This is a genomic window from Microbispora bryophytorum, from assembly GCF_043197435.1.
Lineage (GTDB): Bacteria > Actinomycetota > Actinomycetes > Streptosporangiales > Streptosporangiaceae > Microbispora > Microbispora bryophytorum.
Genome location: NZ_JBICTF010000012.1, coordinates 113,368 through 171,038 on the forward strand (window position 1 = coordinate 113,368; position 57,671 = coordinate 171,038).

44 protein-coding genes and 2 pseudogenes (2 of these 46 only partly in view) are annotated in these 57,671 nt (G+C 70.5%); 18 read left to right on the forward strand and 28 right to left on the reverse strand.

The genetic code is table 11. The features are described 5' to 3' along the window. Together ACGFIB_RS32275 and ACGFIB_RS32280 are read left to right on the forward strand one after the other, a co-directional pair. A protein-coding gene (locus ACGFIB_RS32275; protein ID WP_357241004.1) for a Gfo/Idh/MocA family protein crosses the window boundary here: on the forward strand, positions 1-754 show its 3' portion. It extends 200 nt beyond the left edge of the window; 754 of the gene's 954 nt are visible here — the last part of the coding sequence; its start codon lies off the left edge, out of view; its stop codon occupies positions 752-754. Between the two features lie 155 nt (positions 755-909). Then, on the forward strand, positions 910-1,527 hold the full coding sequence (locus ACGFIB_RS32280) for an HAD family hydrolase (protein WP_357025692.1): 618 nt from the start codon (positions 910-912) through the stop codon (positions 1,525-1,527). Between the two features lie 4 nt (positions 1,528-1,531). Here the strand turns inward: ACGFIB_RS32280 and ACGFIB_RS32285 are convergent, their stop codons facing one another. Beyond that, positions 1,532-2,152, reverse strand: a complete 621-nt coding sequence (locus ACGFIB_RS32285; RefSeq protein WP_393376871.1) for a TetR/AcrR family transcriptional regulator — start codon at positions 2,150-2,152, stop codon at positions 1,532-1,534. 76 nt (positions 2,153-2,228) lie between these two features. Between ACGFIB_RS32285 and ACGFIB_RS32290 the strand changes: the two genes are divergently transcribed. Then, complete coding sequence (locus tag ACGFIB_RS32290; protein ID WP_393376873.1) at positions 2,229-3,029, forward strand: class I SAM-dependent methyltransferase; 801 nt, start codon at positions 2,229-2,231, stop codon at positions 3,027-3,029. 107 nt (positions 3,030-3,136) lie between these two features. Here the strand turns inward: ACGFIB_RS32290 and ACGFIB_RS32295 are convergent, their stop codons facing one another. After that, positions 3,137-4,204: a spore photoproduct lyase family protein gene (locus ACGFIB_RS32295; protein ID WP_393376874.1), complete on the reverse strand. Its 1,068-nt coding sequence runs from the start codon at positions 4,202-4,204 to the stop codon at positions 3,137-3,139. Positions 4,205-4,242: 38 nt separating this feature from the next. Then, entirely contained in the window at positions 4,243-4,998 is a 756-nt protein-coding gene (locus tag ACGFIB_RS32300) for a DNA-formamidopyrimidine glycosylase family protein (protein ID WP_393376876.1), read from the reverse strand. A gap of 113 nt (positions 4,999-5,111) precedes the next feature. Here ACGFIB_RS32300 and ACGFIB_RS32305 point away from each other — a divergent pair, with 113 nt between their 5' ends. From ACGFIB_RS32305 to ACGFIB_RS32340, 8 genes are all read left to right on the forward strand, one after another. Further along, entirely contained in the window at positions 5,112-7,076 is a 1,965-nt protein-coding gene (locus tag ACGFIB_RS32305) for a hypothetical protein (protein WP_393376878.1), read from the forward strand. 27 nt (positions 7,077-7,103) lie between these two features. Further along, positions 7,104-7,460 (forward strand): nuclear transport factor 2 family protein, encoded by a 357-nt coding sequence (locus ACGFIB_RS32310; RefSeq protein WP_142574927.1) that lies wholly within the window; start codon positions 7,104-7,106, stop codon positions 7,458-7,460. Positions 7,461-7,485: 25 nt separating this feature from the next. Beyond that, positions 7,486-8,013 (forward strand): hypothetical protein, encoded by a 528-nt coding sequence (locus tag ACGFIB_RS32315; RefSeq protein ID WP_393376880.1) that lies wholly within the window; start codon positions 7,486-7,488, stop codon positions 8,011-8,013. Positions 8,014-8,041: 28 nt separating this feature from the next. Further along, a complete protein-coding gene (locus ACGFIB_RS32320) occupies positions 8,042-8,506 on the forward strand; it encodes a histone-like nucleoid-structuring protein Lsr2 (protein ID WP_357240983.1) in 465 nt (154 codons plus the stop codon). A gap of 398 nt (positions 8,507-8,904) precedes the next feature. Next, entirely contained in the window at positions 8,905-9,822 is a 918-nt protein-coding gene (locus ACGFIB_RS32325; RefSeq protein ID WP_393376882.1) for a TIGR03619 family F420-dependent LLM class oxidoreductase, read from the forward strand. A gap of 267 nt (positions 9,823-10,089) precedes the next feature. Then, positions 10,090-12,153, forward strand: a complete 2,064-nt coding sequence (locus ACGFIB_RS32330; protein ID WP_393376883.1) for a hypothetical protein — start codon at positions 10,090-10,092, stop codon at positions 12,151-12,153. Next, positions 12,153-13,688: an extracellular solute-binding protein gene (locus tag ACGFIB_RS32335; RefSeq protein ID WP_393376885.1), complete on the forward strand. Its 1,536-nt coding sequence runs from the start codon at positions 12,153-12,155 to the stop codon at positions 13,686-13,688. Before ACGFIB_RS32330 ends, ACGFIB_RS32335 begins: the two co-directional genes overlap by 1 nt. 217 nt (positions 13,689-13,905) lie before the next feature. Then, on the forward strand, positions 13,906-14,247 hold the full coding sequence (locus ACGFIB_RS32340; protein WP_357263251.1) for a hypothetical protein: 342 nt from the start codon (positions 13,906-13,908) through the stop codon (positions 14,245-14,247). Positions 14,248-14,540: 293 nt separating this feature from the next. On the opposite strand, the gene ACGFIB_RS32345 is transcribed toward ACGFIB_RS32340, so the two are convergent. Together ACGFIB_RS32345 and ACGFIB_RS32350 are read right to left on the reverse strand one after the other, a co-directional pair. After that, positions 14,541-15,863 carry an MATE family efflux transporter gene (locus tag ACGFIB_RS32345; protein WP_142574920.1) on the reverse strand — a complete coding sequence of 441 codons (1,323 nt, stop codon included), beginning with the start codon at positions 15,861-15,863 and terminating at the stop codon, positions 14,541-14,543. A gap of 244 nt (positions 15,864-16,107) precedes the next feature. Continuing rightward, positions 16,108-17,265, reverse strand: coding sequence for a hypothetical protein (locus ACGFIB_RS32350; RefSeq protein ID WP_357240970.1), 1,158 nt, complete (start codon positions 17,263-17,265; stop codon positions 16,108-16,110). 571 nt (positions 17,266-17,836) lie between these two features. On the opposite strand from ACGFIB_RS32350, the gene ACGFIB_RS32355 reads away from it, so the two are divergent. Both ACGFIB_RS32355 and ACGFIB_RS32360 read left to right on the forward strand, forming a co-directional pair. After that, positions 17,837-18,481 (forward strand): response regulator transcription factor, encoded by a 645-nt coding sequence (locus ACGFIB_RS32355; RefSeq protein ID WP_357240968.1) that lies wholly within the window; start codon positions 17,837-17,839, stop codon positions 18,479-18,481. Positions 18,482-19,336: 855 nt separating this feature from the next. Beyond that, positions 19,337-20,761, forward strand: a complete 1,425-nt coding sequence (locus ACGFIB_RS32360) for a non-reducing end alpha-L-arabinofuranosidase family hydrolase (protein ID WP_357240966.1) — start codon at positions 19,337-19,339, stop codon at positions 20,759-20,761. 191 nt (positions 20,762-20,952) lie between these two features. Here the strand turns inward: ACGFIB_RS32360 and ACGFIB_RS32365 are convergent, their stop codons facing one another. The 5 genes from ACGFIB_RS32365 to ACGFIB_RS32385 all read right to left on the reverse strand — a co-directional run bounded on the left by ACGFIB_RS32365 (position 20,953) and on the right by ACGFIB_RS32385 (position 26,421). Further along, positions 20,953-22,164 (reverse strand): fumarylacetoacetate hydrolase family protein, encoded by a 1,212-nt coding sequence (locus ACGFIB_RS32365; RefSeq protein ID WP_142575426.1) that lies wholly within the window; start codon positions 22,162-22,164, stop codon positions 20,953-20,955. Then, positions 22,161-23,342, reverse strand: a complete 1,182-nt coding sequence (locus tag ACGFIB_RS32370) for a mandelate racemase/muconate lactonizing enzyme family protein (RefSeq protein ID WP_142575425.1) — start codon at positions 23,340-23,342, stop codon at positions 22,161-22,163. Before ACGFIB_RS32370 ends, ACGFIB_RS32365 begins: the two co-directional genes overlap by 4 nt. A gap of 8 nt (positions 23,343-23,350) precedes the next feature. Beyond that, entirely contained in the window at positions 23,351-24,181 is an 831-nt protein-coding gene (locus ACGFIB_RS32375; protein ID WP_142575424.1) for a carbohydrate ABC transporter permease, read from the reverse strand. Continuing rightward, positions 24,181-25,125 carry a carbohydrate ABC transporter permease gene (locus ACGFIB_RS32380; RefSeq protein WP_142575423.1) on the reverse strand — a complete coding sequence of 315 codons (945 nt, stop codon included), beginning with the start codon at positions 25,123-25,125 and terminating at the stop codon, positions 24,181-24,183. The genes ACGFIB_RS32375 and ACGFIB_RS32380 overlap by 1 nt, the downstream gene beginning before the upstream one ends. A gap of 69 nt (positions 25,126-25,194) precedes the next feature. Further along, positions 25,195-26,421 (reverse strand): ABC transporter substrate-binding protein, encoded by a 1,227-nt coding sequence (locus ACGFIB_RS32385; RefSeq protein WP_167748470.1) that lies wholly within the window; start codon positions 26,419-26,421, stop codon positions 25,195-25,197. Positions 26,422-26,600: 179 nt separating this feature from the next. Between ACGFIB_RS32385 and ACGFIB_RS32390 the strand changes: the two genes are divergently transcribed. Beyond that, positions 26,601-27,368, forward strand: coding sequence for an IclR family transcriptional regulator (locus ACGFIB_RS32390; RefSeq protein ID WP_142575421.1), 768 nt, complete (start codon positions 26,601-26,603; stop codon positions 27,366-27,368). A 168-nt stretch (positions 27,369-27,536) separates the two neighbouring features. Here ACGFIB_RS32390 and ACGFIB_RS32395 read toward each other — a convergent pair whose 3' ends face one another. Next, on the reverse strand, positions 27,537-28,919 hold the full coding sequence (locus ACGFIB_RS32395) for an alpha/beta hydrolase-fold protein (protein ID WP_142575420.1): 1,383 nt from the start codon (positions 28,917-28,919) through the stop codon (positions 27,537-27,539). A gap of 784 nt (positions 28,920-29,703) precedes the next feature. Here ACGFIB_RS32395 and ACGFIB_RS32400 point away from each other — a divergent pair. Continuing rightward, positions 29,704-30,684: a LuxR C-terminal-related transcriptional regulator gene (locus tag ACGFIB_RS32400; protein ID WP_393376889.1), complete on the forward strand. Its 981-nt coding sequence runs from the start codon at positions 29,704-29,706 to the stop codon at positions 30,682-30,684. On the opposite strand, the gene ACGFIB_RS32405 is transcribed toward ACGFIB_RS32400, so the two are convergent. The 16 genes from ACGFIB_RS32405 to ACGFIB_RS32480 form a co-directional block, all read right to left on the reverse strand. Beyond that, positions 30,614-31,501, reverse strand: coding sequence for an AfsR/SARP family transcriptional regulator (locus ACGFIB_RS32405; protein ID WP_208762489.1), 888 nt, complete (start codon positions 31,499-31,501; stop codon positions 30,614-30,616). The two genes, ACGFIB_RS32400 and ACGFIB_RS32405, sit on opposite strands and share 71 nt — an antisense overlap. Before the next feature lies 1 nt (position 31,502). After that, entirely contained in the window at positions 31,503-31,754 is a 252-nt protein-coding gene (locus ACGFIB_RS32410) for a hypothetical protein (protein WP_142575418.1), read from the reverse strand. Between the two features lie 30 nt (positions 31,755-31,784). After that, the gene (locus ACGFIB_RS32415; RefSeq protein ID WP_393376891.1) at positions 31,785-31,970 is read right to left on the reverse strand and encodes a hypothetical protein; all 186 of its coding nucleotides are present in this window, start codon (positions 31,968-31,970) and stop codon (positions 31,785-31,787) included. A 210-nt stretch (positions 31,971-32,180) separates the two neighbouring features. Beyond that, a complete protein-coding gene (locus ACGFIB_RS32420; protein WP_393376893.1) occupies positions 32,181-34,349 on the reverse strand; it encodes an MMPL family transporter in 2,169 nt (722 codons plus the stop codon). An 88-nt stretch (positions 34,350-34,437) separates the two neighbouring features. Next, positions 34,438-35,859: an acyl-CoA carboxylase subunit beta gene (locus ACGFIB_RS32425; RefSeq protein WP_393377032.1), complete on the reverse strand. Its 1,422-nt coding sequence runs from the start codon at positions 35,857-35,859 to the stop codon at positions 34,438-34,440. Continuing rightward, positions 35,780-36,613 (reverse strand): 4'-phosphopantetheinyl transferase family protein, encoded by an 834-nt coding sequence (locus tag ACGFIB_RS32430; RefSeq protein ID WP_393376895.1) that lies wholly within the window; start codon positions 36,611-36,613, stop codon positions 35,780-35,782. Before ACGFIB_RS32430 ends, ACGFIB_RS32425 begins: the two co-directional genes overlap by 80 nt. Next, positions 36,610-38,886, reverse strand: coding sequence for a KR domain-containing protein (locus ACGFIB_RS32435; RefSeq protein ID WP_393376897.1), 2,277 nt, complete (start codon positions 38,884-38,886; stop codon positions 36,610-36,612). Before ACGFIB_RS32435 ends, ACGFIB_RS32430 begins: the two co-directional genes overlap by 4 nt. Then, entirely contained in the window at positions 38,883-40,262 is a 1,380-nt protein-coding gene (locus ACGFIB_RS32440; protein WP_142575414.1) for a cytochrome P450, read from the reverse strand. Before ACGFIB_RS32440 ends, ACGFIB_RS32435 begins: the two co-directional genes overlap by 4 nt. 30 nt (positions 40,263-40,292) lie before the next feature. Continuing rightward, positions 40,293-41,315: a polyketide synthase dehydratase domain-containing protein gene (locus ACGFIB_RS32445; protein ID WP_191053870.1), complete on the reverse strand. Its 1,023-nt coding sequence runs from the start codon at positions 41,313-41,315 to the stop codon at positions 40,293-40,295. Between the two features lie 42 nt (positions 41,316-41,357). After that, positions 41,358-42,128, reverse strand: a complete 771-nt coding sequence (locus ACGFIB_RS32450; protein WP_208762488.1) for an SDR family NAD(P)-dependent oxidoreductase — start codon at positions 42,126-42,128, stop codon at positions 41,358-41,360. Positions 42,129-42,131: 3 nt separating this feature from the next. After that, positions 42,132-43,028 carry a diacylglycerol/lipid kinase family protein gene (locus ACGFIB_RS32455; RefSeq protein WP_142575412.1) on the reverse strand — a complete coding sequence of 299 codons (897 nt, stop codon included), beginning with the start codon at positions 43,026-43,028 and terminating at the stop codon, positions 42,132-42,134. Beyond that, entirely contained in the window at positions 43,025-44,446 is a 1,422-nt protein-coding gene (locus ACGFIB_RS32460; RefSeq protein WP_142575411.1) for an MFS transporter, read from the reverse strand. Before ACGFIB_RS32460 ends, ACGFIB_RS32455 begins: the two co-directional genes overlap by 4 nt. Beyond that, positions 44,443-45,990 carry a cytochrome P450 gene (locus ACGFIB_RS32465; RefSeq protein ID WP_142575410.1) on the reverse strand — a complete coding sequence of 516 codons (1,548 nt, stop codon included), beginning with the start codon at positions 45,988-45,990 and terminating at the stop codon, positions 44,443-44,445. The genes ACGFIB_RS32460 and ACGFIB_RS32465 overlap by 4 nt, the downstream gene beginning before the upstream one ends. Beyond that, entirely contained in the window at positions 45,987-48,653 is a 2,667-nt protein-coding gene (locus ACGFIB_RS32470; protein ID WP_393376900.1) for an SDR family NAD(P)-dependent oxidoreductase, read from the reverse strand. Before ACGFIB_RS32470 ends, ACGFIB_RS32465 begins: the two co-directional genes overlap by 4 nt. Continuing rightward, a complete protein-coding gene (locus ACGFIB_RS32475; RefSeq protein WP_393376901.1) occupies positions 48,653-51,676 on the reverse strand; it encodes an SDR family oxidoreductase in 3,024 nt (1,007 codons plus the stop codon). The genes ACGFIB_RS32470 and ACGFIB_RS32475 overlap by 1 nt, the downstream gene beginning before the upstream one ends. Next, entirely contained in the window at positions 51,673-53,412 is a 1,740-nt protein-coding gene (locus ACGFIB_RS32480) for an acyltransferase domain-containing protein (protein WP_393376903.1), read from the reverse strand. The genes ACGFIB_RS32475 and ACGFIB_RS32480 overlap by 4 nt, the downstream gene beginning before the upstream one ends. A 285-nt stretch (positions 53,413-53,697) precedes the next feature. On the opposite strand from ACGFIB_RS32480, the pseudogene ACGFIB_RS36740 reads away from it, so the two are divergent. The 3 genes and pseudogenes from ACGFIB_RS36740 to ACGFIB_RS32495 all read left to right on the forward strand — a co-directional run. After that, positions 53,698-53,922 (forward strand): annotated as a pseudogene (locus ACGFIB_RS36740) (IS256 family transposase); the annotation flags it as partial. Between the two features lie 404 nt (positions 53,923-54,326). Continuing rightward, positions 54,327-54,638, forward strand: a pseudogene (locus ACGFIB_RS32490) (ADP-ribosylation/crystallin J1); the annotation flags it as partial. A 795-nt stretch (positions 54,639-55,433) separates the two neighbouring features. Further along, positions 55,434-55,784, forward strand: a complete 351-nt coding sequence (locus ACGFIB_RS32495; RefSeq protein ID WP_393377034.1) for a HEAT repeat domain-containing protein — start codon at positions 55,434-55,436, stop codon at positions 55,782-55,784. 260 nt (positions 55,785-56,044) lie between these two features. Here ACGFIB_RS32495 and ACGFIB_RS32500 read toward each other — a convergent pair whose 3' ends face one another. Then, positions 56,045-57,671, reverse strand: the 3' portion of a protein-coding gene (locus ACGFIB_RS32500) for a phospholipase C (protein WP_393376906.1). The gene runs 17 nt beyond the window's last position; only the last 1,627 of its 1,644 coding nucleotides appear in the window; its start codon lies off the right edge, out of view; its stop codon occupies positions 56,045-56,047.

Sequence of the window (57,671 nt, forward strand, 5' to 3'; positions counted from 1 at the left end):
GATCGACGCGGTCTACATCCCGCTGCCGAACGCCCTGCACGCGCAGTGGACGATCGCCGCCCTGGAAGCGGGCAAGGCGGTCCTGTGCGAGAAACCGCTGTGCCTCACCGCCGCGGAGGCCGGAAACGTCATCGAGGTGGCGCGCCGGTCGGCCCGGCCGCTCTGGGAGGCGTTCGTCTTCCCGTTCCACCCGCAGACGGCCCGGCTGCGCGGCCTGCTCGCCGGAGGCGCGATCGGCGAACTGCGGGAGATCTGGTCGTCCTTCCACTTCACCATGGAGGGCACCGAGGACATCCGGCTTGAGGCGGCCCTCGGCGGCGGCGCGCTCTACGACGTGGGCTGCTATCCCGTACGGCTCGCGCACCTGCTGTTCGGCGGCGACGCCGTCGCCGGCCACGCCGTCGCGGTCAAGGGCGAGGCGGGGGTGGACATCGAGACCGCCGGCGTCCTGGAGTTCGACTCCGGCCGCCTGATGATGAGCTGCGGCTTCGCCCTGCCGTTCACGACGTACACCCGCCTGGTCGGCACCGGCGGGGAGATCCGGCTGACCAATCCGTTCCACCCCGAGCCGCACGACGGGATCGAAGTGTGGCGTGACGGACGCCTGATCGACCGGCACGAGCCGGGCGAGGGCACCGCGTTCTCCTGGGGCATCCGCCACATCCACGAGGTGCTGCGCGGGGAGGCCGAGCCCCGGCACACGGCGGCCGACGACTCCCTCGGCACCGCCCGGTCCCTCGACATGCTGCGCTGACCCGCGCCGCGCTCCGGCCGCCAGGTCGGGGCGCGGTGAGCTCCGCGGAGCGTGCGCGGGAAGCGCGGTTCCGCACCCGAGCTCGGCCGTGGCCGCGATCATCGGCCGATCATGCCGGCCGTCCGGGAGGCGACCACCCGTGGTATGCATGGCCGATGACGATCCCCCGGCCGTACGACGCGGTGCTGTGCGACTTCGACGGTGTCATCCGCTTCCACGACCAGACGGAGCTCAACGAGCTGGAACGGGCGATGGGCCTGGCCGAGGGCACCACGACGAAGGTCGTCTTCGCGCCCGAGGTGGACCGGCCGGCGCTGCTGGGGCAGATCACCGTCGAGCAGTGGACGGAGGCGGCCGAGGCCGCCCTGGCCCTCCAGGTGCCGCGGGAGCAGGCCCGCGCGCTGGTCACGGCGTTCGTCAAGGCGCCCGTCCGGGTGGACGACGACGTGCTCGGCCTGCTGCGCCGGGCCCAGGAGCACGTGCCCGTCGTGCTGGTGACCAACGCGACGCTGGACCTGGAGGACGACCTCGCCTGGCTGGGCCTGACCCACTTCGCCGACGAGGTGGTCAGCAGCGCGCGGGTGGGAGTGGGCAAGCCCGACCCCCGCATCTACGAGATCGCGGCCGAGCGCGCGGGTGTGCCACTCGGGCGGTGCCTGTTCGTCGACGATCGGGAGGAGAACGTGGAGGCGGCCAGGGCGCTCGGCCTGACGGCCGTCCTGTTCACCGGCGTCCCCGACCTGGAGGCGGCGCTCGCGCCGCTGCTGGGCTGACCCCTCAGCCGTGCCTTTCCGGCGCTTGCGCCTCGGTCCGTACGACGCCGGCGATGACCGAGGTCACCATCTTGTGGACGGCGTCGGCCTGCGGCGGGCCGCCGTCCCTGTCCGCGAACAGCAGGTGTGAGGCCCCCAGCAGTGTGGGGGCGAGCGTGTCGACGTCGGCGTCCGCCGCGATGCGGCCGAGGTCGCGCTCGGCGGTGAGATAGGCGGCGAGCATGACCGCGGCCTCCGTGAGGAGCGGGAGGCCGGGGCCCGGACGGGCCTGGCGCAGCCGGGCGCGCAGCGCGTCGCGGGAGATGATCAGGCCGACGACCGCCACCGCGACCGACCCGAACAGGTCCGTCAGCACGGTGGTGAGGTTGCCGGCGACGGTGCCGCTTCCGGCGGAGGCGCGCAGGGCGGCGGCCTGACCGTCGATCCTGGCGATGCCGTCGAGCACGAGCTCGGCGAGGAAGGCGTCGAAGTCGGCGAAGTGCCGGTGCAGCACGCCCTTGGCGCAGCCCGCCTCGGTGGTGACCGCCCGGCTGGTCAGCGCGCTCGGCCCGTCCCTGAGCAGGACCCGCTCTGCGGCGGAGAACAACTGCTCCCGCACGTCGCGGAGGGCAACCCCTGTCGGCACCGTTCCATCCCCTCCTGTCCGTCCGCCGACTTTATCCGAATTGACGAGTGGGCACTTGCCCACTCATAGTGGGCGCATGCCCACTTCAGTTCCCGAGAACGAACCACACAAGGCCAGGGGAATGGCGGAGTCGTTCGGCGTGGACGCCGAGCGGTACGACCGGACCAGGCCGCCCTATCCCGACGCGATGGTGGAGCGCATCGTGACCGCCTGCCCCGGGCCGGACGTCCTCGACGTCGGCTGCGGCACCGGCATCGCCGCCCGGCAGTTCCGGGCGGCGGGCTGCACGGTGCTCGGCGTCGAACCCGACGCGCGGATGGCGGACTTCGCGCGCCGTGCCGGATTCGAGGTCGAGGTGGCGACCTTCGAAGCCTGGGACCCCGCCGGCCGCACGTTCGACGCGGTCGTCGCCGGAACGGCCTGGCATTGGATCGACCCGGTCGCCGGAGCGGCGAAGGCGGCCGAGGCGCTGCGTCCCGGTGGCCGGCTGGCGCTGTTCTGGCACGTGTTCGAGCCCCCGGCCGCGGTGGCGGAGGCCCTCGCCGCGGTCTACCGGCGGGTCGTGCCCGACTCGCCGATCAGCTTCCAGCCGGCGACGTCGTCCGTGGATCCCTATCAGGGGCTGTTCGCCAAGGTCGCCGGCGGGATCAGGGACGCGGGCGCGTTCGGCGACCCCGAGGAGTGGCGCTTCGACTGGCAGCGCTTCTACACCCGCGACGAGTGGCTGGACCAGCTGCCCACGTCCGGCGCCCTGACCTGGCTTCCGCCGGACAAACTCGCCGAGGTGCTGGTGGACGTCGGGGCCGCCATCGACCGGATGGGAGGGGGCTTCGCGATGACCTATGCCACGGTGGTGGTCACCGCGGCGCGCGCCTGACCGCCACGACCGCGGCCCGCGCCTGACCGCCACGACCGCGGCCCGGACGCCCTCGGCACCGCCGCGTGCAGGCTCGCCGTACGCGCTCTCGCGCGGCCGGACGGCGGTCAGAAGGCGTAGCGGACCCGGCAGTACGGGATCTGCTCGGCGATCAGGTCGGTGAGCGCGGTGACGTAGCGGCCCTTGTCGCCGGTCTTGTAGCGGACGTTCCAGCCGCCCGTCTGTGAGCGTTTCGGCTGCTGGAGGTCGGGACGCCACAGCACCTCCTCGGCCTTGGGATGCCAGCCGAGGTTGACCTCGTGCAGCCGGTCGTTGTGCGTGAGGAAGATGACCTCGGCGGCGAGCTGGGCGCGGGCCGCGGGGCTCAGCGCGTCGTCGAGCTGCCCGAGCAGCTCCGCCCAGTCCTCCAGCCAGCCGTCGCGGACGACCACCGGGCTGAAGTTGACGTGCACCTCGTATCCCGCCTCGACGAAGTCGCCGATGGCCGCGATCCGGTCGGCGACAGGTGAGGTGCGGATGTCCAGCAGCTTGGCGTCGGCGGCCGGCATCAGGCTGAAGCGGACGCGCGTACGGCCCTGCGGGTCCCAGCCGAGCAGATCGCGGTTGACGTACTTGGTGGCGAAGCTCGCCTTGGCGTTCGGCAGGCCGCGGAAGAGGCCGACCAGGTCGCGCACGTTGTCGGAGACGGTCGCGTCCACCGAGCAGTCGGAGTTCTCACCGATGTCGTAGACCCAGGCGTGCGGGTCCACCTGGTCGGGCAGGGGCTTGACCCCCTGCCGCCCGGCGTGCCTGGCGAGATAACCCGTGATCTTGTCGATGTTGGCGAACACCGTGATCGGGTTGCTGTAGCCCTTGCGGCGCGGCACGTAGCAGTAGGCGCAGGCCATCGCGCAGCCGTTGGCGGTCGAGGGCGCGATGAAGTCGCTCGACCGGCCGTTCGGCCGCGCGGTGAGCGACTTCTTGACGCCGAGGACCAGCGCCTCGGTCTTGATCCTGACCCATCGGGCCACGTTCGCCTCGTCCCCGTACAGCTCGGGAATGCGGTGGTGGGCCTCGATCTCGATTCGCTCGGCCCCGGGGAACCGATCGAGGATCTCCTTGCCGCGCGGCAGCTCGGCCGCGGCGGGTTCGACGTAGATGCGGCGGATGTCCAGCAGTCTCCGGCCTTCGTTCACCTAGGTATAACACGTCGATGAAGGCGTGACTTCCCAGGTCAGAGGGCATGCAGGTGCTGGTCGGCCGGGCACGCGTACGCCGTCCTGGAGGCCAGGGTCCAGGTCCGCACGACGGCTGCGCAGCGGCGGCAGCGCGCACGTTTGTAGACCCATCGCTCGTCCGGCGCGTCCGGGTCGCTGACCACCTGTCCGGCGTCCCGGCCCAGCGCGAGGTAACGCACCGCGGCGTCCCACAGCCGCCCGGCGGCCTCGGCCTCGATGTCGCGGGCGCCGGGGTCGAGACCGGTGAGGAAGAGCAGTTCCGCCCGCCAGGCGTTGCCGACCCCCGACCACACGCTCTGGTCGAGCACGGCCGCGCCGACCGCGGTGCGGGCGGCGAGCAGGCGTCGCACGGCGTCGGCCCTGTCGGTGTCGTTTCGCAGGGGGTCGGGGCCGGTCGTGGCCCGCAGCGCCGCCAGTGCCCGCTCGTCCATCGGCTCGCAGCGGGCGGGCGCGATCAGGTCGAACGCCGCCTCGCCGGTCGCCAGCCGCAGCCGGGTGCCCCTGCGTGGTTCGGCCGCCGGGTCGTCGTACCGCAGGAAGAGGCCCTGCATGCCGAGGTGCACGTGGATGGGCGGGGCGTCCTCCACCCGGTAGAGCAGGTGCTTGCCGAGTGCCTCCACGCCCTCGACGACCCTGCCGTCGTACGGCCGCGCGTCGAACCTGCCCTGCGGGCTCGTGGCCCTGACCACGCGCCCGACGAGCGCCTCGTGCTGCTCGTCCGCGTAGCGATGGACCAGATGCCCCTCCGGCATGCCCTCGTCCTACCCGCGCCGTGTGGAGTCACCACCGGAGCCGGGCCGTTTCCCGGTGCTGTCGGTATCCGTACGGATACCCTCCGCTGAATGGTCGTGGATGAGGAGGTCCGATGCGCACCTGGTTCGAGCCGCATGAGGCCGAGGAGTTCGAGGCGGCCAAGGACCTGCTGGTCCGCCGCTGCCTCGTCTGGGCGGCGGAGCGCGGCATGGCCGCCGAGCCGCCGGTGCTGCGGGCGGCCCTGGACTTCCGCCACCACAGCGTGGACGGCCGGCTGGCCTACTGGGACGAGGCGCAGGTCCGGAGGTTCCTGCTGGAGTGGATCCCGCGCCACGCCACCGCTCGCCGGAAGCCGCCGGGCACAGCGCCCAACGCCGTGCCGAACACTGCGCCTAACGCCGTGCCGAACACCGCGCCGGACAGCCTGCTGACGCTGCTGCGGTACATCGCCGCGAAGGGGCTGCGCGACCCGCGTGGCGCCACCTTGGCCGAGCTGGAACAGGCGGTGAAGGACGCCGCCGCGTCCGCTCCGGTGGCACTCGACAGGGCGGAACTCGACAGGGCGGAACTCGACAGGGTGGCCGAGGCGCGGTTCGCCCGTCCGCACCTCGACGGGCAGCGGGCCTTCCCGCAGCCCCCGCTGACCCTGCCGCCGGCAGGTGAACTCGCCGAGGCGGCGGCGCGCAGCGACGTCGTACGGCGGCTCTCGGCCCTCGCCGACTGGGTGGGCACCGAGGGGAAGCCGCTCACCGAGGCCGGTCACCTTCGTCTTGCCGATGCCCGGCAACTGGCCGAACTGCTCGGCACCGGTGAGCGGGATCCGGAGGCGCGCGGCGCCGCGGACCTGCCCGATGTCGGTCTGCTGCTCGCATGGGCGAAGCACGCCCGGATCGTCCGCGCGTCCAAGGGCCGGCTGCTCCGCGTCGCCAAGGCCGCGCCGCTCCTGCACGATCCCGAGAAGCTGTGGTCGCGGGCGTTCGAGGCGTACTTCGAGCTGGGCCGCGACATACCGGCGTCGTCGTCGCTGCTGTGGTCGGTCTTCGACGAGCTGATGCCCGACGTGCTCTACAGCATGTACGGCATGGCGAGCCCGATGCCGACGGCCCGGCTGGAGGAGACGGTCTGGCTGGTCTACCAGGACCACGTGCCGTCCGGCCGCGTGCCGGAGGAGACCTGGCGCGACCGGCTCGCGCGGGAGCTGACGCGGGCGTTCGAGGTGCTGGCCGAGCTCGGCGCTGTGGAGCTGAGCCACGGCGTGGCCGACGCGCTTTACTCCAGCGACCTCGTTGGCGACCTCGTTGGCGACCTCGCCGGCGAGCTCCCAGACGACGATCTCACCGCCGGCGCCACGCCCGCGCTGCCCGCCGAGGCGCGGGCCCGGCTGCTGCGGCGTCTCGCCGAGCCGGGCCTCCTCGTACGGCTGACGCCACTCGGCGCGAGGGCGGCGCGCGAGCGGATGCTGGCCGAGGGCCGGGACGCCCCGCTGATCGGCGAGCTCGCGGACGCCTCGCCGGCCGAGCTGCTGGGAGTGCTCGTGGAGCACTACCCGACGGACGCCGCCGCACGGGAGCTCGACGGCTGGCTGGTGGCGCACGGAGGCGACCCGGGGCCGCTGCTGGACGCGGTCCGCGCCTGTTCCTTCCGCACCCGGGCGGCCGCCATGCTCTCCCTCCTGACCAGGATCCATCCGGGCCTGCGGTCGATGCTGGCCGGCCTGCGTACGGATCCGGTGCTGGGCCCCATCGTCCTGATGGAGCTCGCCGACGGCGGGGATCCGGGCCACGGCCATCTCGGCGCCGACGAGAACCTGCTGGTGACGACGGAGGGCGTGCTCGGCCTGCTGGAGCTGGCCGGCCCGGAGAAGGTGCTGGAGCAGTTGCGCGCCATGGCGGGGCCGAGCGCGCTCGCCCTCGTCGAGGCGATGGCCGCCTCCGGCCACCCCGCACAAGAGAGCATGGAGGAGCTGCGCAGGCTGGTCCTCGACACCATGCGCGCGCGGTCCCATCCGCTCAGGTTCGTGCCCGGTCCGCGCCCCGGCGCCCGGGGCCGCACCGGCGGACGGAGGCGCAGGCGGTGAAGCGTCACGGCGTGCTTGGATGAGGTCATGGATCTTGACCGGGCACACGCGTTCGCCGAGACCTGGGTGGCCGAGTGGAACGCCCACGACCTCGACCGCATCATGCGGCACTACGCCGACCACGTGGTGTTCCGTTCCCCGATCGCGGCGCGGCTCGTCGAGGGATCGAACGGCACGATCCGCGGCAAGGACGCCCTGCGGGCCTACTGGGCCGAGGGGCTGCGGCGCAACCCCGATCTGCGGTTCGAGGTCGTCGGCGTCTACGCGGGCGTCGACTGTGTCGTCGTCAACTTCCGGAGGCAGACGGGGGCGCTCGCCAACGAGGTGCTGGTCTTCGAGGACGACCTGATCGTCTCCGGGTGGGGCACGCACGGCCCTGAATGAGTCCGTTTCCTGCGATACTTCGGCGGTGTCCGAGCGGGATCCGCTGCGCGAGGTGAGTGCGCGCCGCGCATGGCCGTGGCTGGTCCTGGCGGTGCTCGCCGCGGCGGCGCCCATGGGTCTCCCGATCGCGGGGCCGGGCGGCTTCCCCGGTTACCAGCCGCTCCTCTCCTTCCTGGGGCTCTTCATCGGGGTCGCCGCGCGCCGGTTCTTCGGCCTGGACGTCATGATCGCGTGGTGGCTGACGATGCTCGTCCTGGTGGCGGCCGTCTTCCACCGGCATCTGCGGAAGGCGAGGTGGGGTGTCGTGGCGCTGCTCGGCGTCTTGGTGGTCGTCAACCTGGTGGTCGCGATCGACGAGTTCCCGCGTTCGGTGATCGTGGCGGACATCAGCGCGGGCAGCCAGCCCGACTACTCGTCTCCCGGGAGACTCCTGCCCGCCCTGCTCACGACCATCGCGTACGGCGTCGCCGCCGTGGCGTTCGCGCTCGGGTCGAGGAGCCCGGGAAGGCGGACCGGCAACGGAAGCACCAGTAAGATGCCACGGTCCAGATAGACGGAGATCCACCCTGGAAGGGCTGCACGTGGCGCAGAAGGTGATACTGGTTGACGACCTCGACCATTCCGAGGGCGACGATGTGGCGAGACGGGAGTTCCCGCTGCTGAACCGGACCTTCTCCATCGACCTGTCCGACGCGAACCAGCAGCGGCTGAGCGAGGCTCTCGCGTTCATCGACGAAGTGCTGGAGAACGCCCGCGAGGTGAAGCAGGCGTCGCGGGCCAAGAAGGCCGCGGACGCCTCCCCGCGGCTGCGCGGCTACACCCAGACGGACGTGCGCGAATGGGCCCGCGAGCAGGGGCTGGACGTGCCCGCGCGCGGGAAGATGTCCGACGAGGTCGTCGAGCAGTTCATCGCGGCGCACCCCGATGCCGGCCCCGCTGCCGGCCCCGACGCCGCCGACGACTCCACCGGTGAGTCCGCCGCCGACCACGCAGAGGCATCCGCGGGGGCGGCCGCCCCGCGCGTGGAGGCGGCCGTCCCCGCCTGAGCGGTCACCCGGAGCGGGCGGATGTCTCTGAGCGGATGTCTCTGAGCGCTGCCTCTGAGCGGCTGCCTCTGAGCCGGCGTCCCGGAGCGGACGCTCCGGAGCCGGCACTTCCGGTCCGGATCGGGTGTCGCCCGGCCCGGCCGGCCGCCGTGACAGGCAGCCGGGCCGGGCGACCGCTCGCGCGCCGCCGCCCTTGCCTGCGCCGCAGCCGAGGAGTGGCGCGCAGGAACCTTCGTGCTGCCGGTTTCGACCACCGTCCACAGGCAACTCCAGCCTTGGGACGCTCTTGGGCCCTGAATCTCGGCCTGTCCAAGTTTTCCGTAAGCGGGCTTTCCTAGCGTCTCCGCCGACGCCCGACCAGGGCGATCTTCAATCGGGGCACAGCGAAGGAAACACTCATGCGGCTCGGATACACGGTCCCCCAGTACGGCGCGTTCGCCGACCCGGAGTTCATCCGGCAGGCGAGCACGGATCTCGAATCCATGGGCTACGACAGCCTGTGGGCGGGCGACCGCATCCTGTTGCCGCTCACGCCCAGCGATCCGTACCCCGGAGGGGACGGAACGGTCCCCCCGGCCTTCGGGACCTTCTTCGACCCGCTCACCGCGCTGACGCTGGCCGCCGTCAGCACGCGCGAGATCCGGCTGGGGACCAGCACGCTCAACGCGCTGTGGCAGCCGCCCGTCCTGCTCGCCCGCACGCTGACCTCGCTCGACCTGCTCAGTCACGGACGGCTGGATGTCGGCATCGGTCTCGGCTGGCTTCGTGACGAGTACACCGCGACCGGGGTGCCGTGGCGGGGGAGGGGCGACCGGCTGGAGGAGACGCTCGACGTGATGGAGGCCGCCTGGACCGGTGAGGTGGTCGAGCACAAGGGCGCGCTGTGGACGGTGCCACCGTCGCACATCGACCTGAAGCCCTGCCAGCGGCCGCGCCCTCCGATCCTGCTCGCCGGTTACACGCCTCCGGCGCTGGAGCGAGTCGGCCGGCGGGCCGACGGCTGGCTGAGCGCGGCCATGCCGATGGCCTACCTGACCTCCCTGTGGGACCTGGCTCTGGAGGCCGCGTCCCGCGCGGGCCGGGACCCGTCCGCTCTGCGCATGGTGGTGCGGGTCAATCCGGAGATCACCGACTCGCCGGCGCCCGCCGACCAGGTGCCGCACGCGGGAACCGTACGGCAGGTCGCCGACTATCTGCTGACCCTCGCCGCGGCCGGGGCCCACGAGGCGTTCGTCGACCTGCAGACGGCGAGCTCTTCGCGTGAGCAGTTCCTCGACGTCGCGCACGCGCTCGTCACCATGCTGCGGGCGGGCTGAGAGCGCGCTTCGCGCAACGCTGAGCGGCAGTCCGGTGGCTGTTTGTAAGAAAGGGGTTACATTTCCTGACAGCGCCGCGCACAATAGGGGGCGATCTTTCGTGGTCCGGCGTCGGCCGGATCAGCCAGCCCGTCGAACAGGCTCTTCCTCATGTCCGCCCCCGTGCCCTCACCAGGAGAAAGCCCGGATCGATCTTCAGGAGAAAATCCGGATATACGCGGAAAAAGCCGAAACAAACAGGAGGAGCACTCCAACAGCCGATCCGGATTGGTCACCACGGCACTGACCGCGGCGGTCACCTCCGTGGCGACGCTGGTGGTGACAGCGGTGGCGACGCCCTTCTCCAACAGGCTGCAGAGTCTCATCGAGCAGGCGCCGGTCACTCCGCTCATCACCGTTCCCGTGTCCGTCGGGGCGCTCGTGAGCATCTGCTGCTACCCGTTGTGGCGGGGCAAGGTCAGGACGTCCGGCCGATGGGCGGCGGCCGTCGCCGCAGTGGTCCTGTGGCCTCTGCGCCGGATCCAGTGGCCCCAGGGACTTCGCAGCTGGGCGGGCCGGATGCTGGTGCCCCTCGCGGTCGGCTACCTCGCCGCGTGCCTGGGGGCGTTCACGGGCCTGGTGGGGTTGGTGGTCTTCAGGGTGGTCGCCCCGCCCGGCGCGTGCGAGCCCCCGCGAGAGTTGCGTGTCATCACTGCTCTCGAGAACGTGACGGCGCTGCGGGAAAGGGCCGAGGCTTATACGAAGGAGCAGCGGACGGACGGCTGCGCACCGGTTCGGATAGCGGTCGGCGTCGCGCCGACGATCGAGGAAATGCGCTACGGCTTCCGTAATGAGTGGCTCCGGGACGACGCGCTGCAAAACGACGAGCCCTATCGCCGGATGCTCGGCCTGACGCCCGACGCATGGATTCCCACCGGTTCCGCCGAGTTCGACCTCGTCGTTCAGGACGTGTCGGAGAAGGGCGGTGAGAAGACGGGAAACGGGGGCGTGCCGGAGAAGGCGGGCAGCCTGAATTCCCTCCTGCGCAAGAGGAACGAACAGGTGGGGACGGACCACATGTCGATCGCGGTGTTCGGCGCGGCGAAGAACGATCTGCTCACCAGCGAGCTGGAGAGCGCGGGTTACCCGCTTGCCGGAATCGTGGAGCGGGCCCGGAGCAAGGACATGTCGCTCGTCTACCCGCAGCCCGCGTTCTCCACGTCCGGCGCGATCGTGGCCACGACCCTGAGCCGGGCCGAGCCTCGGTCCGGCGACACCGCACTGCGTGCGACCTTCGACAACAGCGCCAACGCCTTGCTGTGCCATCTGAGAGGCGCCGGCCAGGAGGCGGCGGACGAGGGCGGGACTGACGGGAAGTGGGCTGACGAGAACTGGACTGATGAGGACTGGGCGAGGCTGGTGGCGTTGGTTCCGTCGCACAGCGCCGATGAGTACAACCGCGGCAGCGACATGGGCATCGAGGGGTGCGCGCACAATCCGCTCGCGGGAAGAGCGGCGCTGACCGCGGTCTCCTCCGTGGACCTGCCCACGCTCGACTATCCGTTCGTGGAGATCGACTGGTCGGAGGATCCGGCCCGCCGGGAGGCGCTGGACGCCTTCGCCACGTGGCTCGCGCACAACAAGCTGTTCGAGCCCGCCGGGGAGGGACCAGAGCCGTCGTCGCCGGCCCGGATATCCGCGGACGCCGCCAGGCCGGGTCACCGGGTGGATCTCCAGATGATGATCGACGGATCGGGATCCATGGCACGGTCTCCCACCGCGTCCGCCTCCGCTCTGCACGACGCCCTGGCCGAGGTCAGGCAGATCCTCACCGACACCGACCAGGTCTCGGCGGGCAAGTTCTTCGCCGACGACCGCGGGAGCGCGAAGGCCCCCATGGCGCGGGAGGGCGACGCGGGCGGTGGACAAGGCCCGAGGGGGTACGGCGAGATCCTTCAATGGATCGCGGACGACACGCAGTCGGGATTCGACGAGCCGATCTCGACACTGATCGGCGGATTGAGCCGCCCGGCGAACTCGCTCGCCGTCATCACCGACGGGGGCCCCTTCAACGACGAACCCGACCATGGGGACGCCGGGCGGTCCATCAGGCGCGCTCTGGAAGCAGCCGCGGACGTATCGAACCTCTACATCCTCACCTTTGGGGGAAAGTGCCCGGACGGTCTTGAGGCCCCACGTGCGGTGCGGCCGTCGGTGTCCGCGTCGCCGTCCGGCGAGCCGCCCGGGTCCTCGGAGCCGGTCGCCAAGCACGTCGTGTGCGACGACGCGGCCGGTACGGATGTCGCGGGAGCGCTCGGACGGATGATCTTCCAGTTCAGGGAGTGGTCGTGATGGCGGCGGGATCCCTCGGAGCGTTCTGGAACCGCTGGTACGAACGCTTCACGAGGTTCCACCTCAGGCTCGCCGCGGCCTGCTTCCTGGCGGGCGCGGTGTTCGTGATCGCGGTGAGCCAGCACTCCGGAACGTCGTCCTCGCCCGACTCCTGCCCCGGCCGCCCGGACGACCTCGTCATAGGGACGGGGGCGGAGATCGGCGCCGGCGGCGTACGCCACGACGTGATCAAGGAGTGGAACGACGAGCAGCGCAAACTGAAGAAGAAACCGCTGAAGGCGACGCTGGTCGAGATCTCCGAGTCCTCCGACGAGCAGCGTTCCGAACTGGCCGCCGCGGCGCAGTCGAAGCGATGCGCCTATGACGTGCTCCTCCTGGACGTCGCCTACATCACGGAGTTCGCGAGGACCAACTATCTGGAGAAGTTCGAGCTGGACCCCGAGAAGCTGGGCGGCATCCCGGAGCGCTACTTCCTGCGGCAGTCCCTGGGCACCGGGCAGGTCGATGGAGAGCGGTTCGCGGTGCCGTTCGCCGCCGACGCTCCGCTCCTGTACCGGCGAACCGACGTACCGGCTCCGCCACCGCAGGACACGAAGAGGTTCCTCGAACTGGCCAAGGAGCACGGCTATGCCGCGCAGTTCGACGACTACGAGGGCGGCACCGTCAACCTGCTCGAAGCGATCCTCTCGGCCCAGAGCCAGAAGGCAGAGGACCAGAAGGCAGAGGACCAGAAGGCCAAAGACGGCCCCGTGGTCGTCGACGGCAGGGGAGACGTCGTCCTCGACGAGGACGGCAACGGCGAGAAGGTGATGGACGCGCTCGGTGCCTGGCGCGATGCCCTGTTCACGGTCAAGGACGGCACGCGCACGCTGCGGGACGAGAGCGTGTTACGGGAGGAGAGCAGCCTCCAGGCCTTCCGCACGGGCCGCGTGGGCTACATGCGCAACTGGCCGTTCGCCTTCAACCGGCTGGCCGCCGACCCGCTGATGCGCGACGACGACGGGAGCCTGAGGTTCCAGGTGCTCTCGTTCCCGGGGACCGGGGTGCTGGGAGGCGTCGACCTCGCCATCGCCAAGGACTCGCCGCACAAGGAGGAGGCCAGGGATCTCATCTACTACCTAGTCTCGGAGGACGTCCAGGAGAGATTGTTCGCCTGCGCCGGCTATCCGCCGGTGGTCGCGGCGCTGTATGAGCGGTACGAGAGGTCGGGGACCGCGCGAACGTGCGGAGAGCTCGCGTCCGAGGGCGCGGACGGCGCGGCCCGCCCGGCCGAGCGGGACACCGAGATCACCGGCGGGCAACTCGCGAGGTTCGCCCGCGAGGTGCACCAGGCGGTGGACCACGCGAGGCCGCGTCCCATGTCCGCCTACTACGCCACGTTCAGTCAGGTCTTCCGATCATGTCTGCTTCCCGTGGCGACGACCACGTCCGGCGCGGCTCCCGACTTCCGCCACTTCTCCGACGCGCTCAGGGACGCTCTCAACGGCAGGCTGCGGTCGGACGACCCCTGCCGCCCACCCGCGCAGGCAGGCTAGAAATCGGACATTCCGGGATAAAGGCGACATAAGTGCGCAGTGAGGGCTGTTGTTGTGACAATGGTCATTAAACAGCGTAGATCGCCGTTTATCGCCCGTTCCGGCGGGAAACAATGACGTCGCGGGGCAATGACCACTTAACGGTCATTAAGCGCGATTCCCCATTATTGAGGAATGGCGCACATATTAGGCAGTTGATCCTTTAGAGGGGGACGAAATGCCCAAGCTCAAGAAGGTCATCGCCGGACTCGCACTTTCCACCGCGCTCGGCGGTGGTGCCCTCGCCCTGGGCGCCGCAGCCGCGAGCGCGTCGACCGTCCCAACCGGCTGGGGTTGTACCAACCCGTGTAGCACGGGGATCGACAACGGGTTCAACAACACCTTCGAAAACACCGGCCTCCAGAACGGGTGCTTCGGGAACGGGGGCTTCGGGAACGGGTGCTTCCAGAACGACTGCTCCCGGAACAGCTGCTCCAGCTCGGACCTCGACGACATCCTCTGGGATGTCTGCGTCGCGGGCCACTGCTCCAACATGCTCCCCGGGATGGTTGACGAATAGAAAGCCGGTCAGACGGCCTGCGGAACGAACCGCGTGCTTCGGGGCGAACGGCTGTAAGGCCCGGGTGACTGCCTCATGAGCACCATGGCGTCGGCTGATGTGAGAGATGCTCCGAAGGGCGAGGGTTCGCACATGAACGCGCCGATGAGCACTGTCGAGCTCGGAAGCGTTCATTCCGCAGAACAGGGACAAGGGCTCCGGCGACTCAACCGCCGGAGCCCAGGCTTCTCCCCGAACACGGCGCCGGTCGCGGCCGGGCGCCTCCCGAGTTAGACGCCGGGATCGGGCCCGGATCACCGTACGGAGCCGAGCACCGCCCAGCGGCCGGACCGCAGCCTGGCCAGCACGGTGACCATTCGAATCAGCAGGAAGGCCGACAGCCCCGACCAGATCCCCACCAGCCCCCAGCCGAACCGCAGCGAGGCCCACACCACCGGCAGGAACCCCAGCACCGCCCCGCTCGCCGTCGCGGTGCGCAGGTATGCCGCGTCCCCGGCGCCGAGCAGCACTCCGTCCAACGTGAACACGACACCGCCGATCGGCTGCAGGACGACGAAGAACCACCATGCCCCGGGCATCTCGGCCAGCACCGTCGCGTCGGTGGTGAACACGTGGGGGAGGGAACCGGCCAGCGCCGCGAACACCACGCCGAGCAGGCTCCCGAAGACCAGCCCGCAGCCGGTCACCTGCCAGGCCAGGCGGCGTGCCCGTTCCGCGTCGTTCGCGCCGAGCGCGGCCCCGACCAGCGCCTGGGCGGCGATGGCCAGCGCGTCGAGGACGAAGGCCAGGAACATCCACAGCTGGAACACCACCTGGTGGGCGCCGGCCGCCGCGGCGGAGGTGTGGGCGGCGACCGCGGTCGCCGACACCCAGCACGCCTGGAAGGCCAGGCCGAGCAGCACCAGGTCGCGCGCCAGGCCGAGCTGGGCGCGCATCGCGGCCGGAACCGGCGCGAGCGGCACGCCCTCGGCCCGCAGCGCCCGCACGAACAGGCTCGCGGAGATCAACTGTCCGGCCACGTTGGCGACCGCCGAGCCGTCGATCCCCCAGCCGAGTCCGTACACCAGAGCCGGGCACAGCGCGGTGGAGATCACGTTGCCCGCGAGCACGTAGCGCAGCGGGCGCCGCATGTCCTGCACGCCGCGCATCCAGCCGTTCCCGGCCATGGTGACCAGGATCAGCGGAGCGCCGAGCAGGGCGATCCTGAGCCAGCTCACCGCGGCGCCGGCGACCCGGCCGTCACCGGTGAGCAGACCGGCGACCGGCGCGGCGAGCAGCTGTCCCGCCACGGTGATCACCAGCCCGGCGACCGCGGCGAGCCAGGTCGCCTGCACCCCCTCGGCCACGGCATCGGCACGGCGGCCGGCGCCGTGCAGCCGGGCCGCGCGGGCGGTCGTGCCGAAGGACAGGAACGTCATCTGCGAGGCGATCTGTGCCAGCACGATCCCGCCGGCCGACAGCCCCGCGAGCGGCACCGCGCCGAGATGGCCGACCACGGCCGTGTTGACGAGCAGGTAGAGCGGCTCGGCGGCCAGGACCCCGAGCGCGGGCACGGCGAGCGCGAGTATCTGACGCAGCGGGGCCCGGCCCACGTGCTCACCCACGTGCTCACCCATGCGTTCCTCCAGGAAGGCCGACCGGCCGGACGTCGCGGTGAGCCGTGTCGCTCGCCGCGGAACCGGGCGCGGAGAAACGCAATCTTCTTGCTATTGCGACTTATTCGCAACAAGCTTCTCGCGGTCGCGGTCGCGGTCGCGGTCGCGGTCGCGGTCGCGGTCGCGGCCAGCGGGCGGGGGCCGACCTGCATGCCTGCATGGCGCCGGCCCCCGCCGGGGAGGCGAGGGCCGGTCTCACGGTAGGTCAGGACGTGGGATTCGGGGTCGGCGTGTCCGTGGGCGTGGGCGTGGGCTCGGTGGGAGTCGTGGGCTCGGGGGTGGGTGCGGTCTCGGTGGGAGTCGCGGTCTCCGTGGGCGGCGTGGCCGGGTCCGGTGTCGCGGCCGGCGGTTCCGTGGGGACGACCGTCGGCGTCGGACAGGGCTCAGGGGCGCGCCAGGCGGGCTTCCCCGAGTGCCACTTCAGCGAGTACGGAGCGTCCTTGCTGAGGTACCACAGCCGCTTGCTCGGCCTCGAGAGGTCGAAGACGTAGGCGGCCGCCGCCGTCTCCCCCTGAGGGGCGGCGGGCGTCGTCTCCTCGGTCTGCGGGGGAGTGAAGCTCGCCTGGCCAGGGGGAGCGGCGGGAAGCGGCGCGGTCTCACTCGGAAGCGGCGCCGGGGCGCTTTCCGCAGGTGTCGGCGTGCCCTCGGAGGGCGCCGGCGCGCCCTGCGAGAGCGACGGCGTGGGCTCGGGAGCCGTGGGTGTGGTTTCGGGAGCTGTCGGCGTGGTTTCGGGGGCCGTCGGCGTGGTTTCGGGCGTCGTCGTCGGCGGCGGCGGCGGTGGTGGGGCGGACGGAACCGGAGCCGGGCTCGGCGGTGTGGGGGCCGGCGTGCCGGGCTGGGCGGCCGCGATCACCGAGATCCAGGCGTCCTGCCGGATCTCGCCGCCCCGGCGGGCGGTGAGCACCCGCGTGGAGTCACCGATCGCGTACGACCGCTCGAAGCCGTCCTGGCTGCGTACAGTGATCGAGTCATCGGCCGCGGCGACGACCTGCCCAATCTGGGTGAACACCGTGACGGTGCCGCATCCGTCCTTGGTCGGCACGACCACCTCGCCGTGCAGCGCGCCGAGGAACGGGCCCACCAGGGGCACCTCGGGGGTCGGCGGCGCCGTGGGGGTGTCGGTGGCGGTCTCGGCCGGGGTAGCCGTCGGCGTGATCGTCACGGTGGCCGTCACGACAGGATCCGACGTCTCGGCCGGTGGGGTGACGGGGGTGGCGGCGGACGCCGCCGTCGCTCCGGCGCCGACGGACGCCGTCAGCGCGAACGCGGTCGCGAGGATCATGGGTTGGGAGATGCGCCGGCGCGGCCCGCCCGGTCCGGACGACCGTCCTTTCTCCAGGCGGTGGGGGTTGGTCGGCTTCACCGTTCCTCCGTATCGATCGATTCGATGGTCTCCGCCGAACGGGGCGGCGGCGGTCGTACCGGAGCGCTCTGCCCCGATACCCGACTGAAGTGATCGGTCAATTTGTTGCCAAACTGTGTCACTTCCGAGGGATTGTGGAGACCTTTCCCATATCCGCCGAGTCCATGCGGGCGAATTCGCGGTGCTGAGGCGGCTCGTGTGGTTTCGGCAGGTCGCAGGGGATGAACCGATTTGAGATTCGGACGTCATCTGGGACGGTCACGCGACAGGTGGCACGACCGACGCGTGCGTGCTGTCGCTTCGCGCCGGCTGCCCGCACCATGTACGAAGCACGCCCGCAACCATGCCCGCACCACGCCCGCATGACGGCGCATGACGAGCTGTCGGCTGTCGGTGCAGGTGTTCTACGGGCCGGGCGGGGTGTGGTTTCCCGCACCCCCGAACGGCCGCATGCCTCATGGCGGCTCGGCGCCGCGAGAAGGCAGCATGGGTACGTGCGAGTGGAGGATGACGGCAGGGGCGGAGCCGCTGCCGCCGGTAACGGGCCGGCCGCGATCGAGGTGGGGCCGCCGTGCGCGTGATGCTGGCCGAGGACTCGGCCCTGTTGCGCGAGGGCCTGGTGCGGCTGCTCAAGGAGGAAGGCCACGACGTCCTGGCCGCGGTGGGCGACGCCGACGCGCTTCTGGAGGCGGTAAACGGCGACAGCCCCGACGCGGTCGTGGTCGACGTACGGATGCCGCCCACCCACACCGACGAGGGCCTGCGCGCCGCGCTGGAGCTTCGGCGGCGCCGGCCGGAGGTCAAGGTGCTGGTGCTGTCGCAGTACGTCGAGAAGAAGTACGCCACCGAGCTGATGAGCGGCAGCATCGACGGGGTCGGCTACCTGCTCAAGGACCGCGTGGCCCAGGTCGGCGACTTCCTGGACGCGCTGGAGCGGGTGGGCGCGGGCGGGACGGCGTTCGACCCGGAGGTGGTGCGTCAGTTGCTCGCGCGCACCAGCCACGCCGACCCGCTGGCCCGGCTCACCGCCCGCGAGCGCCAGGTTCTGGAGCTCATGGCCCAGGGCCTGACCAACGCCTCGATCGCCCAATCCCTGCACGTGTCGCAGAGCGCGGTGGAAAAGCACGTCAACGCCCTGTTCGACAAGCTCGCGCTGTCGCACACGACCGGCTACAGCCGCCGCGTCCTGGCCGTCCTGCGCTACCTCGGCTCCTGAGCCGCCACGGCACGCCGGTCACGGTTCGCCGCTCGGCGTCGGCGCGGTGGGCTCGTCCGGGAAAGCAGCGGGTCGCCCGGGGAAGCGGTGGGTTCGTCCGGGAAAGCGGCGGGCTCGTCCGGGAAAGCGGCGGGCTCGTCCAGGAAAGCGGCGGGCCGAAAGCCTGGCGAAGGGGCGGCCGGCGTCGGCGTGCGCTCAGTTGAAACTTTCATCACAAGCGTCGCGCACGCGCTGTCTGCCGGGCCGGGAAGGCCAGGTGAGTGGCGTTCCGGGGGCGCAACGCACACCCGGGTCTCGATCTTCCTCTTGACGCGACCCGGTGATTCCTAGTTTGCTCCGCCATTACCACCGGAATCGATACCCGCGGCCACGACACCCCGCGCCGCGGACATGTGTGAGCGCTAACACGCCTCGGCCCCGGGAAGGAGGGTCTCCATGATCGGAGACGGCCCGCAGTCGCGTGCCACCACCCCAGAGGCGTCCGGGCGTGGCCGGCATCGGGAGGGGGCGCTTTCCTGACGGGCCTCGCCCGGTCGTATTCGCTCCGTTGCGCCACCACCTCCAGGCAGTCGAGGGAGAGGAGCCCCGGATTTGCCCGCATGTTAGCGCTAACAGCTTCGAGCTCGCGGCCCCCCGTGATCCAGCCGACGATCCGCGCAACCACGCTGCCGCCTTCGTGGACGGCGTGATGCGCACCGGTGGCCGGCTGCCCCTGCCGGCCCTCTCAGACCACTGCGGTTATCCCCCGGTGTGGCCGCATCGCCACGCCTTCACCCCCCCAAGGAGAACGAAACAATGGATTCACCCCCCATTCGTGTGACGAGCGGCCGGCGTCGCTCGCCGGTCAGTGCCGGCGTGCGCTTCTTGACGGTCCTGGCCACGGCGCTGGCGACGGTGCTGGCGGTCGCCGTGGTGTGGGCGATGCCGGCGTCGGCGGCGGCGGCGCCGCTGGTCAGCGCGCAGTCGGGCCGATGCCTGGACGTGACGGGCAACACCGACGCGCTGGGCACCGGCCTGCAGATCTATGACTGCAACGGCCAGGCGAACCAGGCCTTCGAGTTCACCTCCTCCGGTGATCTGCGGACGTTCAACGGCACTCGGTGCGTCGACGCCTACGGTCAGGGCACCACGAACGGCACCCAGGTAGTCATCTGGTCCTGCAACGGGCAGAACAACCAGAAGTGGCGCCTGAACAGTGACGGCACGATCACGGGCGTGCAGTCGGGTCTGTGCCTGGACGTGAGCAACTACGGCACGGCCAACGGGAGCGTCGTCCAGCTGTGGGCCTGCCACGGCCAGGACAACCAGAAGTGGACCACCTCCGGCGGAGGCGGCCCGACCGCGACGCCGTCCCCGTCGACGCCGACCGGCACGTGTAACCTTCCGTCGTCGTACCGCTGGAGCTCGACGGGCGCGCTGGCGAGCCCGAAGTCGGGCTGGGCCTCGCTCAAGGACTTCACCAACGTCGTCTACAACGGCAAGCACCTCGTCTACGCGACGACGCACGACACCGGATCGAGCTGGGGCTCGATGGCCTTCAGCCCCTTCACGAACTGGTCCGACATGGCCTCGGCCACCCAGACCAAGATGAACTCCGGCACGGTCGCGCCGACGCTGTTCTACTTCGCTCCCAAGAACATCTGGGTGCTCGCCTACCAGTGGGGCGGGACCGCCTTCTCCTACCGGACCTCCAGCGACCCGACCAACCCCAACGGCTGGTCCGGGGCGCAGACCCTGTCCACCGCGAGCATCTCCGGCTCCGGCACCGGCCCGATCGACCAGACGCTCATCGGCGACGGCCAGAACATGTACCTGTTCTTCGCCGGGGACAACGGCAAGATCTACCGGCAGAGCATGCCCATCGGCAACTTCCCGGGCAGCTTCGGCTCGAACTACACGCAGATCATGAGCGACTCCACGAACAACCTGTTCGAGGGAGTCGAGGTCTACAAGCTCCAGGGCCAGACCAAGTACCTCATGCTCGTGGAGTCGATCGGCTCGCAGGGCCGCTACTTCCGCTCGTACACGGCCAGCAGCCTGAACGGCTCGTGGTCGGCGAACGCCACGAGCGAGAGCAACCCCTTCGCCGGCAAGGCCAACAGCGGCGCCACCTGGACCAACGACATCAGCCACGGTGACCTGGTCCGCAACAACCCCGACCAGACCAAGACCGTCGACCCCTGCAACCTGCAGCTGCTCTACCAGGGCCGCAGCCCCAGCTCCGGCGGCGACTACGGCCTGCTGCCCTACCGCCCCGGCCTGCTGACCCTGCAGCGCTGACGGCATGACACGGGTCCCACCCGGGAGTTCCTGACCATCGCGGCACGGCGCACGCCGAACCAGGTGAGCGTCACCACGGACGCGATCAGGACCGGGAGGACCTGAACGGCGGGCTCGGTACCAGACCGAGCCCGCCGTGTCATGTGGAGAGCCGGCTCATCCCGCTGCCCGAGCCGAACCGGCGACGGTGCTCACAGGAGCCCCCTCTTCACGAGATTCCCCATGAGATCGCGGACTCCGAAGTCCCAGGGTTCGCACTCCTCGGCATGCCGGACGCGGTTGACCAGGGTGCCGAGCGCGGGGGAGCTGATCCTCACGATGTCGCCGACCTTGTGCGTGAACCCCTCGCCGGGGCGGTCGCGGTCCTGGATGGGCGCGAACATGGTGCCGAGCATGAGGACCGCGCCGTCGGGATAGTGATGGTGCGGGCCGATCATCTGCCGCACCAACGCCTCCGGATCGCGCGACATCCGCGCCATCTCCGAGACCGTCTCAAGGCGGAAGCCGTCCACGCCTTCGATTTCCAGGCCCACCACGAGGCCACGTACCTGTTCCAGGTCGAACCGCTCGTCGAAGAGCCGGATGACGGGCCCCAGCGCGCACGAGGCGTTGTTGTCCTTCGCCCTCGGCAGCAGCAGCGCGGATCGGCCCTCGACGTCCCGGAGGTTCACGTCGTTGCCGAGGGTCGCCCCCACGATCCGGCCGCTCGACTGGACGATGAGCGCCACTTCGGGCTCCGGGTTGTTCCAGGTCGAGGCGGCGAGCACGCCGACGGGGACCGCGGTTCCCATGGCGGACAGGATCTGGCCCTTGGTGAAGATCTCGGCATCCGGTCCGATCCCGACCTCCAGATACTGGCTCCAGATGCCCTCGGCGACGAGGAGGCTCTTCAGCCGCGTCGCCTCCTCCGAGCCCGGTGCCAGGCCGTGCAGGTCGGCGCCGAGGCCGGTGAGAATCCGCTGCCGGATATCCGCCGCGAGCAGCAGGTCGCCGCGGGCCCGTTCCTCGATGATGCGCTCGATCATCGAGACGGCGAAGGTCACCCCGGCGGCCTTGAGCGCCTGGAGGTCGACCGGTGCGAGCAGCCAGGGCCGGGTGCGGTCCCGGTCCGCGGCGCCGGTGTTGGCGAGCACCTCCCGGAAGCCGCCGACCCGCCGGCCGTCAAGCCTCGACACCACGGCGGCGGGCTCCGGCAGCTCGCAGACGTCGCGGATCGTCGGGAAATCGGCGCTGATGTCGAAGACGTCGCCGTCGCGGACGACGACGGGTGACGGCCCTTCGGCGACGGGATCCCAGATCCGGCCGATCAGGACGCTGTCCTCGGCGTCGTCCGGCAGCGCGTCGGCGGCCGTGCCGAACCAGTCGACCTCGGCGGGGTACGCCTCGGGCGATGCCTGGCTCATACGCGGTCTCCCAGGTTGAAGAAGGACCGCTCGTCCGCGGGGCGGATGTCGAACACGGCGTCCCGGAACATCCGCAGGGGGTGGGGTGTGAAGGGGTGCCGCGCGATCGCCTCGAGGTCGAGTTCGATGCCGAGTCCGATCCCTGTCGGGATGATGACGTCGCCCTCCTTCGTGAGCACGAGCCGTTCGTTGGTGATCTCCGGGCGCCACGGCACGTCGGTCGCCATGATTTCCAGGTATCGGAAGTTGGGCAGGGTCGCCCCGAGTTGCAGCGTCGCCGCGGTGCTCAGCGGCCCGCTGGGATTGTGCGGGGCGAAACCGACATAGCTGGTCGCCGCCAGCGTCGAGATGAAGGCCAGCTCGGCGATGCCGCCGGCGTGCGTCACGTCGGGCTGGACGAAGTCGACCGCCTGGCGGGCGATCGCCGGTGCGAAGCCCTGCCGGCCGAACCATCGCTCCCCGGCGGCGATGGGCACCGGGGACGCCCGGCGGATGTCGACAAGAGCGTCGAGGTTGTCCGGGGGGCACGGCTCCTCGAACCACACCGGGTCGAACTGAGCGATCTCCCGCGCGACCTTGATGGCGTGGCGGACGTCGAACCGGCCGTGGCCCTCGATGAACAGCTCGACGTCGCGCCCGACCGCGGAGCGGACGGCGTCGATCTGCGCGAGCACGCGGTCCAGCTGCGGAGTTGTGATCGTCAGGTCGAAGTTCTCGAAGGGATCCCACTTGAGACCGCGGAAGCCGCTGTCGACGGTCCTCCTCGCGGCGGCCGCGTAGTCCTCGGGCGTGACGGCTCCTGAGAACCAGCCGTTGGCATAGGCACGCACCCGGTCCCGGGTGGCGCCGCCGAGAAGCCGGGAGACCGGGACACCGAGCTCCCGTGCCGAGATGTCCCACAGCGCCATTTCGAGCGAGCTCAGCGCGGTCATGATGACCGGGCCGCCGCGCCAGTACCAGTCTCTGGCCAGCTCGTACAGGATGCCGGAGATGCGGGTGGGATCGAGCCCCACCACGGCTTCGGCGACTTCGGCGACGGCCCCCTGGACGGCGCGCTCCTTGCCTTCTAGCGTCGCTTCGCCGAGTCCGACGATCCCCTCGTCGGTGGTGACGCGGACGATCACGAGATTGGTGCGGTAGAAGTCGACGACGAGGGTGTCGACTGAGATGATCTTCATGCTCCCGGTTACCCCTTAACGGCGCCGGCGGTCATGCCGGCCACCACGTGCCTCTGCGCGAACAGGTAGAAGACGACGGCGGGCAGCGTGAACATGAACGCGACCGCCATCACCGTCTGGATCGGCGTGCCCAGCTCGCCGATGAAGTTCGCGATCCCCACCGAGGCCGGCTGCTTCCCGGGGGTGAAGATGAATGTCACGGCGAACACGTACTCGTTCCAGGCGTGGAAGAACGCGATGACCGCGGTGGCCGCGATGGACGGGGCGATCAGCGGCACGTTGATGCGCGTCAGCACGGTGAGCGGCCGTGCTCCGTCGACACGCGCGGACTCCTCCAGTGCGCGCGGAATGCCGTCGATCGCGCCCTTGAGAATGAGGGCGACGATCGGCAGGACGAAGGCGGAGTTGACCAGGATGAGGCCGCCCAGGGAGTCGAGCAGGCCGAACCGCCGGAAGAGCGAGAACAGCGGCACGACCATGAGCGCCTCGGGAAGCATCTGCGTGAACAGCAGAAGCACGGTCACGATGGCCTTGCCCCAGAACGAGAACCGCGAGAGCGCGTAGCCGAGCGGAATGCCGAGGCCGATCGAGAGGACCGTCGTGCCGACGGCGATCACCAGGCTGTTGCGCAGCCAACCCAGCGCCTTGCCCTCGGCCAGCGCGTCGATGAAGACCCCGAATTGCGAGAAGTCGGGGACGAGCCGGGCCTTCTCGGCGAAGAGATCCGAGTTGCTCGACAGCGCCGTGACGATCATCCAGTACAGGGGGAAGACCGCGACGCCGAGCACGACGAGGACGCCGAGGATGCGCAGGGTCAGACCGATGCGGAGCGGCCTCATCAGCGTGCCTCCCTTTCGGCGGCGCGGGCGACGAACCGGCTGCCGGCGACGACGATGAGCGAGACGACCACCCCGACCATGCCGATCGCCGCCGCGGAACCGAGTTGCTTGGAGTCGAAGGCCTCCGAGTAGAGGTCGATGACGAGCGTCTCGGTCGCGCCGACCGGCCCTCCCTTGGTCATGAGCCAGATGAGCTCGAACCGCCGCAGCGACCAGATGGTCATGAGGATGGCGAGCAGTCCGATGGTGGGCTTGATGACCTGCCAGGTGACGGCGCGGAAGGTCCACCAGCGCCCTGCGCCGTCCACCGTGGCGGCCTCGGTCAGGTCCGGGGGCACGGACTGCAGCGCGGACAGCAGCACCACCGAGGTGAACGGGAACAGCTGCCAGATGGTCGTGGCGAGGATCGCCGGGAGGGCGTACGTCGGGCTGTCGAGGATGGCGCCGCCCGGGACGCCGAGGCCGACCGCGTCCAGGAAGCGGTTCACGATCCCGTAGTCCGGGTTGAGCATCCACGTCGCGATGAGCGCGACCGCGATGCCGGGCGCCGCCCACGGAATGGTCACCAGCGCGCGCGCCCACCCCCGGCCGCGGAACCCTTTGTTGAGGAGCAGGGCGACGGCGAGCCCGGCTCCCACGGCGCCGACGACACACACGATCACATAGATGAAGGTGGTGAGAAGGGTGCGGCGGAAGTCCTCGTCACCGAAGATGCGGGTGAAGTTGTCCAGCCCCACCCAGGTGCTGCGGGTGGGATTCAGCAGCGACGTCCGCGTGAAGCTCAGGAAGATCTCCTGAATGAGCGGAACGACCTGGAATACGAGGATGAAGACGGCGGCGGGCGCCAGGAAGAGGTAGGGCGTCCACTTGCTTCCCCGCGGGCTGCCTCGACGCCGGGTCTCGGATCGAGACCCTGAGGTCTGCTGTTGTTTCAGCACAGTCATCGAGTTCGGTCCTTGTTCGAGTAGGACGCCGCCGGCGTGAGGGGTGCCCACGCCGGCGGTCTCGTCCGATCAACCGACCAGTTGGGTCGCCTGCTCCTGGGCGCGGTCCAGCGCGGTCTTGAGGTCGACCGTGCCCTGGAGCGCCGCGACGACGTTCTGGACGACGATCTTGCGGATGTCCGGCGTCTTCGCCTCGAATCCCAGGACGATCTGCGGCAGGCTCGATTCGGTGAGGTCGTCGAACACCTTGAGGAAGGGCGTCTCCTTGAGCTTCTCGGGGCTGCGCTCGGTGACCGTCGCCACGCTGCTCGCGCCGAGGATCTCCTGCAGCTTCACCTGGTTGGCCGGCTCAAGCGCCCAGCGGATGAAGGTGGCCGCCGCGTCCTTCGCCGGACTCGCCTCGTTGATGACGATGGGCGCGAGGATCGCGCCCTGGGTGCGGACCGGGAACGGGATGGGGGCGACGTTGAAGTTCAGGTCGGGGTTCTGGCCGCGGGTCGCCGTAACGTAGCCGCCGTTGTTGAGCTCCATGCCGACCTTGCCCTCGGCGAACATGCGGCGGAACGTCGCCGCGTCCGCGCCCCGCGGGATCACCTTCGCGTCGTACAGGTCCTTGTACGCCTGCAGGCCCTTGAGGTTCTCGGGCGAGTTGATGGTCAGGTTCTTGCCGTCCGACCACTTGCCGCCGAAACCGTAGACGTAGTTGAAGATGTCCTGCCAGACGCCGGCCTCCTCGGCCTCCGTCTGACGGAACGCCAGGCCGTAGACGTCGCCCTTGGTCAGCGAACTCGCCGTCTTGGCGAACTCCTCGTAGGTCGTCGGCGGCTTCGGAATCAGGTCGGCGTTGTAGAACATCGCGTAGTTCGACGCCTCGAAGATGATCCCGTCCCGCCTGCCGTCGTGGACCATGAACTGGTCCGGCTGCTTGAGCAGGTCATACTTGCTGACGTCGATCAGGTCGTCGAGCGGCGCGATGAGGCCGGCGTCCGAGGCGGACTCGAACTCGGGCATGTCGAAGCGGATCAGGTCGGGTCCTTGCCCGCTGCCCATCTGGGTCAGGACGGTCTGGCCGAAGGTCGGGTACGGCACCGCCGCGGCGGACACCCGGACCGCGCTCTGGCTCTTGTTGAAGTCATCGAGCCACTTCGTGAGCAGCGGCCCGCGGCCGGGGTCGCCGAACGTCGAGGCGGCGAAGGTCAGCGAGGTCACGCCGCCGCCGGATCCGCTTCCGGATTCACTGTCAGAGCCGCAGCCGCTCAGGAAGGCGACGGCCGTACAGATGAGACTGGTCGCCACAGCCATGCTACGGCGAACGCGATGCAGCTCCATGTGTTACTCCCGTAATCAACCGTTCGTTCCCCCGAAACGCCGTTTTCTTGCAACGATCGTAGCAACATGTGCAACACTGTCAAGGAGCGAGCGGTTGCGCGCCATATGCTCTACATTGCGCCTAGTGCAACGCAGGGAGGGCAGGAGTGGCACAATCCATCCAGCGCGCGATCAACCTGATCCGGGTGGCAGCGGAACATCCGCTGACCCTCACCGAGGCCTCGGACGTGCTCGGCGTCCACAAATCCACGGCTTTGCGGATCTTGCAAGCGCTTGAGGCCGCACGGTTCGTGCGCAAGACAGGGGCGGGGACCTACGTGTTCGGGAGCGGGCTCATCGAACTGTCCGAGCTCGCGCTCGGCTCGATGGACCTCCGCCAGTTCGCGTCGGCGCACCTGCGCCGGCTCCAGGGGCAGACGGGTCACACCGTGCACCTGGCACAGCTGACCGGCAACGAGATCATTTACATCGACAAGGTCGACAGCCCCGCGTTCGACGCGGTGAAGCTACCGTCTCGGATCGGCCGGGCCGTCTCGCTGTATGCGAGCGCCGTCGGGAAGGCGATCCTCGCCTACCTCCCCAGGGAGGACCGCGATCGCCTGCTCGCGCACGTCGCCTTCGACCGGCACACCGACACGACGATCACCGATCGCGAGTCCTTCGAAGCCGAACTCGCGCAGGTCCGCGAGCAAGGCTGGTCTGTCGACAACGGCGAGCACGACGCCTACGTCATGTGCGTGGCCGCACCGGTAAGGGACTCACGGGGCAAGGTCGTCGCCGCCGTCTCCATCACCGCGATCGAGGTGATCGAGACCCTGGACCAGTTGAAGGAGAAGCTTCCGCTGCTGCTGGAGACCGCGACGCTGATCTCCCAGGAAGTCGGATACACGCCGGAGCCGCCGCCGGCGAGCTGAGCCGCGACCTGTGGAGCACCTCGAGGTGTCGTCGGCGTCGGCCTGACACGCCGACTCTCCCAGGTTTCCCCAGGTCGCGAGCTCAGATCGTGCGACGGCCTTGCCGTGGCACTCCCCAGGGTGGGAGGCGCCACGGCAAGGCCTGCCGGGTTGGTGGGAAGAACCAGGTCAGTCGACGGTCACCTGCGTGCTCTGTGACGCGTTGAACAGTTTGTCGCCCGGGTAGCGGGCGACGACGGGGCTGTCGAGGAGCGCGCCGTCGACGGCCTTGCGGAAGGTGGCCACACCGTTCTTGACCGGTGCGGATCCGAGGTGGGTGTCACCGGCGTAGAACTCGACCTTGCCGGTGGGGGAGGCGACGTTGGCGGTCACGGTGCCCACCGCGGCGGTCGCGGTGAGCCTGACGTTGTGGGAGTTCCCGGCGGGCGTGGCGGCGACGTCCAGGCCCGTCGTGGTGGTGCGGAACGCCACGTTACGCAGATAGAAGTTGAGCATCGGACGCCAGACATGCCAGGTGTGCATGCCGTCGACGTAGTACTCCTTGATCTCGACGCCGGCGGACCGCAGCGCCTCGGCGCGCGTGTGCAGGCTCTGGGCGCTGGTGCCGTCCTGTCGTCCGGTGCCGAAGAGGAGGCCGCCGGGGACCGTCTTCAGGCGGTCGATCTGCGCCTGCGAGGCGGCCGGTCCGCCGATGCTCCAGGCGGCGTCGTAGGCGAACAGGTCGGTGTTGTCGTACATGATGGTGAACGCACGGCTCCCGCCCGCCGAGAACCCGCCGAACGCACGGTCCTCCGGCCGGGTCGAGACGTGGTAGTTCTGCTCCACGAACGGGATGACGTTGTTGCGCAGCTCGTTGGCGTACCCCTGGTTGCCGCCGGGCAGGCCGTTGAAGTCGGTGGACACGACCACCATCGGCTGCACCACGCCGTCCTTGATGGCGTTCTCCACGATGTGGTGGGCCACGCCCTGCATCGTCCAGGCGATCGAGCTGTCCCCGGCGCCGTGGCTCAGATACAGCGTGGGGTAGGGCGTCGCCCGGTTCGGGTCGTAACCGTGCGGCGTGTAGACGACGATGTCATGCACCCCGGCCGGGTTGGTCGACAGCGGCGACGGATACCGCCGCGACTCCAGCTTCCCGGCCTCACCGGCCTTGACCGGCGCCTGATAGTCGTTGTCGTAGGTGGGGAACTTCTCGCTGCTCGGCACGTAAATCGTGCTGCGCACCGCGCCCGGCGCGCTCGGGTACTGGGGCTGCACCTCCCACCGGTTGGCCGGGTCGTCGTGCAGGGCGCAGCCGGTGGCCTCCACGTTTTCGCAGTCGTGGGTGAAGGCGTAGCGGAACGTTCCGGCGGGCAGCGGGACGGTGGTCTCCCAGATCCCGTCGGCCCCGAGCTGCATGGGCAGGATGCGCCAGGGGGTGGCCGCGGTGTCGCCCGGCTGCCACTCCGACGGCGGCCGGTTGTCGCCGACGTTGTCGGGCTGAGCGAAGAACCAGTCGCCGTAGATCTGGACGCTGTTGACGCCGGCGGGCGCCTGGTACCGGAACGTCACCGCGTACCCGGTCGGGGGTGCGTCGGACTTGACCAGGGTCGGCCCCAGCGGCTTCGTCGGTGCCGCAGAGGCCGGAGGGGCTGACACCCCTACCGCGGCCACTGCTGCCGCGACCGTCAGGCCGGCCAGAAGCGACCTCAGCCTGCTACCTCGTTGGATCCTCGGCGAACGATGGGGATGGGCGACGGGCACGTTGCGCTCCCTCCGAAGAGTGAAATGTGGTCAGACGTAACGAATCGGGCCTGACCGTTGCCATGATCGTAGGTCGACGCTCAACGATGTCAAGAGCAAATTGCATATTACGTTCTGTGCGTTGCAACATGCGCAATAAAATGAGGGTCGCACCCGGGGCGGTCGTGCGTGGACGTGCCGATGGCGACGTGCTCGACGGCGGCGCCGGCCGGCTCAGGCCCGAGCCGGTAGCGGAGAGCCGACGGCTCATCGGGCCGGGCATCGGGCCGGGCGTGATCTGTTCCCTGGAAATCGCTCGCGAGGGAGCGATGTTCCCGGCGGGGGTCGCGGGGAGAACGTGTCGAGATTGTTCCCGGCCGGGCGCGAAAACGCGAGGCGGGCGCATATTCGGTTACCGCCGGATAACCACCCCATCGAACTCGATGTGAACCGGCACAGTATTGGATGATCACGCCAATAGTGCGTCCTGCGGCCGGGCCTCTGGGCTGCGTGAACGTGAACGCCGGCCGTATCGCTTGACGAAAATCGCGCACTTAGCGAAGATTCGTCGAACATGGGGTGAATAATGTGTCCGCATCGGGATGCCTGGGGGTTGGCATTGCTTGAGGGGTTGGGGCTCGATCCCCTCGCTGAAACCGTTTACCGAACCATGCTCGATAATCCTCGCTGGCGCATAAACGACATTGTCCGGCACCTGCAGTGTTCGGAGGAGGACGTCCTCTCCGCCCTCGACCGGTTGGCCGACCTGGCCCTGTTGCGGCGCTCTCTGGAGGATCCGGGGGACCTGCGGCCGGTGAACCCGGCAGTGGGACTGCAGGCACTTCTGCGCCGGCGGCAGATGGAAGAGGCCGAACGGCAACTGGAGATGGCGCAGAGCAAGGCCGCGGTGGCTCAGATGCTCGCCCAGTACGCCGATCAGGAGAGGTCCGATGGTGACGCGGTGCGATTGGTGGGCATCGACGTCATCATCGGACGGCTGGAGCAGTTGTCGGAGGAGGTGGGGCATGAGGTGCTCACCTTCATGCCCGGTGGCTCCCAGTCCGCGAACGCTCTGGAGACAGCCCGTCAGAACGACGAGCGGGCACTCGGCCGCGGGGTGAAGTTCCGCAACATCTGTCTCGACAGCGTCCGCAACGACTCGGCGACCCTTGCCTACCTGAACTGGCTGGTGGAGGCCGGCGCCCACGTGCGCACCATGCCGGTCCTGCCCCCTCGGATGATCATCTTCGACCGTACCGTGGCCATCGTGCCCATGGATCCTGACAACAGCAGACGCGGCGCGCTCCAGCTGAGCGGCGCGGGCATCATCGCCGCCCTGCTGGCCCTCTTCGAACAGGTGTGGGAGATCGCCGTGCCGTTGGGCAGTCCGGCGCTCGGTCCGCAGGGTTTCACCCGGCAGCAGCACGAGCTGCTGCGCATGCTGGCCGAGGGAATGACCGACGAGGTCGCGGCCAAACGGCTCGGGGTCTCCGAACGGACGGTGCGCCGGATGATGGCCGAGATCATGGAGCGGATCGGCGCCCGTAGTCGCTTCGAGGCCGGGTTGCGAGTCGCGGAGCGCGGCTGGCTCTGACGCATCCTGCGGCGGCCTGGCTCCGGCGGCATTCTCCCGTTCTGCCGTCGGAATCGGTTTCACTCGCGGGAAGCCGGAGGTTGCCCGTGAGTATCGCCTGGTAGGTCGCCGAGAGCACCGGTCCGGGATCGACGCCGTACCCGTCGGCCAGGACGTGGCGCCCCTCCTGGTAGGTGGCGATCGCGTCGGCCTGCCGGTCGCACCGGTAGAGCGCGGTCATGAGCTGTGCCCGCAGCCGCTCCCGCAGCGGCTGCTCCGCGACCAGCCAGGTGAGTTCGGCCACGAGGTCGTGGTGACGGCCGAGCATCAGGTCGGCCGCCACGCGGCCCTCCAGGACGCGCAGCCGCGCCTCCTCCAGCCGGGGCCGCTCGGTGGCGGCCATGTGGTCGGTGACGTCCACCAGCACCGGGCCGCGCCACAGGGCCAGTGCGCGGCTCAGCAGATCCGTGGCCGTCCGCCAGCGCGCCTGCTTCACCGCGTCCAGGCCGGCACTGCTGAGCCTGGAGAACTCCAGGTGGTCGCACCACGCGTCACCGAGCTTCATCGAGTAGCCGTGCGGGTAGCGGGTGATCTGAAGGCTCGGCTCGAAGAGCTTGCGCAGCCGGGAGGCGTAGGTGTAGATCTGCGCGCTCGCGGTCGCGGGCGCCGCCTCGGCCCACAACAGGTCGGTCAGCCGCTCGTCGGACACCACCCGGCCGTGCGCCAGCAGAAACTCCACCAGTACGGTCCGAGGCTTGGCGCCGTTGAGCAGGCGTTGTTCCCCGTCCACCCGCGTTTCGACAGGGCCGAGAATTCTGAATTCCATTCTATGGGTCATGTCAGCCCCGTCTCCTTTCCAGCGCCGCCAGTAGGTTTTCCGCTCTCGAGATAAGCTCCTGGACGATTCCGGGGTCGCCCGAAGCGAATTCGTCCGCCTGGAAGACCACGACTTCGATTCGGTTTCCGGCGTGACGGGAACGGATGTGCTCGATGCCGTCCGCCGGAGTCGCCACCAATGACAGAATGGTCAGGACCACGTCGGCGTCGGCCTGCCGCCAATCGCGCCCGTCGGCGGCGAGCAGTGTCGCCATCTCTATACGCATGGTGAAGTTCGCCGCTGGTCAGTCCCATATGATGCCGTCGGTCGACGCGGGTCCGCCGCTGTTCTGGAAGGGGACGCCCGGCTGGCTCACGGAAATCCCGGCCCCGACCATCGCCACAAATCCGCCGACGACGACCAGGCCGATGGCGCGCCAGGCGATCGCGGCGAGAATTCCCGTGCCGTGGGTCCTCGAGGTAATCGACATCTTTCTCCCTTTTCCGTTTTCCTTGTTCGGAGCGAACGGCTCCGTTGAAATAAATATGGCCCGCGGAGCACGGTGGGAGAAGGATTCGGGCCTGGACGACAGCGGCCTTGTCCGCTACAGGACAAGGGGGTCCTGTAGCGGACAAGGCCGTGAGGTTGCGATATCGCTGGTCAGGCCCCGGCTCTCGCCGGGAGGAGCACGTCTACCGTCTCACCGCGTGACCAGGGTGCTCTCCGGTACGACGGCTTCGTCGCTCTCCCGTATGCCGTACCTGCCGTAGAGACGGCGCAGCGGGCCGGGGGCCCACCAGTTGGCCCGTCCGGTGAGTTTCATCGTGGCCGGCACCAGCAACGCCCGCACGATCGTGGAGTCCACCAGCACGGCGATGAGCATGCCGATTCCGGTCAGCTTGATGAAGGTGATGCCCGAGGTGGAGAAGGCCGCCACAACGATGATGAACAGCAGCGCCGCACTGGTGATCAGGCCGCCTGTGCGCTGCAGCCCCGCCGCCACCGCCGCGGTGTTGTCGCCGTGCGCGTCGTAGTGTTCCCGCATCCGGGAGAGCAGGAAGACCTCGTAGTCCATGGAGAGGCCGAACACGATCGCCAGCACGAGGATGGGCATCGACGGTTCGAGGAAACCCGTCGGGGTGAAGCCGAGGAGCCCGGACAGATGACCGTCCTGGAAGATCCAGACCAGCGCGCCGAACGTCGCCGACAGCGAGAAGATGTTCATGATCACGGCCTTGATCGGCAGCAGGATCGAGCCGAAGGCCATGAACAGCAGCAGGAAGGTGGTCACCCCGACCAGCAACGCCATCCAGGGCAGCAGGTCGCCGAGGTTGGCGAGCTGGTCGACCAGCGCCGCGGTGGCTCCCCCGACGAGCACGGAGGCTCCGGCCGGGGGCGGGACCGCGCGAACCTTCCGGACCACGTCTCTGGCCTCCGCCGACATCCGGTTGGCGCTGTAGGTGAGCTCGATCCGCGCCGTGCGACCGGCCTCCCCGGTGAGCTGGGCGCCGGTGATCCCGGGCACCGCCTCGACCCGGCCGGTGTACGCGCTCAGAGCCGCCCGCGAGGCCGGACTGGAGACCGGGTCGGACAGCGTGACGATCGCCCGGAGGGGGTTGGTGAAGTTGGCGGGGAACTCGTCGGTCATCGTCTCCGACACCACCCGGGTCTCGGTGCCCGCCGGCAGCGCGCGGGCGTCGATGCCGCCCCAGCTCACGCGCAGGAACGGCAGGCCGAGAGTGACCAGAATCGCCAGCGTGCCGACGAGGACCACCACGGGGCGCCGCATCACCCCACGCCCCAGCCGTGCCCAGAAGAGCGACTGCCTGCCTTGGCGCCGGGCCAGCCAGCGGGGGGCGAGCGCGTTGACCCGGGGACCGAGCACGGCCAGCAGGGCGGGCATGATGGTGAGCGCGGCGACCATGTCCACCAGCACTGTCGCCAGCCCGCCCATGCCCATGGACCGCAGGAACGACTGCGGGAAGATCAGCAGGCTGGCCAGCGAAGCGGCGACCGTGACGCCGGAGACGGCGACCGTCCGGCCGGCCGTGGCCATGGTGCGGACCACCGCCTCCTCGCCGGTGTGGCCGCGGTTCAGCTCCTCTCGGAACCGCACGACCATGAACAGCCCATAGTCGATGGCCAGGCCGACGCCGAGCAGGGTGGTGATGTTGACGGCGTAGGTGGACACGTTGGTGAACAGGCCGAACAGGTGCAGCGCGGAGAACGAGCCGAACACCGCCACCACGCCGATCAGCAACGGCAGGCCGGCCGCCACCACGCTGCCGAAAATGAAGATCATGAGGAGCAGGAGCAGCGGGGTGGCGATGCCCTCCGCCAGCACGATGTCCTTCTTGACACCGTCGGAGATCATTTTCTGGGTGGCCGTGGAACCGCCGACGAGCGACTCGAGCCCCGGCACGGCGACGGCGGTGCGGATGGCCGCCAGGTGGTCACGCCGCGCGTGCTCGTCCTCACCGCGTAGCCTCAGCACCGCGAAGGTGCTCTTGCGGTCGGCGCTGACGAACTGCGGCGACTTGGTGGACCAGTAGGTGGCGAACGAGTCAACGTGACCGGGGGGAAGCGCCTGCAGGGCCCGGGTGACGTCGGCGCCGTAGGCGGGATCGTCCACAGTGCTCGTCCGGCTGCGGTAGAGCACCACGACGTCGGCCTCGTCCCGGCCCAGCGCCGCGGTCTCCAACTGGGCGGCCCGCTGGCTCTCGCTTCCGGCCACATCGAACTCTCCGGAGGAGGTGAGTGTGCCGAAGACGCCCAACCCCCATACCGCAGCGGCGACCACCACGATCGCGGACAGCACCAGAACCAGCCGACGTCGCCGATAGACGGTGCGGCCCCATCTCTCGAACATCAAATCCTCCGAATCAGTGGACGCGCCTGCCGTCTCATCACAGCAGCGCCGTCTATACGCGGCCTCTACTCGCTGTCTGATCTCTTTGTTAGAGGGGAATGTTGCCGTGCCGCCCACGGCGCCCCGGATCGGCGGCGAGCGCCTCCGACAGCTCCAGAGCCAGGCGGAACCGGGTGCCCGCGGGCTCGACGACCTCGTCCACCGCGCCCAGGGCCAGCGCCCTGCCGAGTCCTCCCGCGGCGCGCTCGTGCTCGGCGACGAGCCTCGCCTTGAGCTCCGCGCGCTCCTCCTCCGGAGCGGCGGCCAGCACCTTGCGGGACAGGACGTCCACCGCGGCCTCGGCGCCCATCACGGCCACCTCGGCGTCCGGCCAGGCGAACACGGCGGTGGCGCCGAGCGAACGGGAGTTCATCGCGATGTACGCCCCGCCGTACGCCTTGCGGACGACGAGCGTGATCCTGGGCACGGTGGCTTCGGCGAAGGCGTGCAGCAGCTTGGCGCCGCGGCGCACGACCCCGCCGTGCTCCTGACTCGTGCCCGGCAGATAGCCGGGCACGTCCACCAGCACGATCAGCGGAACGCCCAGGGAATCGCACATCCGCACGAAGCGGGCCGCCTTCTCCGCGGAGGTCGCGTCGAGGCAGCCGCCCGTGTAGAGCGGGTTGTTGGCCAGCACCCCCACAGTGCGGCCGGCCAGCCGTCCGACGGCGGTGACCACGTTGCGTGCCCACTTCGCCTGGAGGTGCACCGGCGGGCCGTCGAGCAGTTCGGTCACCAGCGGGCGGATGTCGTAGGCGCGCCGACGGTTGCCGGGCAGGAGCCGGCTGAGATCGCGGTCGTCGGCCGCGGACATGGCGTCGAGCGAGCCCTGGTCGCCCAGCAGGTTCAGCAGGCGGCGGGCCTGGGCCAGCGCGTCGTCGTCGTCGGCCGCGACCAGATGGGTGACCCCGCTGCGCGTGCCGTGGACGCCGGGCCCGCCCAGCGTCTCCGTGTCGACGTCCTCGCCGGTGACCGAGCGTACGACGTCGGGGCCGGTGACGAACACGCGGGCGGCGGGAGCCATGATGACCAGGTCGGTCAGGGCCGGGCCGTACGCGGCTCCGCCGGCGGCGGGCCCGAGGACCACGGAGATCTGCGGCACCTTCCCGGAGGCCCGCACCATGGCGGCGAACACCCGCCCGACGGCGTCGAGCGCCTCCACGCCTTCGCCCAGCCGGGCCCCACCGGAGTGCCAGAGCCCGGCGACCGGGACGCCTTCGGCCACGGCCAGGTCGATCGCCTGGACGATGGCGTGGCAACCGGCGGTGCCCAGCGCCCCGCCCATCCGGGTGGCGTCGGTGGCGAAGGCGATCACCGCGGTGCCCTGGGCCGTTCCCCTGGCCGAGACCACTCCGCCGTCGCCGTCGTGGATCGGGGACAGGCTGCCGGGATCAAGCAGCGCGGCCAGCCGCGCGCGGGGGTCGCGCGGATCCACCGCCAGGTCGCTCACCAGCCCGGCCGGTACGGTCATCGTCATGATCGAACTCCCTCTCGGTTGATGTGCCGGGCTCTGTGGCGAGCACGGGGCCGGCGTCGCGTTCCCAGACGGTGATCGGGCCGCGTGCCGTGGTCGCGACCGCCAGGGAGGCCAGGTAACCGGCGGCGGGGTGCAGGTCGCGCAGTGTCATGCGGGAGCACAGTTCGGGGCGGGTCCGCCAGCCGAGCAGCCGGGCGGGCGTTCCGGGCGCGGAGACCGCCAGGTCGGCGAGCGGGACCTTCAGGCCGTCGCCCGTGGCCTTGACCACGGCCTCCTTGCGCACCCAGCGGCGGAGCAGGGCGGTCTCCGTGAGGGGCCCGTCGCGTTCGTCCGGCGACAGCAGCGCCTGTCCGAGCGCCCTCAGGTCGCGGACCCGGCCCAGCCGCTCCACGTCCACCCCGACCATGGAGTCCCCGGCGAGCGCCAGCACCACCACCTCGTCGGTGTGCGACACGGAAAAGCCGATTTCGTACGGGCCGGACAGGCGAGGCTTTCCGTGCGCACCGCCGCAGCCGGCGCACCGGCGCTCCAGCCGCAGCGCGCGTGGATCCACGCCGAGCCTGCCGGCCAGCACGAGCCTGGTCAGCGCGACCCCCACTGTGAAGCGGTCCCGGTCGGCCGTGTGCCGCAGTCGCCCGCGGCGCTCGCGTTCCGCGTGAGACAGGAGGCCGGGATGCCACCACCGGGCCATCGCGGTCGTGGCCCACCAGATCTGGCAGTTCACCATGCCCGAGGTCGAGGTCCTCACGGCTGGTCGTCCCAGCGGCAGCGGCCGATCGAGACGAGGGGCCGCCTCTCGGCGTCGACGACCTGCCCGGCGCCGTCCGCGCCGAGCAGCAGCCGGGCGGGTGTGCCCCGCGGCTCGTGCAGGTCCAGCGAGGCCAGCCGCCATACCTCCGAGCGGCCGGAGGCCGTGGCGATGGCCGCCTCCAGATGGGCGATCGGCAGGGTGATCCGGGGCGGGCTGGTCATGGTGAACAGGTCGGAGGCCCGGGTGCGCGTCACCTCGGCCGACCAGCATCCCGCCTGGTCGTCAAGGGTCCAGGAGTCCACGTCGGTCAGGAAGGGCCGCCAGAGGTAGTCCCTGGCGCGCCGTTCGGGTGGCCCGCCCCGTCCGATGACGGACGGCGGGGGCTCCGGCTGGAACACCGCGGTGCCGCGCGCGAACGGCCGGCCGTCGCGCGACAGCTCCACGCGCACCTGCCAGTCCGGCGAGTGTGGGTCGGGCCGGACCAGCCGGTGGAACACGGCCGAACCGCCGCCGGCCGCCAGCGCACCGGCGTCGACCCACACGTCCCGCATCCCCGCGACCGGCAGCAGCGGGCCGAGCGGCGGCGCCAGCCAGGAGGCGCCGGCGAGCATGTACTCCAGCAGCAGCGAGATGGGCACGCCCCGCACGCCTGCCACGCGTACGTCGTCCAGGAAGGCGGCCCACTCCCCGTCGATCCTGTGCTCGGTCTCCAGCAGCGTCCCCGGCCCGTACCGTACGACCTGGCCGAGCAGGAATCTGCGGGTGAGCAACTCGGTGCGGCCCTCCCAGTCGGACGGCAGCGTGATGCCGCACAGCTGCCGCGGGGTGATCTCCCCGATGTCGGCCACGAAGCCGATCTCGCCGGATCCGGCGTGGGCCAGCTCGGCCCGCCAGGCCGCCACGCCGGTGGGGACGGAGATCGGCGTCATGTACCGGCTCGCCGCGCCCAGGTTGGTGATCAGCCCCAGGTCGTGCCAGGTCGGCCAGGACAGCGACTTCACCGGATGGCCGGCGGAGTGCCCGGTCCACATGGCCAGCCGCGCGAGCCCCTCGTTGGCCGCCGCGTAGTCGATCTGGCCGATCATGCCGCCGTATCGCCCGGTCAGGGAGCCCACGGCGCACAGCATCCTCAGGGGGCGTCCTTCCAGCGCCTCGGTGAGCCGCAGAAAGCCGTCCACCTTGACCTCGATGACCCGCAGGAACTCCTCGGCGGTCTTGCGCGGCAGCCGGGTGGGCGCGTCGACGCCCGCGTTGTGCACGACCATCGACAGCCCCGGCCCGGCCGCGGCGAGGAGCGCGGCCAGGTCCTCGGCCCGGGTGACGTCGGCGGCGTGATAGTCGATCCGCAGGCCGGCCTCCCTCGCCCGCCGGAGGTTCCCGTAGATCTCGCGGACCTGGCGCATCCCCTCGATCCGGCGGCGCACGACCGGCAGCGGCTCGCCGGGCTCGCGCTCACGGTAGGCACGCAGGGCCAGTTCGGCGAACTCGTCCTCGCCGGCCGTCAGCCACGGCGTGTCCTCGCCGGGCAGCCTCGTCCGTCCGCTCACGATCACCCGGCAGCCGGTGCCGCGGGCCATCTCCGCGGCGATCTCGAATCCGATGCCCCGGCCGCCGCCGGTCAGCAGCAGCACGTCGGCCGGCGTCATCTCGATCGGCGCGCCGTCCACCGCCGACTGCCTGGGCAGGATGGTGAGCCGTTCCTCGTAGCGCAGTCCCACCTCCAGCAGGTCGCCTGCGAACATCTCCCGCACGATCGCCTCGCCCGGGTCCGCCACCGGGCCGAGGTCGATCACGCGGGACTGGCAGGCGGCCAGCTCCCTGGGCAGGGTCTTGGCGATCCCGGCCCATATCCCGCTGAGCGGCCGGGAGTCCTGCTCCGGCCTCAGGCCCATGGGGCCGCCCATCGCGGTGACCGCCACGTAGTGCAGCCTGCGGGCGTCGGTCTCGGTGACCCAGTCCGGGTAGACGTGCTGGAGAGCGGCCACGGTCCGTCGCATCGGCTCCCGCCACGCCCCGGGACGGGTCTCCTCGGGGTCGCCGTGCAGGGTCAGGTCGATGATCGCGTCGATCCGGGTGGCGTCCGGATCGGTGACCGGGGTCCCGCCGTACCGGCAGACGGCGCGGCACACCGAGCGCCGCACCGGGTCGGAACCGTTGATCACCAGGACTCTGCGGCCGTCCAGCACGTCCTCGGGCGGCGCCGGCGCCGGGGGGAGCGGGCACAGGGTCAGCGTCTGACGCAGGATCTCGCCGGGGGCGGCGGCGCTCATGACCGGCCTCCCGCCGCGGCCAGCTCCCGGGTGCGGGGACGCAGGCGGACCCGCAGCTCGCCCTCCGGGCGCAGCGAGATGATCGAGTGCCCGTACGGCACCTGGGCGCCGGACACGGGCTCCAGCCGGAACCGCTGGGTGATCATCGAGATGACGAGCTTCAGTTCGAGCAGCGCCATGAGGTTGCCCACGCACATCCGGGGACCGCCGCCGAACGGGTAGTACGACAGCCGGGGCAGCCGCTTGACCGCGTCTCCGGCGAAGCGGTGCGGGTCGAACACGTGCGGGTTGGGGAACAACTCGGGGTTACGCTGGGAGACCAGCGGCGAGAGCACCACCGATGACCCGGCCGGGATGTGGTAGCCGTTCAGCTCGTCGTCATCGACGGCGTCCCTCGGATAGATCCAGATCGGCGGGTACATCCGCAGCGCCTCCTGGACGACCATCCCGGCGAAGGTCAGCTGATCGGCGTCGGCGTGCACCGGGTCCCGCCCGGCCAGCACCCGCTGCGCCTCGCCGGTCAGCTCCTCGTCGATCCACGAGTGGGTGGCGATGGCGTGCAGGGTCCACGCGGCGGCGGTGGCGGTGGTCTCGTGCCCGGCCATGTAGACGGTGATCAGCTCGTCGCGGATCTCCTGGTCCGTCCAGCGCCGCCCGGTCTCCGGATCGACCGCGGCCTCCATCAGCTCGACGAGAGGGCCCTGCCCGGTCCTGCTGTGGTTGTCGCGGATGGTGGCGACGAACTCGGTCAGGAAGCCCTGGATGTCGCGAATCTGCCGGTTGCGGGCGTTGGGCACCCAGCGCGGCAGCTTCTCGGAGATCATGCCGTGCATGAACATCAGCTCCAGGCCGGCGTCCACGACCTGCTTGACCGCGGGCACGGTGTCGTCCACGTCGTATCCGAACAGCGAGCGGCTGAGCGTCACCATGGTCAGCCTGAGCATCTCGGCGACCAGATCGACCGGCTCGCCGTCCGCGGCGCTGCGCTCCCAGCGGTCCAGCATCTCGTTGGTGGCCTCGACCACGTTGGGCACGATCGCGCCGATCGCCTTGCTGAGGAACAGCGGCTGGACGCCGCGCCGGTGCCCGCGCCAGTACGCGCCGTCCGAGGTCAGCAGACCGCGGCCCATGACCAGCTTGAACTGCTCGTAAAGCCTGCCGCGCGTGTAGTTCCTGTGGTTCTCGACCACCACCCGGTAGACGGCGGCCGGGTCGGTGACCAGGTGCGTGAGGTACGGCCCCAGCTGCAGCCGGGCGACCCCCCCGTGGTCCTGGGCGGCGGCCAGCAGGAAACCCGCGGGATCCTTGCGCCAGCTCACGACGTTGCGCACCAGCGATCGCCCCCCGCGGGGCCCTGGCGCCTTGATCCTCGTCATGGAATCTTCCTCCTCGGCGTGGAACGTGGCCTAGATCGGGACTGCGCCCACCCGGGTGGGGGGCGTCAGCGGGCGGCCGTCCTCGACCACGGACCGGTCGACGTGCTCGCCGGTGAACGTGTCGAAGTAGCCGGTGGGGAAACCGGTCACGTCCTTGATCTGCAGCAGCACCCGGCCGTCGGGCAGCATGGCCACGCCCCGGGTGACCGGCTCGGCGCCGGTGAACGGCCCGCGCGGCGTGCTGATGAGCTCGACGGGGACGTGCAGCGCCGACAGTTCGGCGTCGTTGGCCGGGCCGTACAGGTCGATCCTGCGGATCGCGGTCGGGGCGGCGACCGGGATGTACCTGTCCCGCACCAGGTCCATGGCGGCCAGGCGGAGCAGGCCGTCCAGCAGCAACCCGGGGGTCAGGAACCGGTCGAACACCGAGCCGGGCGTGGTGTCCGGCGGGACCGGCTTGGAGTACCAGGCGCGGACGCCGAGCGGATGCAGCCGGATGCCGGTGGTCGACACGAAAGGCCCGCTGAGCCGTACCGCACCGCCGGCCACGTGGTACGGATCGACGACCGGGACCGCCTCGGCGGCGGGCCACGGCGCCCAGCGCGGGGCCCTGGGGTGTTCGGCGGCGAGCACGACCGTTGCCGCGAAGTGGCGGCGATCCCTGACCAGCACGGTTCCCGAGGGGGAGACCACGTCGCCGAGCACCTGGACGTCGACGACGGCGCTCTCGGCGTCGTCGTCCCTGCCGCGCAGCCGCGCCACCAGCCGCAGGGGGCTGAGCCCGGTGCCGCCGCCCAGCTTGAGGAAGCTCTCGAAGGAAAGGTCGCGAAGGCCGGTCACCACCAGGTCGGGCACCAGCTCCTGGGCGGCCTCCGCGGCGAGTTCGGCCGCGAAGCAGCCGGGCATGGTCGGCACACCACGGACCAGATGGTGGCGCAGGTAGTCCTCGCGGGCGTCGAGCATGCGCTCCGCGATGAGCGTGCGCGTGTCCGGCCTGGTCACCCGGTCCAGGTAGAACCGCCCCAAGGGCAGGGCCGGTCTCAGGATGGTCATGTGTCAAGTCCTCTCGTCCACGTGCGGCGCCGAGTCCCGGAGTCAGGCCCGGATGGTGGGGGCGGCCTTCCGGTACAGCCCCGGCACCAGGCGGCGACCGGCGGCCAGCAGCCACCACGGCCAGGGCGTGTACCGTTCGCCGGTCCGGCCGGTGGCCGCCGCGACGATGGCGCGGGCGGTCACCTCGGGGGTGGAGAGCATCCACCGGGTGCGCCGGCTCGCCCGGTCGGCGCGGTACCGGAAGCCCTCGGTGGTCACGAATCCCGGCAGCACCAGGGCGACGTGGACCCCGTGGCCGCGCTCCTCGGCGTGCAGCGCCTCCGTCCAGCCGCTCAGGGCGAACTTGGCCGCCGAGTACGCGCCCGAGTGCGCGAGGCCGATACGACCGGCCACGCTGGCGATGTTGACGACGGCGCTCGGCGCCGACCGCCGGAGCAGGGGAAGCAGGGCGCCGGTCATCCGCACGTGCGCGGCGAAGTTGATTTCCATGGACCGGTGGACGTGCTCCCACCCCGTGTCGGCGAAGGCGCCGCCGAAGTGCGCTCCGGCGTTGTTGACCAGGAGGTCCAGCCGGCCGTGTTCGGCGCCGACCCGTTCGGCGATCCGTCCGGCCGCCTCCGGGTCGGTGAGGTCCTCGGCGATGACGAGAGCGCTGTCCATGCCCGCGGCCAGCTCCTTCAGCCGGTCGGCACGCCTGGCCACCAGGATGAGGTGGTGGGAGGGGGCCAGCCGGTGGGCGGTGGCCGCGCCGATGCCGCTGGAGGCCCCGGTGACCAGGGCCACCTTCCTGACCGCCACCTTTCTGACCGACACCGTTCAGCCCACCTTGGGCACGGTCAGGGCGCCTGCCGCGCAGTGGACGGTGAACGGCGGGGGCGGCAGCGGCTCCCCGTCGGCGAACGTGACGTGACCGGCCGAGGCGACGTGTATCTCGCGTACGCGGAACCTGCGGGTGGAGGTGTCGGTGGCGCTGCGCACCCCGCTGAACAGGCGCATGGTCGAGCCGAGCGTCGCCGGCAGGCTGTTGGGCCCCTGGGTGGTGACGTCGAGGTAGCCGTCGGCGATGTCGGCGTCGGGGCAGACGTGGAGCTTGCCGCCGCATCGGCCGGTATTGCCCACCGAGAACAGCACCGCGGGGAGCTGGGCCGCCACGCCGTCCAGGGTCACGTCGTAGACCCGGCCCCGGAAGCGCGGGAGCTCCAGCAGCGCCGCGACGTCGTAGCGGCGCGGGCCGGCCGGCCACTTCAGCCGCCCTCCCCGGTCGGCCACCGACGCCGCGTACCCGATGGCCAGCACGGTGCCGAACCGCAGCGTGCGCCCGTCCGGGTAGACGACCTCGGCGAGGTCGACCTGCTGCACGTTGCCGTCGGCGAGGGACTCCGCGGCGGCCGCGGCCGCGGCCACCGGGTCGGCGGGCAGTCCCAGCGCGTCGGCCATGTCGTTGCAGGTGCCGGCGGGAATCAGCGCGAAGGGGACGTCCCGCCCGTCCAGGGCGTGCAGGGCCGTGTGGAAGGTGCCGTCACCGCCGATGGCGACCAGGGCCTGCGCCCCGCCGTCGAGCGCCCGCTCGCAGGCGGCGACCGCGTCGGCGCTGCTGCGGGTCGTCAGCACCTCGATCCGGAGGCGGCGTTCCAGCGTGGACAGCACCTGGGGTAACCGGTGGCGAAACCGCCCGCTGGCGGCGGAGGGGTTGACGACGACGGCGACGTTCATCTGGACACCTCGATTGCTTGCGGTCGGGACACGGCGATCGACGGGCCGGCGGCGTCCCTGGAAATGAAGAGGGCGGCGAGTGCGGCGGCCGCGAGCACGACGGCGCCGAGCCAGACGGCGGGCCGGACCGCGGCGACGAAGACGACGGGGTCGGAGAGCGCGGGGTGGGCGCGGGTGACGACGGTGGTCAGCACCGCCACCCCGAGTGCGAAGCCGATCTCTCTCACGGTGGTGTTGGCCCCGCTCGCGCGGCCTCGCTCGCCCTGACCGACCGAGGCGAGCACGACGGCGGTGAGGGGGGCGAAGACCAGGCCCATCCCGATCCCGCCGAGGACCAGCATGGGCAGCATCTGGGAGTACGGCACGACCGGTGCCATGAGGAGCGCGCTCCAGGCCAGCGTGGCCGCCTCGCACAGCAGGCCGAGGGCGATCAGGCGCCCGGCCCCGGCCCGTTCGGTGACCAGCCCGGCCAGCACCGCGACCAGCATCGGCATCGCGGTCCACGGCAGAGTGCGGACCCCGGCCTCGAGCGCTGAATATCCGAGGGGGCCCTGCAGGTACTGCATCAGCCAGTAGATCGCGCCGAACACCCCGAAGAACATCGCCAGCGACACCACGTTGCACAGGACGAACGCCGGAATCCGGTAGAACCGCAGCGGCAGCAGGGGGTGTCGCGCGCGCCGCTCCCAGGTGACGAACGCGACGCCCAGCGCGAGCGCCAGGCCGAGCACGGCCAGCACGGGCGGGGCGGCCCAGCCCTCCGTGCCGGCCCTGGTGATGCCCCACACGAGGGAGACGACCGTCGCCGCCGCCAGCGCCATGCCGGGCAGGTCCAGCCTGCCGTCGTCGCCGGTGCTCTCCTCGACCGCCATCAGGGTCACGGGAACGAAGACCGCGCCGGTGATCGCGGTGATCCAGAAGACCCACGGCCAGCCCTGGGCCACGGCCAGGGCGCCGCCGACCAGGGGCCCGAGCGCGATGCCCATCCCGTTGACCGCGCTCCACAGGCCGATGGCGACGTTCCGCCGCCGCGGGGGAACCCCGGCGGCCAGCAAGGTCAGCGAGATGGGGAGCACGGCGGCCGCTCCGGCGCCCTGGACGACCCGAGCGGCGATCAGCGAGCCGATCGAGTCCGAGAGCGCGCACCCGGCCGATCCCAGGGCGAAGATCGCGATACCGCCCGCGAACACCCGGCGCCGCCCGAACCGGTCGCCCAGCGCCGAGCCGGTCAGCAGCAGCCCGGCGAAGGCCAGGGCGTACGCGTGGATGACCCACTGCAGCGTGGACGGCGGGGCGGCCAGGTCACGGGCGATGACCGGCAGGGTGTTCACCACGACCAGGTTGTTGAGCGAGACCAGGAACATCGGGATCGCCGTGACCAGGATGACCCGGCCCACGGAGCGGCCGCCTGCCGTCATGCCCGCACCTGCTCCTGCTCGGGCCGCTCCTGCTCGGCCGGCACGTGCCCGGCCTGCTCAGGGCCCGTGTTCGTGTCCGTGTTCGTGTCCGCGCCCGTGTCCGTGTGCGCGCCCGAGACAACGGGGTCCCTGCGGCGCACGGTGACACGGATCCCCTTATTCGGGAACTTCTCCGGGAAGATGGTGATGAACGCGCCGGGCTTGACCTGCTCCTGGTCCAGCGGCAGCGAGAAGCGGTAGCGCTGGCAGGCCATCGCGACGGACGCGACCAGGATCGCGAGGGCCAGCGGCTTGCCGATGCACTGCCGCCGCCCGCCGCCGAAGGGCAGGTAGGCGAACTTGGGGCGGCGCCGCTGCTCCTCCGGGTCATGGAAGCGGGTGGGGTCGAAGGCGTTGGGGTTCTCCCAGACCTCCGGGTTGCGGTGCGTGCCGAACGCGCTGATCATGACGGTTGCTCCGGCGGGGACATGGTGCCCGGCCAGTTCGTCGTCGGTGACCGGGTCGCGCGGGAACTGCCAGACCGACGGGTAGAGCCGCAGCGTCTCGTCGACCACCGACTTGGTGATCACCAGCTTGTCCAGGTCCTCGTAGGTGGGGATGCGGCCCTGCAGCACCCGGTCCACCTCCTCCTCGACCTGCCGCCGCACGGAGGGCGCCCGGGTGAGCTCGTAGATGGCCCACGCGAGGCTCAGCCCGGTGGTCTCAGAACCGGCGAGGAACATGGTCCGCAGGTTGTCCGGCAGCGCGTTCGGCGGCAGGTCGGACTTCATGAGCAGCCCGGCCGCGTCGTCGCCCGGGTCCCCCTTGGCCGTGCGCTCCCGCACCTCACGATCGATGATCTTGTTGAGGACCTTGTGCGCATTGCGCTTGCGCCGGAAGTAGGCGATGGGCACCCACTTGGGCACCAGCAACTCCTCGACGCTGCTGACGTTCTTGAAGATGACCTCCAGCGCGGCGGCGACGGCCTTGGTGAAGGTCCGCTCCTTGCTCGACAGGTCCCTGCTGATGAGCGCCTTGCCCAGCACCCGGGCGCTGAGGTCCATCGTGTCCACGACGAGGTCGAACTCCTCGCCGGTGGCCGCGCGCCGCTCCCACCGGTCGAACACGTCCTGCGCCGCGCCGATGGTCTCGGCGATGGACGCGCCGATCCGCTTGGGGGTGAAGGCCGGCTGCACCACCTTGCGGTGCGCGCGCCACTCGGCGTCGTCGAGGGTGAGCAGGCCCATGCCCATGTACGAGTGGAACGTCTTGTACAGCTTGCCGCGCCGGTAGTTGCCGATGTTGCTGACCAGCACCCGCTCGATCGCCTCGGGGTTGGTGACCTGGATGTAGTCGTTGGGAATCAGGTTGATCTTGACCATCGAGCCCCAGTCCCGCTGGGTCTTGAGGGTGAAGTCCAACGGGTTGAGTCCCAGGTTCATGGTGATGCCGACCAGCGGCAGCCCCTTGGGACCGGTCACGTCCTGCTTGGTCTCCTCGGCCGTGGCGCCGGTGAAGGGGCACACCCCGCCGCCGGTCCGTCCGTGGTCCTCGCTGACTGTCATCGTTGTCTCCTTGCGAACTCGTCACGGCAGAGGAAGGCACCGGTCTCCTGGTCCACGTATCCGAGGACCTGGCCGGTCGTCCCCTCGATCTCCAGCAGGACGTCGCCGTTCGCCGCGACGGCGACACAGAGGTTGTCCGCGGCGGCATCCTCCAGATCCAGATGCTCGGGTACGGAGTAGAGCTCCACCCGCCGGCCCAGCAGGACGGCGTCGTTGTCCGGTCCGAAGACCTCGATCCTGCGGATCGACCGGGGAATCGCCACGGGCGTCCACCTGCCGTCCACCAGATCGAGTACGGCGACCCGGGCCAGTCCGTCCAGGAGCACCGACGGCACCAGCAGGTCGGGGAACCAGCGCCGCACTCCCTCGGCGTCCAGCGCCAGCCGGGCGCGGCGTCCGCGCGGGTGCAGCCGGGTCCCGTCGGTCGAGACGAACACCTCGGTGAGCAGCGCCGCCGATGCGGGCGCATGGTAGGGGTCGGCCACCGGGGTCGCGCCGGTGTCGTCCCACGCCTGCCACGAGGGCGCGGTCCGGTAGCCGTCACGCATCCTCACGGTGGCCGAGAAGTGCAGCCTGTCCTTGGCGAGAATCCGGCCGCCCGGGCCGTGCACGTCGCCCAGGATCCGCACCTGGACCACCGACTCCTCGGCGTTCTCGCTGACCAGCTGAGCGTGGATCTTCTTCGTCTGGGGACGGCCGTTGCGGTAGACCCGCAGGAACGACTCCAGCCGCACATCCTCGAAGACCACCGGCAGCCGATGCGGCACCAGGGCCTTGGCGGCTTCGGCGGCCAATTCGGGCACGAAGGTGCCCGGCAACGTCGGATAGCCGTTGACCACGTGCATCCTGAGGTAGCCGTCGCGGTCCAGGTCGAAGGTGCGCGACGCGGTCAGCTCACCGGGACCGCGGACGACCTTGTCGAGGAACTGGGGCGGGTGCGCGCACCAGTCCAGATACTCGGGGACGGCCGCGGTGATCGCGGCGCGTTCCTTCTCGCCGAACAGCACGGTCATGGCCGGGGGAGCCGGGTGTCCCAGCTCGGCCAGGAAGTGGGCCACACCCTCCTCGGTCGGGGTGGCGGTGAACTGGCCGGCCTTGGCCAGGAACGCCTTCATGATCGGAGTCGCGCCCAGGCCGATGTCGCGCCAGAGGGTCCAGCCGATGGTGAACTCGGTCTCGCCGCGCGCCGCCGCCCAGGCGGACGAGCTGTTGAGGAAGTCGTTGGCCGAGCCGTAGTCGGTCTCGCCGTGCTGACCGGTGAAGCCGACGAACGAGCCGAAGTTGCACCAGCGGCGCGGCGGCGCGCCGGCGAGCGCGCTCTTCAGGTTCAGATAGGTGCGGAGCTTCAGGTCCCGTACGGCCAGGAAGTCCGTCCGGGATTTGGTGCCCACGGCCGAGGCCCTGTTGGTCCCGGCGACGTTGACGAGCAGGTCGATCCGGCCGTGCTCGGCGGCGATCGCGTCCGTTGCCCGGCCGACCGCCTCCCGGTCGCGCAGGTCGCAGTGGAGGTAGGCGACACGGCCCGCGCCGCAGTGCCGCTCCAGCTCCCGCAGGGTGCGCCGGACCGTTCTGGCCTCCTGGAGCCTGTCGAACGCCGCGTTCGCCTCGGCCACTCCGATCCGGCCGGGTCCGGTGATCAGCCCTTTGATGTACGCCGGACGTGTGGCGGCGGCCTGGTCGGGGTCGATGTCCAGCAACTCAGGGTCGTAGACGTCCAGGCGGGTGCTGCCGAGCACCACGATGCGCGGGCCGTACCGCTCGGCGAGCGCCGTCAGCAGCGCGGCGCCGATCCCGCGCGCGCCGCCCGCCGCCACCACGAGGGACTCACGTGCGACCGGCGGCTCGGTGGGCCTGGCCGGCTCGGCGAGCGCGCGCAGGGTCAGTCTGCGTCCGCCCACGTGGGCGACCACCGGCAGCAGCCGGCGGTTGGCCAGCTCGGCCGCCCCCGCGTCGAGCGCCGAGGCGGCGTCGCTCTCCGTGTGCAGTGTGGCCACGATCGGCACAGCCGGGAGCTCCAGCGCCAGGCTCTTGACGAACCCGGTGAACAGGCCGGTGAACGGCAGCGCGACCCCCGTGTCGGTGATGCCGCCCACCAGCGTCACCAGGAGTGACTCACAGCGGGCCGCGTAGTGCCGCACGACCAGGAACATGCGCTCGTGCAGCCGCAGCAGCCGCTCCGCCTGAGGCGACCAGCCGGGTGCCGTCAGCGCCGGATCCGACAGGTCCACCAGGACCCTGATGTGCCGGGGCCCGTCGTCCTCCGGCAGGGCGGGCAGGTCGTCGTCGGGGTTCACCGTGATCGCGTCGTGCGGCAGCGTCAGCCTGCCCGGGTCGGTCCCGGTGACCAGCACCACGCCCGGCGGCAGGGCCGCGACATCGTCGCGCACCCGCTCCGCGACGGCCGGCGCGAAGGAGAGGACGTACCTGTCGAGCAGGCGATCGGAGTTGTCAGTGCGTTCGGCAGGCTCGGCTGCCCCGTACGCCCCCGGCGATTCCCGCGGTTGGCGCGGTCGTTGCGGTCCGTGCGGTTCGTGCGGTCTGGAGAATGGGCGGCGGAAGGTCAGGCCGCCCAGCCTGACGTCGCCGGCGGACGCGCCGGTGACCAGGGCCAGCAGGCCGGGGGCGCCGCAAGCGCCCGGAAGGGTGACAGCAGGCGAGGGCATCAGGCCCCTCCCTCGAGAAGTGCGTCGATCTCGGCCAGGACCGGCAGGTCCTCGCTCTCTGCGAACGAGCGCCGGGTGACCGCGAACAGGAAGGCCCCCTCGGTGGCGTCCGCGGCGACCCCGCTCTCGGCCAGCAGCCCGCGCCAGGAGGGCAGGGTGTTGCCGTTGACCCCGGCGACCAGCGCGATGTCGATGTCGCCGAACTCCAGGTAGCGCCCGGCCAGCTCGAAGGCGCCGGCCAGCGAGTCGGGGCCGCCGTCCACGGCGATGTTCAGCCCACGCAGGTCGAAGTAGTTCGACAACCGGGCCGGCACCACGTTGGGCATCTCACCGGGGAAGGAGTCCTCGACCGGCGCCGCGATCAGCTCCTGCACCCGCTCGTTGAACTTCTTGAACAGCGTGAGCAGAGGCTCCGGTTCGGCCGCCTGACGGGCCTCGCGCAGCAGCTCGTCCTGGTAGGCGCGCAGCGCGTACAGGATCGCGTTCCGCGTGGGGCCCACGTGCCCGACGACCACGCCGGTCCCGGCGCGGTTCCGGTCGCACGCCGCCCGGACCGCCGGGTCCAGCCGCTGCATACACTCGACGATCATGAGTTGGGCGCGGTCGGTGGCGCGTACGGCGCTGGCCGGCATCCGCAGCTTCTGGAACGGCGGCGGCGGGTAGACCTCGCCGAACGAGGCGGGCAGCGCGACGCGCTCCCTGGCCCAGCGCTCCACCGCGGCCTCGTCCTCACACCCGGGAAGATGGGCGGACCAGCCGACGAGCACCAGCGGCTCGGGGCGGCGCTCGCCGTACCCGAACGCGGAACGCAGGCCCGGTACGTGCTCCTGGAGCAGCAGATGGGCGTTGGTGCCGCCGAATCCGAAGCCGGAGACCGCGACGGTGCGCGCCCGTTCAGGCCGGGCCGGCCACGCCACCGGCTCGGCCGGGATGGTGAGGTTGGTGGTGTCCGTGTGGAAGTACGCGGGCGCCTCGGTGAAGCGGTACTGGGCGGGGATGACGCCGTGCCGCAGCGCCAGCAGCGCGTGGATGATCGACACCACCCCGGCGGCCCAGCCGGTATGCCCGACCAGCGACTTGTTGGAGGTGACCTGGACGGGTCGTTCCCCCGCGTAGGCCGAACGCAGCCCGGTGAACTCCGCCTCGTCGCCCGCGGGCGTCCCGGTGGCGTGGGCGATCACCCAGTCCACCTCGCCGGCCCGCAGCCCCGACTTGGCGAGGGCCCGCTGGACGGCCAGCTCCTGGCCGCCGCTGGACGGGGCGTAGATGGCCTTGCCCTTGCCGTCGGCGGACAACCCGATGCCGGAGACGACGCCGTGGACGCGATCACCGTCCGCCAGCGCCCGGGACAGCCGTTTCAGCACCACGACTCCGGCGCCGTCGGAGAACAGCACCCCGTCGGCGGACTTGTCCAGGGCGCGTACCTCACCGCGCCTGGACAGGCCGTGCAGTTTGGAGAACAGCACCGACCCGGAGGGAGCCAGCGCGAACGCCCCTCCGCAGACCGCGATGTCGGCCTCGCCCGCCATCAGCGCGCGTACGCCCAGGTCGATGGCGTACAGCGACGACGAGCAGGCGGTGTCCAGCATCGTCACCGGCGCGTCCTCCGGAAGCAGGCCGTGAACGGCCAGCCGTCCGACGCGGTGCGGTGGCAGCGCCCGATCGCCGAGCGGCAGGCAGCGATCCAGCAACGCGCGGAGCTCCGGGTCGTCGGGATCGACGTCGTTTCCGGCGGCGAAGTCGCGGACCTCCCGGCGCACCAGGGATTCCTGCAGGTGCTGGCTGCCGTCGGGGGTGTACCCGACGACCACGCTGAACCGGTCGCCGTCGTCGCGCCGCACGCCGTCGAGGGCCTGGTGGACGCTGTGCCGTAGCCAGAGCGCCGTGTAGTCGAGGTTCTCACCCAGGTCCGCCAGCTCGGCGGCGAGCGCGTGATGTGGCGTGAACCCGGTCATGAAGCCCGACCGGCGCTGATAGGTCTTGTCCGGAGTGGCTGGGTCGGGGTGGTGGAAGCCGTCCACCGACCAGCGGTCGGCCGGCACCTCGGTGAACAGCTCGGCGCCCTCGGTCAGCAGCTTCCAGAACTCCTCGGGTCCCGAAGCGCCGGGTATGGCAAGGCCCATGCCGACCACCACGACCGGGTCCTCGTCCTCGGCGAGTACCGGCGCCGGTTCGGGTGCGGTGACGGATGCCGTGACGGACGCGGGGACCGGCGCCGTGTCCGGCGTTCTGACGTCGGGGTCGGGGGACATGGCCCGATGCAGGAGGCCCAGGCCGCCGTCGGCGACGACGGTCTGACCGGTTATCCACCGGGCGGCCGGTGTCGCCAGGAAGGTCACCAGGCCCGCCAGGTCCGCCTCGGACGCCAGCCGGCCCAGGGGGGTGGCCTCCACGGTGTTGTCCCGCACGGAGTCGAAGCGGGGGAACATCCGGCCGACCTCATTGTCGATCAGTCCGGCGGAGGCGGCGTTGACGCGGATGCCGTCGCAGGCGAACTCGGCCGCAAGATAGCGGGTGAGGCTCTCCAGCGCCGCCTTCGAGATCCCGACGCCGAGGTAGTTGGCCGGAGCGTAGGAGGCGCCGATCGAGGAGACGTTGACGATGGCGCCGCCCCCGGCCCGGACGAGCAACGGTCTGGCGGCGCGGGAGCACCACAGCGCGCCCTTGACGTTGGTGGCGAACGCGCGGTCCATGTGCTCGTCGGTGAGCTCGTCGAGGCTGACGAACACCCCCGCGGCCGCGTTGTTCACCAGGATGTCCAGCCGGCCGTACCGCTCGCCGATCTCGGCGAACATCTTCTCGACCTGCGCCGGCTTGGCCACCGAACCGCGGACGACCCCGGCGCTGCGCCCTTCGGCCGTGAGCTCGGCCACCATCTCCCTGGCGGCGTCGTAGGAGTGGAAGCACCCCACCAGTACGGTGGCCCCCGCCTCGCTGAGCTGCCGGGTGATGTGCCGTCCCACACTGCCCGCGCCACCCGTGACCAGCGCGATCTTGCCTGCCAATGTGAAGCCTTCGCTCATCGGACAGCGACCTCCGCCCCGTCGAGCGCGGCGCACACGAAGCCGACGACGGCGCCGAAGGTCGGGTAGTCGGCGACGCGGAATCCGTCGGGGCGCATTCCGAGTCCGAAGGCCTCGGCCACCTGGGCGAACATCTCGGTCTGCTTGACGGAGTCGACGCCGAGGTCGGCTTCGAGTTCGGCCGCGTCCTCGAACACCTCTTCCGGGTATTCCAGGATCCGGGCGTAGAGCTGCCTGATCCGGGTCGCGATCTCCTCGCGGTCCGGGACGGCGGCGGCCGGGGCGGGCGCATCGACCGGAGCCTGGGCAGGAGTGACCTGCGCGGGCGTGACGGGCGGCGCGGAGACCGGCGCCGGGGCGGGCGCGGGGGCAGGCGACGGCACCGGAGGGGCGCTCCGATGCACGAAGTCCACGACGGCGCCGAAGGTCGGGTAGTCGGCGACGCGGAATCCGTCGGGGCGCATTCCGAGTCCGAAGGCCTCGGCGACCTGGGCGAACATCTCGGTCTGCTTGACGGAGTCGACGCCGAGGTCGGCTTCGAGTTCGGCCGCGTCCTCGAACACCTCTTCCGGGTATTCCAGGATCCGGGCGTAGAGCTGCCTGATCCGGGTCGCGATCTCCTCGCGATCCGGGACGGCGGCGGCCGGGGCGGCCGGTGACGGCGCGGACACGGGAATGACGTCGGGCACCGGGACGTGGGCGGGACCGGCCACAGGCGCGCCGACGCTCAGGGGGGCCGCTGTGTGAACGGCGGGGGGCGCCGGAGCCGCGGCGGGGCGCAGGAAGGCCGCCACCTCGGAGACCGAGCTGGTACGGCCGGCCAGCGGAACCAGGGCCAGCGTGCTGGAATCGATCGAACGGGCGAGGTTCGTCAGCGTACGGCCGGCTCCGAGCTCGACCCAGATCCGGGCTCCGGCGTCGGACAGCCGCCGCACGCTGTCGCCGAAATGCACGGGAGTGACGAAGTGGGAGGCCAGCAGTGGGCCGAGCTCCTCACCGGCGCGGTAGTACCGGCCCAGGATCGGCGAGTAGACGGGCGTGCGCAGGTCACGGGCCCGCACGCCCGCGATGCGGCGCGCGAAGTCGGCTCGCGCCTCCTGCAGCAGGGGGTTGTGGAAGGGATGCGGCGCCAGCAGCGGCGTGCCCTGCACCCCGATGGCCGCCGCGATCGCCTCGATCCTCGTGAGTGCGTCCGGCGTGCCGGACACCGTGGTCTGCTTCGGCCCGTTGTCGACGGCCACGACGGCGTCGCCGTCACGAAGCAGCGCCAGGATCTGCTCGGCCCGGTCCCGCCCGCAGGAAAGCGCGAGCATCCGGCCGCCGCTGGTGTCGTGTTCCCGTAGCGCCAGGATCCGGTGACAGAGCACCTCGGTGCCCTCGGCGACGGTGAGTGCTTCCCCGGCGACGAGCGCGGAGATCTCACCGAGGCTGTGTCCCACCAGCAGAGTGATCTCCGCGCCGTGGCGGCAGAGCAACTGGTGCAGCGCCACGGACGTGGCGAAGGCCGCGACCTGCAGCACGTCCGGCGCGTCGGACAGCAGTTCTTCGGCCGTGGGGGGTGAGGTCAGCAGGACCGTGTCCTTGAGACCTCGCCCCAGCATCCGGGTCGCGATCCCGTCGATCTCGTCGACGACCTGCCGAACGTGGTTGTCGGTCAGCATCGACTCCAGGCAGCCAGGTGAGTACGCGCCCTGGCCTGGAAACGCTCCAATAGTGATCTCTGCTACGCGAATCATTTGCCACCTTCCGGGTGTTCGCCGCGGCAAGGATCTTTCGTGGCACCAGTGTTGGAGCGGTCGATATCGCCCACCTATAAACGATCGATACTTGTGGATCACATGGGCGAAGGCCGGTTCGTGCGGTCGCGCGGAATCGCGAATCCGCTGGCTGAAGCCGTGCAGCGGCAGGTCGCACCGCGAACTCCCGAGCCCGCCGGCGCGGCCCGATCGATCCGTTCATGTGAGACGCGCCGCCACCGCCGGGTCCGGCAGCACCCGCCCGGCAGGCTGTTGCGCCGCGACAAGGAGCCGCAGGCCTCGGATCGGGAACTGGTGGCGAAGCTGGTGGAGCAGGCCCGCGCCGACGGCCTGGAGCCGGTCGGCGAGAACGGGCTGCGGGGCCGGCTGACCAAGCTGGTGCTGGGTCCGCCTTTGGCGGGCGAGATCACCGGCGATCTCGGTTACGACAAGCACGAACGCGGCGGGAGTCTGACGGGCAACGCCCGCAACGGCACCCGTACCAATTCCTGATCGGCAGCGCGAGGCGTACGAACTGGAGGCAGCTGCGGTGCGTGCCCTGGCGGAAGATTGTCGGGGGGATCTCGCGGAGAGCCCCGACGCGCATTGCTGCGCTGAAATCAGCCTGGGCCGGAGGCGGATGGGGTATCCGGACCGCCGCCGTCCGCGGGCGGAACTACATATTGAGTACTGTCAGCACCACCGGTAGCAGCGATGGCCGTCCTCATATGCCGCCGATGGCCTCACTGGTTCCTGCGTTTCGGGGAGGCCCCCGGCGGGTCTGCCGGCCCGAGGCGTTGCCGGGGAAATCCAGTGGTCAGAGCCTGACAGGATCGCGACACTCGGGTTTCGTGACCGATGAGCAGAGCGGAGCGCGTACGGGCGGGCGGGCCGCCGTGAGGTTGTGGCGCCCGGTGGGACCGGCGGAGTTGGCGTTGGTGCGTGCGTCGGGGTGGCGGGCCTGGCCGCCTCGGCTGCCCGATCAGCCGATCTTCTATCCGGTGTTTAACGAGGCATATGCGGTGAAGATCGCTCGTGACTGGAACGTCCCGGCGTCGGGAGCCGGCTTTGTGACGCGTTTTGAGCTCGATGCGGACTTCGCGCGCCGCTATCCGGTGCGGCAGGCGGGCGGCCGGACCATCGTGGAGCTGTGGGTTCCGGCGGAGGAGCTGGAGGAGTTCAACGCTCATCTGGCGGGGACGATCCGCGTGGTCCGTGAGTTTCACGCTCCCGGATATGGCCCGCTGGCGATGCGGGTCACCGCAGCCGCTGCCGGCCGGGAGCCGGCGGACGAGGTGCTGGCGATGTTGTCGGTCGCCGGGGCGAAGACCTGGATCGGGCTCGACCGGGCGCTGCGCACGCCCGCGGTGACGTACGGCGAGAATGCGACGAAAACCGGGCTGCTGGGGGACGAGCGGCTGTCGTCACTGGTGGCGGGCTGTTCCCGGGACGGGAGCCGAAGGGAGTCGGCGGTCGCGGGCCTGGCCACGGCCGCAGATGGGTTGCTGCTGCCCGTTCTGGTGCTGCGGACCGCCGATTGGGTGCCGCAGGTGCGTGAGCGGGCACGCAGGTCGCTGACCGCCGCGTTGAGGTCGGCGGGCACCTCGGCGTTGTTGGCGGCGGCGAGTGTCGCTGTGGCGGTCGGATCGTGGGCGCGTGGTGGGCATGCCGTGGAAGCCGTTGCGGGGGCACTGCGTGCGGCGTCCGACGGGGTGCTGGCGTCGGCCCGTACGCACCAGGACATCGGGGTCCGGCGTCTGGCGTACCGGTTGTGGCTGGAGTCCGGCCGTTCCTGGCATGAGGAGATCATGCGTGCCGCCCTGAGCGAACAGGACGGGGTCTGCCGGCTCCTGTGCGCGGAATGGCTCGTGGCCGATGCCGTTAGAGACCGGCGCGTCGACGTGCTGGAAGGGTTGCTGACAGAGGGAAGCGCGAAGGTCGGGATCGAGGCGCTCACCGCCCTGGTGAAGCTCGGCCGCCCCGAAACCGGTGTGGCCCATCTGGCTGATCGATCGGCGATGATGCGCGCCACCGCGCAGTGGGCGGTCCGCCGCACGGGCCGCAATCCTGCCGCGATCTACCGGAGCGCCCTGGCCGTGGATTCGCCGGTGGGCCGGGCTCGTGCGTTGGTCGCCGGCCTCGGCGAATGCGGCACGCATCAGGATGTGGACGTACTCCTGCCTTTTCTGGAGCACACGAGTCCCAGGGTGCGGGCGGAAGCCGTACGCGCCGTCCGCCGCCTGGGCGGACCCCTCACCCGGATCGCCCGAAAGCTCGCCGATCCTGCCCCAGTGGTCGTCCGCGCGGTCAAGCAGGCACTGCGTAGCGAGCCCGACATCGTGCGAGGGCATACGGGTGGGGAAGGGACATGACGTGCGGATTTGGCGTCAACACCCGAACAAAGAGAATCATGCGGCAGATGCACGGCCGGGCCCGGTTCGACCTCCTGCGCCACCGCATCCTGCTGCGATGAAGATCGCTAAAAGCCACCACCGATTACAGGACAGAGCCGAAGACCGTACAGTCCCTCGAACCAATCCTCAGGAGCGGCTCAACAACGCCGTGGGCGGGGTCAGCAGAAGCTGACCCCGCCCACTTTGAGGTGTTTATTGAGTGGTTCGTAGGCGTTCTGCTAGTTCTTGCGGTTGCCCTTCCCGTTACCGTGGACCTTTGACTCGGATGCGACCGTGCCGTTGGCGGCGAGGGTGAGGCGCATCGCCTGTCCCGGGGGCGCCTTGAAGTCGAACATGTTGTCCAGGTCTCCGGAGGTGGCATCGGCGGAGACACCGCCGACCCTTCCGGTGTTCCAGTTGTCCTCGATGAACTTGAGGATGGAGGACTGGGTGGTCAGGGTGTGGTCGATGAAGTTCTTCTTCGCGTAGGGCGAGATCACCAGGAGCGGCTGGCGGGGGCCGGGGCCGCAGCGGTTGACCTGGCCGCCGATGTCGACAGTGGCGGCGTCGGTGCAGATTGCGGAGTTGCCGCTGGCGGCGCTGCCGTTGGTGATGGTGGCGGCGACGTGGTCGTACCAGCCGTCGGAGTCGTCGTAGGCGATCACGATCGCGGTGTCGGCCCAAGCGGGCGAGGCCTCGATGGCGTTGATTTCCTTGACGAGGGAGATCTGCTCGTCGACCGGGTTGGAGCTGCCGGGGTGTCCGTCCTGGGCGGCCGCGGCCTTCACGAAGGAGACCGCGGGGAGCTTGTTGGCGGCCAGCGCCTGGTAGAAGTAGCTGACGTCGTAGTTGTGGTTTGCCTGGCCGTCGTGGCCGACCTCGTCGAGCGAGGCGGGCAGGAGGTGGTGCGGGTTGGAGGTCGACTCGTAGTAGGCGAACGGCGCGTGGTGCGGCACATAGGCGCCGAGCGGGAAGTTCGCGTTCTCCGCGGTGATCGGCACCTGGGCGCCGCAGACGGCGTAGCCGGTCGGGCTGTCGGCCGCGGTCGTGGTCGGCGTGAAGCCGTCCTGGAACCATCCCCAGCTGACGCCGCGGGAGTTGAGCAGGTCGCCGATGTTCTTGCCGGTCATCTTGGTGAGGTTGCCGGTCTTGGTGTGGTTGCTGTCGGCGCAGTCGTCGTAGAACGGGTCAGGGTCGCTCGTCACGGTCGTCGTGGTGGTTGAGGTCGGGACCCCGGTGACGGAGTTCACGCTGAGCGCGCCGGAGGTGTTGCCCGAGACCAGGTTGAGAGCGCCCGGCGTGGACGGGCCGAAGCCGGTGCTGAAGCTGTTGTCGCTCATGGCGTAGTTCTGGGCCAGGGTCCAGAGCGCGGTAACGGTGTTGCCGTCGTAGTAGTCCATGACGATGCCGTCGGTGCCGTAGAGCGTGGACGGGCTGCAACTGCTGGTCTCGGTCTCCTCGACGAAGCGGTCCATCAGGCCGCCGTCGAAGGCCTTCTGCTCACTGCCGTAGGAGTGGGACTGGTCGCAAGTGAGCGCGTGCGCCGCGTCGAGACGCTGCGGGTTGAACGCGTTCGGGTTGTTGGTGAGCAGGTCCGGGTGGGAGATGTAGTTGTTCGGGATCGGCGTTCCCGCCTTGGCGGTGAACGGGGTGCCGTCGGTGTTGGCCGCATGCGGGTAGGTGCCGAAGTAGTGGTCGAAGGAGTTGTTCTCCTCGTAGATCACCACGACGTGCTTGATCGGGGTCGCAGTCTTGGCGGAATTGTCGGCCTTCGGTGCGGCGCTGGCTGACGTGTCGAGGTTAGCGACGCCGAACACGGTCGCGGCCAGGGCGGCAACCGACGCGGCCGCGACGGCGGCGCGTTTG

Excerpts from the sequence above, each read along its gene's own strand:
- ACGFIB_RS32280 (WP_357025692.1), top strand. The coding sequence starts at position 910 with ATGACGATCCCCCGGCCGTACGACGCGGTGCTGTGCGACTTCGACGGT.
- ACGFIB_RS32290 (WP_393376873.1), top strand. The coding sequence starts at position 2,229 with ATGCCCACTTCAGTTCCCGAGAACGAACCACACAAGGCCAGGGGAATG.
- ACGFIB_RS32300 (WP_393376876.1), bottom strand. The coding sequence starts at position 4,998 with ATGCCGGAGGGGCATCTGGTCCATCGCTACGCGGACGAGCAGCACGAG.
- ACGFIB_RS32305 (WP_393376878.1), top strand. The coding sequence starts at position 5,112 with ATGCGCACCTGGTTCGAGCCGCATGAGGCCGAGGAGTTCGAGGCGGCC.
- ACGFIB_RS32310 (WP_142574927.1), top strand. The coding sequence starts at position 7,104 with ATGGATCTTGACCGGGCACACGCGTTCGCCGAGACCTGGGTGGCCGAG.
- ACGFIB_RS32325 (WP_393376882.1), top strand. The coding sequence starts at position 8,905 with ATGCGGCTCGGATACACGGTCCCCCAGTACGGCGCGTTCGCCGACCCG.
- ACGFIB_RS32335 (WP_393376885.1), top strand. The coding sequence starts at position 12,153 with ATGGCGGCGGGATCCCTCGGAGCGTTCTGGAACCGCTGGTACGAACGC.
- ACGFIB_RS32340 (WP_357263251.1), top strand. The coding sequence starts at position 13,906 with ATGCCCAAGCTCAAGAAGGTCATCGCCGGACTCGCACTTTCCACCGCG.
- ACGFIB_RS32345 (WP_142574920.1), bottom strand. The coding sequence starts at position 15,863 with ATGGGTGAGCACGTGGGTGAGCACGTGGGCCGGGCCCCGCTGCGTCAG.
- ACGFIB_RS32365 (WP_142575426.1), bottom strand. The coding sequence starts at position 22,164 with ATGAGCCAGGCATCGCCCGAGGCGTACCCCGCCGAGGTCGACTGGTTC.
- ACGFIB_RS32370 (WP_142575425.1), bottom strand. The coding sequence starts at position 23,342 with ATGAAGATCATCTCAGTCGACACCCTCGTCGTCGACTTCTACCGCACC.
- ACGFIB_RS32375 (WP_142575424.1), bottom strand. The coding sequence starts at position 24,181 with ATGAGGCCGCTCCGCATCGGTCTGACCCTGCGCATCCTCGGCGTCCTC.
- ACGFIB_RS32380 (WP_142575423.1), bottom strand. The coding sequence starts at position 25,125 with ATGACTGTGCTGAAACAACAGCAGACCTCAGGGTCTCGATCCGAGACC.
- ACGFIB_RS32405 (WP_208762489.1), bottom strand. The coding sequence starts at position 31,501 with ATGACCCATAGAATGGAATTCAGAATTCTCGGCCCTGTCGAAACGCGG.
- ACGFIB_RS32410 (WP_142575418.1), bottom strand. The coding sequence starts at position 31,754 with ATGGCGACACTGCTCGCCGCCGACGGGCGCGATTGGCGGCAGGCCGAC.
- ACGFIB_RS32415 (WP_393376891.1), bottom strand. The coding sequence starts at position 31,970 with ATGTCGATTACCTCGAGGACCCACGGCACGGGAATTCTCGCCGCGATC.
- ACGFIB_RS32420 (WP_393376893.1), bottom strand. The coding sequence starts at position 34,349 with ATGTTCGAGAGATGGGGCCGCACCGTCTATCGGCGACGTCGGCTGGTT.
- ACGFIB_RS32425 (WP_393377032.1), bottom strand. The coding sequence starts at position 35,859 with ATGACCGTACCGGCCGGGCTGGTGAGCGACCTGGCGGTGGATCCGCGC.
- ACGFIB_RS32435 (WP_393376897.1), bottom strand. The coding sequence starts at position 38,886 with ATGAGCGCCGCCGCCCCCGGCGAGATCCTGCGTCAGACGCTGACCCTG.
- ACGFIB_RS32440 (WP_142575414.1), bottom strand. The coding sequence starts at position 40,262 with ATGACGAGGATCAAGGCGCCAGGGCCCCGCGGGGGGCGATCGCTGGTG.
- ACGFIB_RS32445 (WP_191053870.1), bottom strand. The coding sequence starts at position 41,315 with ATGACCATCCTGAGACCGGCCCTGCCCTTGGGGCGGTTCTACCTGGAC.
- ACGFIB_RS32455 (WP_142575412.1), bottom strand. The coding sequence starts at position 43,028 with ATGAACGTCGCCGTCGTCGTCAACCCCTCCGCCGCCAGCGGGCGGTTT.
- ACGFIB_RS32460 (WP_142575411.1), bottom strand. The coding sequence starts at position 44,446 with ATGACGGCAGGCGGCCGCTCCGTGGGCCGGGTCATCCTGGTCACGGCG.
- ACGFIB_RS32465 (WP_142575410.1), bottom strand. The coding sequence starts at position 45,990 with ATGACAGTCAGCGAGGACCACGGACGGACCGGCGGCGGGGTGTGCCCC.
- ACGFIB_RS32470 (WP_393376900.1), bottom strand. The coding sequence starts at position 48,653 with ATGCCCTCGCCTGCTGTCACCCTTCCGGGCGCTTGCGGCGCCCCCGGC.
- ACGFIB_RS32475 (WP_393376901.1), bottom strand. The coding sequence starts at position 51,676 with ATGAGCGAAGGCTTCACATTGGCAGGCAAGATCGCGCTGGTCACGGGT.
- ACGFIB_RS32480 (WP_393376903.1), bottom strand. The coding sequence starts at position 53,412 with ATGATTCGCGTAGCAGAGATCACTATTGGAGCGTTTCCAGGCCAGGGC.
- ACGFIB_RS32495 (WP_393377034.1), top strand. The coding sequence starts at position 55,434 with ATGCGCGCCACCGCGCAGTGGGCGGTCCGCCGCACGGGCCGCAATCCT.